Raw genomic sequence first — 54,609 nt, forward strand, 5'->3', positions numbered from 1 at the left:
CCATCGAGATGTTGGGCACGAAATGCCCGTCCATCACGTCGATGTGGATCCAGTCGGCCCCCGCGGCATCGATCGCGCGCACCTCCTCCCCCAGCTTGGCAAAGTCGGCGGAAAGGATGGATGGCGCGATGCGGACAGGCTGCATGATCATGTCTCTACTTTGCTTGCCCACCATTACAATGCGGGTCCGCAAAGCTTGGGCCTATTAGCATAGATTTATGCGTCGCGCCGCAGCCGCACGATGAAGAAGCCGTCACAGCCGCCGGCCTCGGCGAGCATCCCGGGGAGCGTCCGCACCCAGCCGCCGTCGTTGACCGGAATACCTGCCGGCAGCAGCGCCGCATCCGGGGCCTCGACCCGATAGTCCGGCCGGCTCGCCAGGAAGGCGGCGAGCTGCTGCTCGCCTTCCTCCGGCTCCAGGCTGCAGGTGGCGTAGACCATCGCGCCACCCGGCTTCACCCAGTCCGCCGCCCGCGCCAGGATCCGCGCCTGCAGCGCCGCCATCTCGGTGATGATCGACGGGCGGACGCGGTACATCACGTCGGGATGGCGGCGGAAGATGCCGCTGGCGCTGCACGGCGCGTCGATCAGCAGCGCATCAGCGGGCTCGTCCGGCGTCCAGCGCAGGATGTCGGCGGTGACGACCTGCGCCTTCAGCCGCGTGCGGAATAGATTCTCGCGCAGCCGCTTGACCCGGCTCGGCGACACATCGACCGCGGTCACCGCCGCGCCCTGCGCCGCCAGTTGCAGCGTCTTGCCGCCCGGCGCCGCGCACAGGTCGATCGCGCTGCCGGCGATGCCGCCCAGCAACCGCGCCGGCAGCGACGCGGCGAGATCCTGCACCCACCACGCGCCCTCGGCATAGCCGGGCAGGTCGCCGACCGGCGCCGGATTCACCAGCCGGACATGACCCGGCAGCAGGCTGACGCCGCCAAGCTTCTCCACCCATAACTGGGTGGCGGCGGGATCAGCGAGGGTAAGGTCGAGCGGCGGCGGCGCGGCGACCGCACCCGTCGCGCCTTCCACCACCTCGGGGCCCCAGGAGGCTTCCCAGCGCATCTCGACCGTCGCGGGCAGCGCGGGCACCTCGGGCAGCAGCACGCCCGAGCGCATGATCGCACTGAACACGCCATGGACCAGCTTGCGCGGGCCCCCATCCACCAGCGGCAGTGCGGTCGCGATCGCCGCATGCTGCGGCGTGCCGAGCACCAGCGCCTGAACCAGCGCGATGCGCAGCGCCATCCGCGCCTTGGCATCGTCGGGCAGCGGGCGTTCGGTGACCGAATCGATCAGTGCGTCGAGATCAGGCAGCCGGCGCAGCGTTTCCGCGGCGATGGCATGGGCCAACCCACGATCTGGGCCATAGACGTGCCGGGTGGCGCTGCCGAGCGCCGCCTCCAGCGGTTCGCCCCGGCGCAGCACCGCATCCAGCAGGCGCAGCGCCGCGCGTCGGGAAGCGGTGCCGAGTGGTTCGGGGGCTTGGGCCAACTTGTCGAAACTCCTGGGAAGGCCGATGTAGGGCACACGGCACGATCCGCCTGTAACCGGAGAATCCCCGATGGGCCAACGCCCAGCCCATGTGAAGCCGCCGGCCTATCTGTCGAAGAGCCCGCCGGTACCCGCGCCCCAGCCGGTCGCGCGCCCTGCGCAGGACCCGCTGGCGCAGGATCCCACCCGCTACGGCGACTGGACGCTGAAGGGCATCGCGATCGATTTCTGACGTGGCGGCGGCGGGCGACATGATGTCGCAGCCGGAACGACTTCCGGCGCCACGCGTCACACCCTGATGACCTTCCTGGCGCGGCGCTGGCGCACCATCTTCATGATCGCCATCGCGGCGGTGCTCCTGTTGCTGCTGATCGCGGCGGCCTTTCCCTGGGGCGTGCTCAAGGGCGTGGTCGCCGACCGGCTGGCGCAGCGCTTCGGCCGGCCGGTGGTGATCGAGCAGATGACGCGGGTGGACCGATTCGGCTTCCGCCCGACGATCGCCGTCGCCGGCGTGCGCATCCCGCAGCCGGGCTGGGCCGGGTCCGGCGACTTCGTCCGCCTCGGCCGCGCCGAAGTGACCTTCCCGCTTTGGCCGCTGCTCGGCGGCAGCTTCCGTCCCCGCAATTTGCGCGTCGACCGGCTGGCGCTGGCGCTGGTCCGTACCAAGGATGGGCGGACCAATTGGTCACGCCCGGGCAAGCCGGAAAGCGGCGGCGCCTCCACCGATCTCAAAGGACTCACGATCAGCAACTCGACGATTGCCTATCGGGATGCCAAGCGCAACCGTTCGGTTTCCCTAAACTTCTCGTCCGATGCGAGTCACGGTGTGCGGGCGGCGGGCAGCGGCGTGGTTCGCGGCGCGCCGGTACGGATCAGCTTTACCGGTGCGCCGGTCGACCGGCCACAGCCCGGCCCCTGGCCGTTCGTCGCGCGGCTCGACGGCGCCCGGCTGGCGATGGTCGCCCGCGGCAGCACCGATCGCCCGCTCGATACCAATGCGATGACGCTCGACGTCACCGCGCGCGCCGCCGATCTGCGGCTGATCGACGCGGTGATCGAGGCGGGGCTGTTCGGCACCCAGCCGGTGACGCTCGCCGCACACGTCCGCCACGACGCGCCCGACTGGACGATCACGGCGCTCAAGGGGACCATCGGCCGCTCCGACATCGCCGGGCACCTTACCGTCAGAAAGCGCGACGGGCGCACCAAGCTCGATGGCGCGATCGCCGCGCAGCGATTCGATTTCGCCGACCTGTCGTCCGACGAGGGCCGCGCCCGTGGTGCCGCGCTCGAGCGGCGGATCGGCCCGCGCATCGTGCCCGACACGCGGATCAGCCTCGCCACCATCAAGACCACCGATGGCGTGCTCGCCTTCCGTATCGCCCATGTGTTCAGCGGCTCGGGCGACAGCTCGATCATCGGCGTGCGTGGCACCGCGACGCTCGATCATCAGCGGCTCACCGTGGCGCCGCTGGTGGTCGCGCTGCCGAGCGGGGTGATCCGCGGCACCGCAACCGTCGACCAGCGCGGCGGCGCGGCATTGCCGCGGCTCGGTCTCGATCTTCGCCTCACCGGCAGCCGCGTCGAGGCGTTCGCCGGTGCCGGCGGCAGCTTCACCGGGCGGGTCCAGGCGCATGCCCAGCTCAGCGGCCGCGGCGACACCATCCGCGCCGCGATCGCGCGGGCCGATGGCCGGCTCGGCTTTACCGTGCGCGATGGCGCGCTACCCGCGCGCTATGCCGCGGCGGCCGGCTTCGATGCCGGGCGGGTGCTGCTCGCCGGCAAGAACGACTCGGCCTCGCTGCGCTGCCTGATTCTCACCATGCCGGTCACCAACGGCCAAGGCCGCGCTAGCCCGCTGATCGTCGACACCAGCGAGAGCCAGCTGACCGGCCAGGGCCGCCTGTCCTTCCCCGGCGAGACGCTCGACCTGCGCTTCACCGGCGCGCCCAAGCGCCACAGCCTGTTGCGCGTCCCCGGCGCGGTGTTCGTGCGCGGCACGCTCAGCGATCCGGCGCTGGTGATCCCGCCGGAGATCCGCTCGGCCGGGAATATCTTCAAGGCGCTCGGTCGCGCCATCACTGGCCGCCAGGGCCCGCAGGCGAGCGATGCGAACTGCGCCGCGCTCGCCGCCCGAGCGCTGCGCTAACGCTCGATCAGGCGGTGAGCGCCGCGAGCTTGGTGACGGTGTTCCAGTTGCGTGCCGTCGCCACGCGCGGAAACTTGAGCTTCGCCATCGTCGCCGGCAGCGTCGATCGACCGACGCCGGCGGCGTAGTCGACATACAGCTCGCGGCCTGCCGCATGCAGGCGCTCGGGGCCGGCGAGCGGCACCGCCGCGACCAGCGCCGCCGGCACCGGGTCGCGATGAAATGTCACCAGCAGGTGATTGGGGCGCGCCGCCGCGGCATCGGGAAAAGGATTATTCGCGATCACCGCGGCAAGCTCGGCATGGCGCCGCAGCAACCAGTCGGTATCGAGGCCGAGCCGCGCCCGCGCCGCAGCGGCGAGGCGAGTCTCCAGCGCTGCGGCATTATCCTCGTCAGCATCGAACACCACATTGCCCGAGGCGAGCAATGTCGCGACGCCGCCATAGCCCTCGGCGCGCATGAAGGCGGCCAGATCGGCCATCGCCAGCTTGCGGTTGCCGCCGACGTTGACGCCGCGCAGCAACGCCGCCCATCTCACCGGCCTTCGTCGCGCAGCGGCCGGGCAAGCAGCGCGCCGATCACCCCCGCCACCGGCTCGCCCGCGAGCAGCCTGCACACCGCGGTCGTCACCGGCATGTCGACCTCGGCTTCGCGCGCCGCGTCGGCAAGTACCGGTGCGGTGAAGGCGCCTTCCGCAACGGTGCGGCGATCGGCGAGCAGGTCGCTCGCGGCACCGCCCTTGCCGAGACCGACGCCGAGCGAGAAGTTGCGCGAACTAGTCGAGGAGCAGGTCAGCACCAGATCGCCGAGGCCCGACAGCCCGGCGAGCGTCTCCGCCCGCGCGCCGCGCGCCAGCCCGAACCGGGTCATTTCGGCAAAACCGCGCGCGATCAATGCCGCGCGGGCATTCTGGCCGAGCCCCGCGCCCTCGACCACGCCGCACGCGATCGCCAGCACGTTCTTCACCGCGCCGCCGATCTCGGCGCCGATCACGTCGCTCGACGCATAGGGCCGGAAGTGCGGCGCGGCGAGCCGCTCGGTCAGCGCCTGGCGCAAGCCGTCGTCCGCCGCGGCCAGCGTCACCGCGGTCGGCAGCCCGGCGGCCACCTCATGCGCGAAGGTGGGGCCGGACAGCACCGCTACCGGCGCCTGGGGGTGAACCTGGCGCGCGACCTCGCCCACCAGCATCCGCGTGCCCGCCTCGATGCCCTTGGCGCACAGCACCAGCGGCGTCGTCCCCGATTCGATCGCGCTCAGCACCGCGCGGACATGCTGTGCCGGCGCCACCACCAGGATCGCCTCGCTGGTCGCGAGATCGCCGAGCGTCGCAGTGGCGCGGATCGTCGGCGCCAGCGGCGTGCCGGCGAGGAACAGGGCGTTCTCGTGACGCTCGTTGATCCCGGTGACCACCTCGGGCTCGCGCGCCCACAGCAGCACCTCGTCGCCGCGGTGCGCCGCTACCTGGGCCAGCGCGGTGCCCCAGGCGCCGCCGCCGATCACGCCGATCTTCATGCCTTCATCCTCATGCTTTCACCCCTGCCCCGCGCACCGGCTCGGCGGCGGGATCGAGCGGCCAGCGCGGCCGCGCCGCGACATCGAGCGGGTCGGTGAGTCCTGCCGCGAACCGCTCGGCGCCGGCCCAGGCGATCATCGCCGCATTGTCGGTGCACAGCCACAGGGGCGGCGCGACGAAGCGCAGGCCATACGCCTGCGCCAGTTGCTCGAGCGCGCCGCGCACCGCCTGATTGGCCGCGACGCCGCCCGCGACCACCAATGCGGTCGCCTCCACCCCCGCCAGCGCCTTGGCGGTGCGATCGATCAGGCAATCGACCACCGCCAGCTGGAACGAGGCAGCGATATCCTCCGGCGCATGATGGCCCGCCGCCCGCGCCACCGCGCTCTTCAACCCGGCAAAGGAGAAATGCGGCTCGGCCGAGCCTTTGAGCGGCCGCGGCAGCGGCACATTGGCGGTGCCGAGCGCCGCCGCCCGCTCCACCGCTGGCCCGCCCGGGAAGCCGAGGCCGAGCAGCTTGGCGGTCTTGTCGAACGCCTCGCCCGCGGCATCGTCGATCGTGGTCGCCAGCCGGCGGTAGCGGGCGACGCCCTCCACCAGCAGCAACTGGCAATGGCCGCCCGAGACGAGCAGCAGCAGATAGGGAAAGTCGAGGCTGGGATCCGACAGCCGCGGGCTCAGCGCATGGCCCTCGAGATGGTTGACCGCGACCAGCGGCTTGCCTGCGGCATGCGCCAGCGCCTTGCCGGTGACGAGGCCCACCATTACCCCGCCGATCAGCCCCGGCCCAGCGGTCGCCGCGACCGCGTCCACCTGGTCGAGCCGCAACCCCGCATCGGCGAGCGCCGCCGCGACCAATGGCTCCAGCGCCTCGACGTGCGCGCGCGCCGCGATCTCGGGCACCACCCCACCGAACGGCCGATGCTCGGCTTCCTGGCCGGCGAGCCGATGGGCGAGCACCTGGCGATCGCCGGTGACGAGCGCGGCGGCGGTCTCGTCGCAGGAGGATTCGAGTCCGAGGATGATCATCGCGCCGCTGTACCGGCACGCGCCGCGCTTGTCGAAGCCTGCGGGTTGGGCCATGGCGCGGCGATGATCCGGTTCAGGCTCGGCACGCGGGGCTCGCCGCTGGCGCTTACCCAGGCGAACATGGTGCGCACTGCCTTGTGCGGCGCGCATGGCTGGGCCGAGGACGAGGTCGCGCTGGTCGTGATCCGCACCACCGGCGATCGCGTCCAGGATCGCGCGCTCGCCGAGATCGGTGGCAAGGCCTTGTGGACCAAGGAACTCGATCGCGCGCTGCTCGATGGCGAGATCGACGCGGCCGTTCATTCGATGAAGGACGTCGAGACGATCCGGCCGCCGGCAATCCAGATCGCCGCGATGCTGCCGCGCGCCGACGTTCGCGACCGGCTGATCGGCGCGGACTCGATCGCGGCGCTGCGCCCGGGTGCGGTGGTCGGCACCAGCTCGCCGCGGCGGCGCGCGCAACTGCTGCGGCTGCGCCCCGATCTCCAGGTGATCGTGTTCCGCGGCAACGTCGACACCCGCCTCGCCAAGCTCGCCGCCGGCGACGCCGACGCCACGCTGCTCGCCGCCGCCGGGCTCGATCGACTCGGGCGCGACGGCATCGGCGTCGCGATTCCCACCGACGTCATGCTCCCCGCCCCCGCCCAGGGCGCGGTCGGCATCGAGGTCCGCGCCGCCGATGACACCGCCGCGGTGATCGTCGGCGCGATCGACGATCCCGCCACCAGCCGCTGCGTCCATGCCGAGCGCGCCTTGCTGGGCCGGCTCGGCGCCGATTGCCATTCGCCAGTCGCCGCGCTCGCCGCGCTGGCGGGCGAGACGCTGACGCTGCGCGCCGAGCTGATCGCCGAGGACGGCCAATGCCATGTCGCCGACCATGCCGAGGGCGTCGACGGGCTCTTGGTCGGCGCAACGCTGGCTGCCGCGCTGCTCGCCGCCGCACCCGAACCGGTGCGGCGACTGTTCCAGCCATAGGCACGCGGCGATGATCCGGGGATGGCTGGTGGCGAGGCCCGAACCCGGCAACGGCCGCACCGCCGCGCGGCTCCGCGAGCGCGCCGGCATCGGGCGCGACGTGGTACAGCTGCCGCTGTTCGCCGTTGGCCCGGTCGCCTGGCAGGCGCCCGTCCCCGAGGCCTTCGATGCGCTGCTGCTCACCAGCGCCAACGCCCTGCGCCATGGCGGCGATGCGCTCGCCGCGTTGCACGCGCTGCCGGTAGTCGCTGTCGGGGCGGCCACCGCTGCCGCCGCCGTAGCCGCAGGCTTCACCGTCGCCGTCACCGGCGAGGCAGATGCCGCCGCCGCGATCGCGCGCGCACGGCGCCAAGGCCTCACCCGCCTGCTCTGGCTCGCCGGGCGCGACCATGATCCGGGCACGGCGGCGGCCGTTGCCGATCGCCGGGTCGTCTACGCCAGCGAACCGCTGCGAATCGCACCGGCGCTCCTCGCCGCGGCGATCGACCGGCTGGTGCTGCTCCACTCGGCCCGCGCCGCGCGCCGCTTCGCCGCGCTGGTCGACGACGCCGGCCTCGATCGCCGGCGCATCGGTATCGCGGCGCTCAGCCCGGTGGTGGGTGCCGCTGCCGGAACCGGCTGGCGGGTCGCGGCAAGCAGCGCCGTGCCCAATGACGAGGCGCTGGTCGCCGCCGCGCTGGCGCTCGCCGATCAACCGGCGATTGACCATCCGCCGGGCGCCGGGGATAAGAGGGCATGACAGAATTTGTGCCGATCTCTGCGACACGCACGCGCGGGCCGCGGACCGGCGTGATCATCGCGTTGGTCGCGCTCGCCTTTATCGCCGGCCTCGCGCTGATGGGGGTGATGATGAAGCGGCTGCCCTGGCTCGGCGGCACCCCCGGCACCGCCCATGTCTCTGCCGCCACCGCGGCCGCGGATCGCGACAAGGCGGCCGCTGGCTATTCACCCGCCCAGCCGCTCAACGCCAATGGCGAGACGCCCGTCACCGATACCGCGACGCTGGTGACACGCGAGGCGGCGCTTGCGGCGCAGCTTGCTGCGCTGGAGGCGCGTACCGCCACGGTGACCGCGACCGCGACGGTCGCCGGCAACCAGGCGACCCGCGCCGAGGGCATGCTCGTCGCCTTCGCCGCACGCCGCGCGCTCGATCGCGGCCTCGGCCTCGGCTATCTCGAGGAGCAGCTGCGCACCCGCTTCGGCACCAGCCAGCCGCGCGCGGTGACTACCGTGATCCAGGCAGCGCGCCAGCCGGTGACGCTGGAGGATCTGCGCCAGGGGCTCGATGCGATCGCGCCGGATCTCAACACCATCAGCAGCGACGGCTGGTTCACCGCGATCCGCCGCCAGCTCGGCAACCTCGTGGTGCTGCGCAAGGCCGGCACCCCCTCGACGCTCCCCGCCGATCGCATGGCGCGCGCCAAGCGGCTGCTCGAGGGCGGCCAGGTTGAGGCCGCCCGTGCCGAGATCGCCCGCCTGCCCGGCGCGCGCGACGCCGGCAACTGGATGGAAGCCGCCAACCGCTACGTGACCGCACGCGCCGCGCTCGACCAGATCGAGAATGCCGCGATCCTCGGCCAGGGCAATCAGCCCGCCCCGCCTCCGGCTGCCGCACCGGCACCTGCCGATCCAGGCATCACCACCGACAGCGGCAGCGACGAGACCCCGGGCATCGCGCCTGGCGTCTAGGGGCAGCACGCCTGTCCGTCGTCATGCCGTAGTTGCGGCGTGACCTGACCCAGGCGCTTGGAACAGGTGGACAGCGAAACGGCCGCTTTGGCGACAACTACGGATCGTCGTGAAAGCCTGGCCTAGCCGCCGCCAGGGCGATTACTCGGCGCTCCCGCCTACGGTTTTCTCGATCAACCAGAAATGTAGCAGCTGCACGGCGACAAGAGTTGCGCCCGTGGCGACCAAGACGGGAAACACGAGGCCTTCTTGTCCGGGTCTGGGCGCGACATTCGTCGACAGAATAGTTTGAAAGCCAAGAACGGCGAAGGCCAGCATCGGCATGGAGGCAAGTGCAAGACGACGGGGGGCGAACCAGTTAACCTCACCCGACAACCCCCATTGCATCGGTAGCTGATCTTCATGGCGGAAGCGCGAGTTCGCTCGGAAGGCCAGTACGCAGTTTATCGAGACAAAGACCATCGAGACGATAAGCATGACCATAAGCCGGCTCCTTGACGGATCGTTATAGCACAAGGCACGCCGTCGAACATCAATTCTCGGTTGGAAAGAGGATCGCCTCTGCAAACACTTGTCGATTAGCCCCGCATATCGCGAACACCATCGGCTTCTCGACACCCATTCCAATATGCCCTTCGAGAGGCTGACAAATGGCGGAACGGCAAAAGTGATGGTATCCGTCGGACAGCGTTCGGCAGAGATCGGCCATAAGCAGCCTGTAGCATGATCGCTGCTCAGGTCGTGCAATCCGACCCTAAGATCTATTGGGGAGAAGATATGATGCGCCTGCCTGCCCGCTTGTTGCCTGTTCTCCTGCTCGGCGCAGCCCCACCGCCACTGGCGACGGTTCCGATAGGCGCGTTCCGAACCTGGGGAATACATCCGGGAGTGCCCTTGTCATTCGTCGCAGGTGGCCTGACGGTGAAGGTCGAAGCCACGCCCTGTGAGGTGCCGGCAAAGAACGAGGGTTGCAGTTTCAACGGCATAAGCAATCAAGCGATCGTGTCGGTCAGTCGGCCAGGATTGCCACCGTTCCACATGACGAGCGATAGCCAAGCCTCGTTCGTGCGAGTCGCCGTCGTACGCCTTGCAGCTGGGCGGGGACATGCGGGATTGGTGGTAGACAATCAGTGGGGCGGATCCGGCGGTTTCACCGCTGTAACGTTGATAGAGCCATCGGTCAGCGGCTTCCATGCGGTGCCCCTACAGTATCGCGGCAGCGCCGCGCTGATTGGCGAGGTAAGCGTGTTCTCCCGCAGTCTATCCAGAGATAGCCAACCCGGCTTTGTGCTCGAGGCGCCCGGGTTTAACTTCTCGGGCGAGTGCAACGCCTGTACGCGCGGCGTACCGCTGGTGTTGACCATCCGCGACGGGCGCAGCGTCGACGTCTCGGACGATCCTGCTGTGCGGCCGCTGTTCGCGCACGACCTGCCCGCTCATCGCCGCATTTGCGTGTCCAATGTCAAGGAGCGCAATGGCAGCTGCGCCGCTTTCGTCGCTGACGCCGCCCGGCTGGGGCAAGCGCCGTCCGCCTGGCACGTGATGCTATCCCACTATCGGCATGAGCCGGCAGGCTACCCAGCCGCGCTGCGATCATTCCTGGTGACCTGGGGTTATATAACGCCAGCCGACGCCCGTGCTTTGCCGCTGGCTTAAGTGGGCGTGAGCAGACCAATCGCTCGCTAGGCCGACACCCGCTCGATCAGCTCCATCGCGCCCTGCGGTGCTCTCACCTTGGCGCCGTTGATGAAGAACACGAAGGTGTCGCGTGCCTGCGGCGCAGGCGCGGTGTTCTCAACATAGGGCAGCCCCTCGGGCCGTCCGCCTGCCGCCCAGGTTTGCGCCGCCGCGGCCCAGCGGTCGAGCGCGGCGGGTGCATAGCCGGCCGGATGCGCCTCCTCGGCCGCCTCCAGCCGGGCATAGACGAAGTCGCCGGTGACGTCGGCGATCGCGGGATAGTCCGCCGAATCGGCATAGACGATCGCCACTCCCGCCGCGCGTGCCATCGCGACGAACGCCGGCACCGCGAAGCTCTCGTGGCGCACCTGCACCGCATGGCGCAGCGCCACGCCCGCATGGCTCTTGGGCAGCAGCGCCAGGAACGCTGCCATGTCGTCGGCGTCGAACTTCTTGGTCGCCATGAACTGCCACAGGATCGGGCCGAGCTTGTCGCCGAGCTCGACGACTCCCTGACCGACAAACCGCTCGACCGATTCGCCGGCCTCGGCGAGCACCTTGCGGTTGGTGCAATAGCGCGACGCTTTCAGCGTGAACACGAAGCCGTCGGGCACCGCGCTGGCCCAGTTGGCGAAGCTCGCCGGCTTGAAGCTCGAATAATAGGTGCCGTTGATCTCGATCGCGGTGACCTTGCCGGCGGCATAGTCCAGCTCGCGCTTCTGCGGCCACTTCTCGGGATAGAAGGTCCCGCGCCACGGCTCGTAGGTCCAGCCGCCGATTCCGATTCGAATGGTCATGGGTATGGCTATAGCCAGGCCGGTGACCTCGCGTCACGCTCGGCTGGTACAGGTGCTGCTGGTGGATGGCCGCGCGGCAACGCGGCTGGAGCGGGCGAAGGGATTCGAACCCTCGACCCCAACCTTGGCAAGGTTGTGCTCTACCCCTGAGCTACGCCCGCTCTGGCGCCTGATGCCCGGCTGCCGAAGCGGCCACCGGGCGGGGTGAGGCGCGCTATTAGCCCGGAGGTTTCGGGACGGCAAGCCTTTGCGTGCAAGAATTTAGCTTGGCGACTCAACCATTAGAACATTACAAGAACATCCGTGAGCGACTCGTCCGCCCTGATTGCCCGGCTACGTGGCCTTGCCGCTGCCGGAAGCCCTGCGCAAGCCGACCCGCGGGCGGCGGATGCGTGGCTTGGCGAGGGCCTTGTCCGGGCGCAACTCCATGAAATCTATGCGCGCGAAGCCGATGACGGGCCGAGCGGGATCGGCTTTGGCATCGCCCTCGCACTGGCCGCACGCGCGGTGCCGCTGCTGTGGATCCGTACCGAGGGCTGCGAGCGCGCGATCGGCCGCCCGCATGCCGGCGGCCTCGCCGATCTCGGCCTCCCTGCCGATTCACTGGTGCTCGCGGTGGTGGCCGACGAGCCCGCGCTGCTCCGCGCCGCCGCCGATGCCGCGCGCTGCCCGGGGCTCGGCACCTTGCTGATCGAAAGCGCCGGCCCGGCGCGCGGGCTTGATCTCACCGCCACCCGCCGGCTGATGCTCGCCGCCGAAGCCTCGGGGGTCACCGTGCTCAGCGTCCGCGTCGGTGCCGAGCCCAGCCCGAGCGCGGCGGCGACTCGCTGGGGCGTCGCGGCGGTGCCGTCGACCGCGCTCGACGCCAATGCGCCGGGCTTCCCCGCCTTCGACATCGAATGCTTGCGCCGCCGCGGAGGCCCCGCGGGGACGCGATGGCGCGTGGAATGGGATCGAGATGCCAAGAGTTTCCGTGGAACGCCGCTATCTGGCGCTGGTCTTTCCTTGGCTGCCGATCGAGCGGCTGCGCGCCACCAGGCCGCACCTGTTCGTCGGGCGGGATGAGGCACCAGTTGCCTTTACCGAGACGGTCGGCAACGCCGTCCGGCTGACCGCGCTCGGCCTCGCGGCGGCGCAGGCCGGGCTGCAGCCGGGGCTGACCCTCGCCGATGCCCGCGCCCGCGTTCCCGAGCTCGAGGTCTTCCCCCATGATCCCCATGCCGATCTCGACTGGCTCGAGCGACTCGCCGACGGCTGCGCGCGCTACACCCCGATCGTCGCGCTCGAGCCGCCCGACACGTTGATCCTCGATATCGCCGGCTGCACCCACGCCTTCGACGGCGAGCGCCCGCTGGCCGCCGATGTCGAGGGACGGATGGCGCGGCGCGGCCTGCTCGTCCGCCATGCGTTTGGCGACACCCCCGCGATCGCCCGTGCGCTGGCGCGCTTCGCCGGCGCGCCCGCGCCCGACGAGAAGCGCGCGGTACGCCGCCTGCCGGTCGCGGCGCTCGATCTGGGCGAGGACGAGACGATCGCGCTCACCCGCGCCGGGCTCAAGACGGTCGGCGAGGTGATGGCGCGGCCGCTCGCCAGCATCGCCGCGCGGTTCGGCGAGGACGCCGTGACCGCGATCCGCAGCCTCGCCGGCGAGGCCGCCGCGCCGGTGCGGGCACGCCAGCGCGTCGCCCCGGTGGTGGTGGAGCGCCGCTTCGCCGAACCGGTCGCGCGCACCGATTATGTGCTCGACGTCATCGCCGAGCTGATCGCCGAGGCCGCCACCACGCTCGAACAGCGCCACCAGGGCGGCCGCCGCTGGGAAGCGCGGCTGTTCCGCGCCGACGGCCACGTCCAGAGCCTGCGCGTCGAGACCGGCCAGCCGACCCGCGACGCGGCGCTGCTCGGCCGGCTGCTGCGCGAGCGGATCGACAGCCTCTCCGACCCGCTCGATCCCGGCTTCGGCTATGATCTGGTGCGGCTCGACGTGATGCTCGCCGAGCGGCTCGATGCCGCGCAGCTGAAGCTGGAGGGCGGCGCCGCGCAGCAGGAACGAGAGGGCGTGACCCAATTGGTCGACCAGCTCGCGACCCGGCTCGGCCGCGGCCGGGTGCGCCGATTCGCGGCGCGCGACAGCCACATCCCCGAACAGGCCGAGCTGATGCTCCCCGCCACCGCGCCGCCGCCCGCCCAAGCCGCCGCCTGGCGCGCGACCGAGGAGGGCGAGCCGCCGCAGCGCCCGATCTACCTGTTCGATCCGCCGCAGCCGATCGAATCGATCGCCGCCGAGGTGCCGGACGGTCCCCCCCACCGCTTCCGCTGGCGCCGCCGCGTCCACGAGGTCGCGCGCGCCGAAGGCCCTGAGCGGATCGCCGGCGAATGGTGGCGCCGCCACGATGCCGCGATCCCGACCCGCGATTACTATCGCATCGAGGACCAGCGCGGCCGCCGCTTCTGGATCTTCCGCCACGGGCTGTACGTCGAAACCGAGCGCCCGCGCTGGTACCTCCACGGGCTGTTCGCGTGACGGCGGTGCCAGCCTCGGCCGAACCCGCGTCCCCGACCCGCTTCGCCGAGCTGGTCGCCGCGACCAATTATTCCTTTCTCCACGGCGCCAGCCACCCGCTCGACATGGTCAGCCGCGCCATCGAGCTCGGGCTCGCCGGGATCGGCATCGCCGATCGCAACACCGTCGCCGGTGTGGTCCGCGCGCATGACGCGCTCAACCGCGCCAAGATCGGCCTGGTCGGCGCGCAGCTGCCGCCGATCGACTTCAAGCTCGCGGTCGGCGCCCGGCTCGTCTTTGCCGACGGCACGCCGGACATCGTCGCCTATCCCACCACCCGCCATGGCTGGGGGCGGCTCACCCGGCTGCTCACGCTCGGCAACCGCCGCGCGCTCAAGGGCGGCTGCATCCTTGGCCTCGGCGATCTCCAGCGCCATGCCGACGACCTGCTGCTGATCGCGCTGCCCGACAGCAGCGCCCGCCCCGCCGAGCCGGCGCCCGAGGCGATGCTGCCGCCGGCGCGTGCCGATGCCGGCCTCGCCGCCACTCTGCCGCTGCTCGCCGCCTGCGCGCCGGGGCGGGTGTGGCTCGGCGTCACCATGCCGCGCGCCGGCCGCGACCAGCGCCGCTTGATCCGCCTCGCCCGCCTCGCCGATGCCGCCGGCGTGCCGCTGCTCGCCACCACCGATGCCCATTATGCCCATGCCGACCAGCGTGCGCTCCACGACATCGTCACCTGCATCCGCGAGGGCGTTACCATCCAGCGCGCCGGCCGCCGCCTCGCCGCCAATGCCGAGCGCCACCTCGAGCCGCCCGAGGAGATGGCGCGGCTGTTCGCCGGCTGGCCCCGGGCGCTCGCGGCCAGCCTTGAGTTGCTCGACCGGATCGATTTCACCCTCGACCAGCTCCGCTACGAATATCCGCACGAGCCGGTGCCCGAGGGCTGGGACGCGCAAGGCTGGCTCCAGGAGCTGGTCCACCAAGCCGCGCTCAAGAGATACGGCGGCGTCATCCCCGCCAAGATCACCGCGCTGCTCGACGAGGAATTCAGGCTGATCGAGGACCGCCGTTACGCCCATTATTTTCTCACCGTGCACGACATCGTCCGTTTCGCGCGCTCGGTGGAGCCGCCGATCCTGTGCCAGGGGCGCGGCTCGGCCGCCAATTCGGTGGTCTGCTATCTGCTCGGCATCACCTCGGTCGATCCGCTCAAATACGATCTCCTCTTCTCGCGCTTCGTGTCCGCCGAGCGGGACGAGCCGCCCGACATCGACGTCGATTTCGAGCACGAGCGACGCGAGGAGGTGATGCAATATATCTATCGGCGCTACGGTCGCCACCGCGCCGCGATCGCGGCGACGGTGATCCATTACCGCCCGCGCAGCACGGTGCGCGAGGTCGGCAAGGCATTGGGCCTCACCGAGGACGTCACCCAGCGGCTGACCAGCACCGTGTGGGGCAGCTTCGCCGGCAAGTTCGAGGAGGAACGGCTCAAGGAGACCGGCTTCGACCCCGACAATCCGGAGATCCTCCGGCTGCGCGACATGGTCGATCAGTTGCTCCAGTTCCCGCGCCACCTGTCGCAGCATGTCGGCGGCTATGTCCTCACCCAGGGGCGGCTCGACGAGATGGTGCCGATCCACAATGGCGCGATGAAGGACCGCACCTTTATCGAATGGGACAAGGACGATATCGACTGCCTGGGGCTGATGAAGGTCGACATCCTCGCGCTCGGCATGCTCACCTGCATCCGCAAGGCGTTCGACCTGATGGAGCGCCACGGCCTCGGCCGTCACGAGCTCGACACGCTGGCGGTCGACGAGAATCCGATCGTCTATGACATGCTGTGCAAGGGCGACAGCATCGGCGTGTTCCAGGTGGAGAGCCGCGCCCAGATCAACATGCTGCCGCGTCTCAAGCCCAGGAAGCTCTACGACCTCGTCGTCCAGGTCGCGATCGTCCGTCCCGGGCCGATCGAGGGCGACATGGTCCACCCGTATCTGCGCCGGCGTAGCCAAAAAGAGAAGGTGGAATACCCCTCGCCCCATCCCGATCACGGCCCCGCCGACGAATTGAAGCAGTTGCTCGGCGAAACCTTTGGCGTGCCGCTGTTCCAGGAACAGGCGATGAAGCTCGCCATGGTCGCCGCCAAGTTCACGCCCGAGGAGGCCAACCAGCTGCGCAAGGCGATGGCGACTTTCCGCAATGTCGGCGGCATGACCAATTTCTACGAGAAACTGGTCGGCGGCATGGTCGCGCGTGGCTACCAACGCGATTTCGCCGAGCGCTGCTACAAGCAGATCGAGGGCTTCGGCAGCTATGGCTTTCCCGAAAGCCATGCCCTGTCGTTCGCCCGGCTGGTCTATGTCTCGTCGTGGATCAAATGCTTCCACCCCGCGATCTTCTGCGCGGCGATCCTCAACTCGCAGCCGATGGGCTTCTACGCGCCGGCGCAACTGGTGCGCGATGCCGCCGAGCATGGCGTCGAGATCCGCGACATCGACGTCAACGCGAGCGGCTGGGACCATGGGATCGAATCGGCCGAGCCCTCGGGCGCCCACCCCCACGCCGTCCGCCTCGGCCTCCGCCAGATTGACGGCTTCCACGAAGCCTGGGCGATCAAGCTCGTCGAGGCCCGCACCAGTCCCTTCATCTCGATCGAGGACCTTGCCCGCCGCGCCGGCCTGCCCACCCGCGCGCTCAACCTGCTCGCCGATGCCGACGCGTTCCGCTCGCTCGCGCAAGGCCGCCGCGAGGCGATGTGGGAAGTGCGCCGCACCCCGCCCGCCCAGCTTCCTCTATTTGCCGCCGCCGACGCCCCCGAACTCGGCCAGGAGCCCGATGCAGCGCTGCCAGCGATGCCCTTGTCCGAACAGGTCGCCGCCGATTACCAGACCACGCGCCTGTCGCTCAAAGGCCACCCGATGGCCTTCCTCCGCGCCACCTTCGCCGCCGAGGGCGTGCTGTCGAGCGCCCAGGCGAGCGCGGCCAAGGACGGCCGCCGCGTCAGGGTGGCAGGCGTGGTGCTGGTCCGCCAGCGCCCCGGCAAGGGCAATGCGATCTTCGTGACGATCGAGGACGAGACCGGGGTCACCAACGCCTTGCTGTGGGCGCGCGACTTCGAGGCCAATCGTCGCGCGGTGATGGCGGCGCGGCTGCTGGTAATGGAAGGCGTGATCCAGCGCAGCGAGGAAGGCGTCGTCCACCTGATGACCGTCCGCGTCCAGGATCGCACCGCCGAGCTCGGCCGCCTGTCGTCCGATCAGCTTGCCCCGCCGGACGAGCTGATCCGCCCCAAGCCGCTGGTCGCCCACGATCACCGTTCGCTCCGCGGCGAGCATCCCCGCCCGCATCACCCCCGCGACGTCCGTATCATGCCCCCCTCGCGCGACTTCCATTGACCGCGCAACGACGGGCTTGGCGCGGCGCGCATTCCGCCCCACATGGGCCCTACAAGCAAAGGAGCACCACTTGGCCACGCTAGGCATGTCCCCCGCCGAGAAGGAAGCCGTCGAGGCCTTCCGCCGCGACGTCGTCGAACCATCGATGACGAGCCTGGTGATCATCGATTTCTGGGCCGAATGGTGTGGGCCGTGCAAGGCGCTCGGGCCGACGCTCGAGAAGGTCGCCGCCGCTTATGCCGACAAGGGCGTGATCCTCGCCAAGATCGATACCGACAAGAACCAGTTCATCGCCGCGCAATTCCAGATCAAGTCGATCCCGACCGTTTATGCGATGTTCCAGGGCCAGCTCGTCGCCGACCTGACTAGCGCGCGCACCGAATCGCAGCTGCGCGTCACGCTCGACCAGCTGCTTAAACAGCTGCCGATCCAGTCGGACGCGGCCAGCGCCGAGGCCGAGCTCGAGCCGCTGATCGCGATGGCCGAGGACGTGCTCGCCCAGGGTGACGCGGAGCGCGCGCTGTCGATCTACGACCAGCTCGCCGCGATGGCGCCCGATCATCCCGCGGTGCTTGCCGGCCGTATCCGCGCGCTGGTCGCCGCCGGGCTCAACGACGAGGCGCAGGCCGCGATCGACGCGCTGCCCGCCGATCTCAAGGACGCCGGCATCGATCGCGCCAAGGCGACGCTGGCGCTCGCCCAGTCCGCCCAGCCGGTGGAGGATTTCAGCGCACTCGCCGCCGAGGTTACCAACAACCCCGACGACCACGAGCGCCGCTTCGCGCTCGCCAACGCGCAGATGGCCGCCGGCGACCGCGACGGCGCCGCCGACAACCTCCTCTACATCGTCGCCGCCGACCGCACCTGGGACGACGGCGCCGCGCGCGCCCAGCTGCTCAAGCTGTTCGAGGTCGTCGGTCTCGAGGACCCCTGGGTCTCCGCGCAGCGCCGCCGCCTCTCCGCGATCCTGTTCGGATGACACAAGACGCGCGCCAGACCACGCGGCTCTCGGTATTCCCGCTACCCGGCGCGCTGCTGTTCCCGGGCATGCACCTGCCGCTGCACATCTTCGAGCCGCGCTACCGGGCGATGGTGTCGGACGCGATGGCGCGCGATCGGCGGATCGGCATGATCCAGCCGCGCCTGCAGGGCGCGCCGCCCGAGCCAGGTGCGAACGGCACGGCTGGCGACGACCGGCCCGAGCTTTACGACATCGGCTGCGTCGGCCGCATCGCCGAGGTCGAGGCGCTGGAGGACGGTCGGTTCAACCTGGTGCTCGAAGGCGTCGCGCTGTTCCGCATTGTCCGCGAACTCGATGTCACCACCGCCTTCCGCCAGGTCGAAGCCGAGCTGCTGCCGGTGACGGGCGACGAGACGCTGTCGCTCGGCCACCGCTCGTCGCTCGAACTCGAATCGCGCCGCTATGCCGAGGCGCAGGGCTATACGGTCGACTGGGACGCGGTGGAGCGGCTCGACGACGAGAGCCTGGTCAACGGCATCGCCCAGATCGCGCCGTTCGATGCCGCCGCCAAACAGGCGCTGCTCGAAGCCCCCGATATCGAGACCCGCGCCGAGCTGATCATCCAGCTGATGCAATTCTTTGGCCGCCATGACGGCGAGGACAAGGTGACGCTGCAATGAGCGCGCCGACGCCGAGGCCCCGCAAAGGCCGCCGCCATGGCGCGGCGATGATGGCCTGGATGTTCTTCGCCAACCTGTTCGAGCCCAAGAAGGCGGCCGCGATCGAGCAGATCGACACCCACAACCGGGTCGGCAGCGACGCCTGGCGCACCGCCCGCGCGGCCGCCGCCCCGGCGTCGCCCAAGGACCATTGATCATGCCGACCCTAGACCCCTGGCTGCTCGAGCGCCTGGTCTGCCCGGTGACGCGCCAGCCGCTGCGCTATGACGAGGCCGCGGCGGAACTGGTCTCCGACGCGGCAGGCCTTGCCTATCCGATCCGCGACGGCGTGCCGGTGATGCTGCCAGACGAAGCGCGGCGGCTCTAGCCACTTGCCGTCACCCCAGCTGTCGTCGGGATGACGGTTCAACGCCACCAGGCGCGGCGCTAGATCATCAATCCCTGCAGCAGCTTGGGCAGGTTCCCGCTTTCGCCGCGCGCCTCGGCCATAAAGCGGTTCTTGAGCGGCGGCAGCTTGTCCACCGCGGAGATGCCGAACCGCCGCACCGCGCTCGCGGTCTTGCCGGGGATGCCGAACAGCCGCGTCAGCGTGTCGGTTGCCGCCGCCACGGTGAAGGTGTCGAGCCCGCGCCAGCGCTGGTAGCGCGCGAGCAGCGCCGGGTCGCCGAGATCGAGCCCGAGCCTTTTGCCCTCGACCAGCACCTCGGCAAGCGTCGCGACGTCGCGGAAGCCGAGGTTGAGCCCCTGGCCCGCGATCGGGTGGATGCCGTGCGCGGCGTCGCCGATCAACGCCAGCCGCTGCGCGGTGATCCGCGCCGCATGGTGGAAGCCCAAGGGATAGCTCGCCCGCGGGCTGGCCGCCGACAACGTGCCGAGGAACCCGCCCATCCGCTTCTCCGCTTCGGCAAGGAAGGCGCGATCCCCCAGCTTGAGCATCGCCGCGCCATCCCTGGCGTGCACCGACCAGACGATCGCCGAGCGGTGGCCGATCTCGTCATCGGGCAGCGGCAGCAGCGCAAACGGCCCGCTCGGGTAGAAGATCTCGAACGCGATATTCTCGTGGCTGCGCTCATGGTGGAAGGCACCGACGATCGCGGTGTGATCGTAGCTCCACCGCGCCACGGTGATCCCCGCCGCTTCGCGGGTCGGCGAGTGGCGGCCCTCGGCGGCGATCAGCAGCGGCGCCTTGATCACCACCCCCGAATCAAGCGTCGCGGTGACGCCGAACTCACCGCGGTCCACCTGGGTAGCGCGAGTCTGCATCCTGAGGTCGACATGCGCCGCCGCGGTCGCGCGCGCGAACAGCACGCTGCGCAGCCGCTTGTTCTCGTACATCGTGCCGAGCGCACCATCGTCGGCATCGGGCACGAAATCGAGCTTGCCCGGCTCCAGCCCGTCGCTCACCCGGATGTGGCGGATCGCACAGCCATGGCCGGCAAGATCTCCGCCCACCCCGATCGCATCGAGCATCCGCCCGCTCGCGCTCGCCACCGCCGACGCCCGCCCATCGAACCCGGGCGCCAGCGTCACCGCCGGATCGGCGGGATCGACCACGATGCTCGATACGCCATGGGAGTCGAGCGCAAGGGCCAGCGTTGCGCCGACCAGGCCACCGCCGAGGATGATGACGTCTGTATCCATGCCCGCTCCTCTACGCCCGCAGCGCGGGCGTGCAAACCACCACGCTTGGTCTCGATCACTACTTCTCGTCATCCTGAACTCGTTTCAGGATCATGACCCAACGCTCACCGACTGCCCACGGGCAGTGCGGGCCATGGATGCTGAAACAAGTTCAGCCTGACGAACTCAGCATGACGAACAAGGAGAAGTGCGTCTGGGCAGGGTCGGATCCTTCCCCTCAGCTTGACGCCGGCCACGCCAAGCCCGATGATTCCCCGGCATATTCGGACATTGAAGGATCAGGCGATGGCGAGCCGGGCACAGGCGGGCCAGACTAACGGGCTGTGGCGCGAAACCGTGAAGGCCGGCGCGGTGCGCAGCGGCGCGCTGATCGCCGCGCTCGCGATCTTCCTCGTCACCGCGCTGATCGTGCTCGCGCTCGCCAGCTATCATGCCAGCGATCCCGCGCTCAACACCGCCTCGGGCGGCGCGGTGCAGAATCTCGCCGGCCCGCCGGGCGCCTGGCTCGCCGATATCGCGCTCACGCTGCTCGGCCCGGTAGTCGCGCTGCTGCTTCCGGTCGGCCCGATCGTGGCGATGCGGTTGTGGCGGGGCCAGCCTGCCGGCCGCTGGATCAAGATGCTGCGCAACGCCCTGCTCGGCCTCGCGCTGATCGCAACCGCGCTCGCCTTCGTTTCGGCTTCCTCGGTGCTGGCGCTGCCGGCCGGCTGGGGCGGCGTGGTCGGCCTCGGCCTCGCCCGGCTGGTCGGCTGGGCGCTGGCGTTCGTCGGCAACCCGGGCGTCGCGCTATGGGCACAGCGCGGGCTCGGCGTGGTCGCCGGGGTCGCCGGCATCATCATCTGGGCGAAAAGCCTCGAGATCGATCTTGGCGAGCGCCAATGGGGCCTGCGCCGCCGCGCTGCCTTTGCCGACGCCGGCGCCGGCGACATGGGCGGGTTCGACGCCGATTATGACGTGCACGACCTCGACGATGATGACGAGGAGGAGGACGAGCCGCTGACGCTCGCCGGCCGCGCGATCCAGCCGCGCGCGGTCGCCGCGCCCGATCCGCGCCCGGCACCGGTGATCGCCGATCGCGGCGTTGCGCCCTCGGCCGCGCGACCCAAGCCCCACCAGCCGCAGCTCGATCTCGGCCACACCTACAAGCTGCCGCCGCTCGACCTGCTGGTGCCCTCGCCGCCGCAGCCCAAGGGCACGATCGACAAGGCCACGCTCGAGCGCAACGCCCGCCTGCTCGAAAATGTGCTCGACGACTTCAAGGTCCAGGGCGCGATCACCGAGGTCCGTCCCGGCCCGGTCGTTACCATGTACGAGCTCGAGCCGGCTCCGGGGATCAAGGCGACCCGGGTGATCGCGCTCGCCGACGATATCGCCCGCAACATGTCCGCCATCTCGGCACGCGTCGCGGTGATCCCCGGCCGCAACGTCATCGGCATCGAGCTTCCCAATGCCAAGCGCGAGATGGTGTCCTTGCACGAACTGGTCGGCAGCCAGACCTTCGAGGACCAGGCGGCGCAGCTGCCGATCATCCTCGGCAAGAACATCGCCGGCGATCCGGTGATCGCCGATCTCGCGCCGATGCCGCACCTGCTCGTTGCCGGCACCACCGGTTCGGGCAAGTCGGTCGGCCTCAACGCGATGATCCTGTCGCTGCTCTACCGGCTGACGCCGGATCAGTGCCGGATGATCATGATCGATCCCAAGATGCTCGAACTGAGCATGTACGACGACATCCCGCACCTCCTCTCGCCCGTCGTCACCGATCCCGCCAAGGCGGTGCGCGCGCTCAAATGGGCGGTGGAGACGATGGAGGATCGCTACCGGCAGATGTCGTCGGTCGGCGTGCGCAGCCTTGCCGGGTTCAACGACAAGGTCCGCGCCGCCAAGGCCAAGGGCCAGCAGCTCGGCCGCCGCGTCCAGACCGGCTATCACCCGGAAAGCGGCGCGCCGCTCTACGAGGAGGAGAAGCTCGACTACGAACCGCTGCCGCAGATCGTGGTGATCGTCGACGAGCTCGCCGATCTGATGATGACCGCGGGCAAGGAAGTCGAATTCTTGATCCAGCGCCTCGCGCAGAAGGCGCGCGCCGCCGGCATCCACCTGATCATGGCGACGCAGCGCCCGTCGGTCGACGTCATCACCGGCGTGATCAAGGCCAATCTGCCGACCCGCATCTCCTTCCACGTCACCAGCAAGATCGATTCGCGCACCATCCTCGGCGAGCAGGGCGCCGAGCAGCTCCTTGGGCGCGGCGACATGCTCTACATGCCCGGCGGCAAGGGCATCGTCCGCGTCCACGGTCCCTTCATGTCCGATGACGAGGTTCGCGCGGTCGCCGACCACTGGCGCTCGCAGGGCCTGCCCGATTACATCTCCTCGGTCACCGAGGAGCCCGCCGAGAGCTTCGCGCTCGAAGGCGCGCCGACCGGCGAGGATTCGGCCGAGGACCAGCAATATCGCGCCGCCATCCAGCTGGTGTGCGAATCGCAGAAGGCCTCGACCAGCTGGCTCCAGCGCCAGCTGCGCATCGGCTACAATTCGGCGGCTCGGCTGATCGAGAAGATGGAAAAGGACGGCATCGTCAGCCGCCCCGACCATGTCGGCCGCCGCGAAGTGCTGCGCGACACCGAAGGCCACGCGATCTGATTTCGCACGCGCCGTTCCACACGTCGTCATCCTGAACTCGTTTCAGGATCCATGGCCCGACGCTGGCCGCAAGCTTGCGGGTCGCGCAGGCCTTGGATGCTGAACCAAGTTCAGCATGACGAAGGCGGGCAAGCGGTTCTCCCCCGGCTCGTTGCCACTGACGTCGCCAAACCTGCCCGCCGCAAGGACCTCCTTCGCCATATCGCAGCCGAAATGAACTCTCCCGCCGCCGGGGCGTTCTGGCAGCTCTAATCCGAGGAGTAGCGTTATGAAGAAGTCGTTGATCGCCGCACTGGCGCTGACCGTGCTCGCCACCCCCGTCGTTTCGACCCCGGCGATGGCGCAGCGCAACGACAACGGCCGCTGGCAGGGTGACCGCGGTGACAATTGGGATCCGTCGAGCAGCTATCGCTCCGGCGGCAACCATCGCGCCCGCAATCTCGGCCGCAATGATCGCATCTACAAGGGCCGTGACGGCCGCGCCTATTGCCGCCGCAGCGACGGCACCACTGGCCTGGTGATCGGCGCCGTCGGCGGTGGCCTGCTCGCCAATCTGGTCGGCGGCGGCACGCTCGGCACGCTCGCGGGTGCCGGCGGCGGCGCGCTGCTCGGTCGCTCGGTCGATCGCGGCAACGTGAAGTGCCGCTGATCCGGCCCTGAGTCGCTGAGCGCCGGCCTGCCGGCGACAGGCGTCCGCAACGCGTCGACGGGTTCCCTCGTCGGCGCGTTTGCCGTTGTGGCGGCAACTTCCCCGCCACCACAGGCCTGACCCGCCACCACAGGCCTGACCCGCCACCGCAGGCCTGATCGGGGGTGACGAACGATTGCGCGATCGCCGCAGCCACTGACTTCGGCGCCGCCAACACCTAGACTGGCCGAACCACTTACCCGGAGAGCCCCTTGGAATCCGTCACGATCGTCCTCATCCTGCTGCTGGCGGTCGTCGTCAGCGGCTCGCTGTCGCGATTGCTGCCGGTCTCGATCCCGGCGCCGCTGGTGCAGATCGGCCTTGGCGCGCTGATCGGCCTCTCGACCAATTATCGCGTCGATCTCGAACCCGAGCTGTTCCTGTTCCTGTTCCTGCCGCCGCTGCTGTTCCTCGACGGCTGGCGGATCCCCAAGGACGAGCTGTTTCGCGACATCTCCACTGTGGTCGAGCTGGCGCTGGGCCTCGTGCTGATGACGGTGATCGGCATGGGCCTGTTCATCCACTGGATGATCCCGTCGATGCCGCTCGCGGTCGCCTTCGCGCTCGCCGCGGTGGTATCGCCGACCGACCCGATCGCGGTGTCCGCGATCGCCGCGCGGGTGCCGATCCCCAAGCGGATGATGCACATCCTCGAGGGCGAATCGCTGCTCAACGACGCCTCGGGGCTAGTCTGCCTGCGCTTTGCCATCGCCGCGGCGCTCACCGGCAGCTTCTCGCCCACCGGCGCCGCAGCGAGCTTCCTGTGGGTCGCCGGCGGCGGTCTCGCGATCGGCACCGCGGTGACGCTGGTCGTCACCCGCGCCAAGGCCTGGATTTCGCGGCGGCTGGGCGAGGAGACCGGCTCGCAGATCCTGATCAGCCTGCTGATCCCGTTCGGCTGCTACCTGCTCGCCGAGCATCTCCACGCCTCGGGCATCCTCGCCGCGGTCGCCGCGGGCGTGACGATGAGCTTCGCCGAAGTCGCGCGCCAGGCGCTGCCGGTGACCCGGATGCGCCGCAACTCGGTGTGGGACACGATCCAGTACGCGCTGAACGGCATCATCTTCGTGCTCCTCGGCGAGCAATTGCCGCTGATCCTCACCGGCGCCGCGCAGACTGTGCGGACCACCGGCCACCAGTCGCCGTGGTGGCTCGGCGTTTATGTGATCGCGATCGCCGCCGGTCTCGCCCTGCTCCGCTTCGCCTGGGTGTGGGTCTCCTTCCGCCTCACCCTGCTGCGCCGGGGCGAGGATCGGCGGGTGCCGAACTGGCGGCTGTTCGCGGCGATGTCGGTCGCCGGCGTCCGCGGCGCGCTCACCCTTGCCGGCGTGCTCACCCTGCCGCTCGCGCTCGCCGACGGCACCCCCTTCCCGGCGCGCGATCTCGCCATCTTCCTTGCCGCCGGGGTGATCATCGTCTCGCTGGTCGCCGCCAGCCTGGTGCTGCCGCTGCTGCTCAAGGGTCTGACGATGCCGCCCGAGCCCTCGCGCCAGGCCGAGGAGAATGAGGCCCGCGTCGCCGCCGCCGAGGCCGCGATCCGCGCCATCGAGGAGGCGCAGCATGCGATGGCCGAGGGCCGCAATGATGCCGATCTCTACACCGCCGCCGGCAACCGGATCATGGACCTCTACCGCGACCGCATCGAGAGCCGCAGCCACGAGGGCGAAGCCGCCGCCGAGGCGCGCCGCCAGGACAAGATCGAACGCGAACTGCGCCTCGCGGGCCTCCGCGCCGAGCGCAATGCGGTGTTCGCGCTCGCGCGCAACCGTACGCTCGGCAGCGAGATCGCCGCCAAGCTGGTCCGCGAACTCGATTTCGCCGAGGTCCGCTTCAGAAGCTGACCCGCCGGCGCCGATTCACTATCCGTTCAAGCCCGGTCGGCCATCGCGCCGGCCAAGGAGAAGACGATGCTGCCCCGTATTGCCCCCCTCGCTCTCGCCGTGCTCGCGCCGGTGCTGGCCACCGTCCCGCTCGCGGCGCCCGCCGTCGCTCAGGCTACCGGCGATCTCGCCGCGGTCCAGCGCCACCTCCAGTCGCTGACGACAATGACCGCCGATTTCAGCCAGACCGATCGCAACGGCAAGGTGCTCACCGGCACCTTCACCCTCAAGAAGCCCGGCAAGCTGCGCTTCCAATATCAAAAAGGTGTGCCGATCCTGATCGTCGCCGAGGGCGGCGCGCTGACCTTTATCGATTATTCGGTGCGCCAGGTGCAGCGTTACCCGATCAAGAACACGCCGCTGGTACTGCTGCTCGATCCCGATCGCGACATCACCCGCTATGCCAAGGTGATCCCCACCGGCAACGACCGCGTCGTCTCGGTCGAGGCGAACGATCCCAAGCATCCCGAGGCCGGCCGCATCACCCTCGTGTTCGCGCGCGACGGCGCCGCGCCCGCGGGGCTGATGCTCCAGGGCTGGGTCGCGCTCGACAGCCAGAACAACCGCACCACCATCCGCCTCTCGGGCCAGAAGTTCGGCGTGCCGGTAAGCGACAACACGTTCCGCTGGAACGACCCGCGGAGGAGCGGCGGCCGAAACTGAACGGTTTTTCATCTGGCCATTCATCCGCGCGACAGGTTGCAGGGCCTAGTGAAGACCTCGCGGATGTTGGGCGTTCGGGATTTTTCCCCCTGTTGCTCGAGCGTGTTCCTCGCTTCCGCCTGCGTGACGAACGCTAGTCCGGCCCTCGCTCCATGCCCCCGGAGCGGGGGCCATTCTTTTGGCGCCCGCCGCTCCGTGACACCTGCCGAGCCGCTTCCTTGTTCGCGCTCCCTCGCACCGCTACATGGCGCGCGTGAAGATCGCCTCCTGGAACATCAACTCCGTCCGCTTCCGCCTCGCCATCGTCGAGCAATTCCTGCGCGAGGCCGAGCCCGACGTGCTCTGCCTCCAGGAAACCAAGGTGATCGACGCGGACTTCCCGTTCGATGGCTTCCGCGCGCTCGGCTATGAGCACATCGTCATCCACGGCCAGCGCATGCACCACGGCGTCGCCATCCTCAGCCGGGTGCCGATCGCCGAGGATGACCGGTTCGACTGGCAGGCCAACCGCGAGGCGCGTCACGTCGGCATCCGCCTGCCGAACGGCGTCCGCCTCGAGAATGTCTACGTGCCCGCCGGCGGCGACGAGCCCGATCGCGAGGTCAACCCCAAGTTCGGCCAGAAGCTCGATTTCCTCGAGCGGATGACTGCTTGGTCGCAGTCGCTCGCCGGCCCGACCATCATCACCGGCGACTTCAACGTCGCGCCGCTGCCGAGCGACGTGTGGAGCCACAAGGCGCTGCTCAAGGTGGTCAGCCACACGCCGATCGAGGTGGAGGCGCTGGATCGCCTCCAGGCGTCGAACGACTGGATCGATCTCGGCCGCCATTTCCACCCCGCCCCGGCGCGTCTCCACACCTGGTGGAGCTATCGCTCGGCCGACTGGACCAAGAACGACCGCGGCCGCCGGCTCGATCACATGTGGGCGACCGCCGATGTCGCCGCGCAGGCGACCGCGCACACCGTGTTCGAATCATGCCGCAGCTGGCTCAAGCCGTCGGACCACGTGCCGATCATGACCGAGTTCGCCTTTTGACCGCCCGGCCCCGTGCCGCCGCCCGCGCGATCGACGGCTTGCGCCGCGGCTGGCCGATCGCGATCGACGGGCTGACCCTGCTCGCGGTCGAGACCGCCGATGCCACGCGGCTCGCCGCATTCGATCCCGCCGCCACCGCGGGGGTGCTGATCTCCGCCGGCCGCGCCGCGACGCTCAAGCTCGCCAACCAGCTCGACGCCGCGGTGCCCGACGCGCCGGTGCTGATCGAGCGCGCGCCGTGGATCGATTTCGCCGCCGCCACTGCGCTCGCCGACCCCCAGCTCGATCTCGCCACGCCGCTCAAGGGCCCGTTCCGCACCCTTCCCGCGAGCGACCCGGCCGCCGCCGCTGCGGCGCTGCGCCTCGCGCGCATCGCCGGGCTGCTCCCCGCCTTCTTCGTCGGCGGCAGCGGCGCCGAGGACCATATCACCGCCGCCGACATCGATGCGCATGAAGACGCCACCCGCCTTGCCATTGCCACTCGCGCGCGGCTGCCGGTCGACGGCGCCGAGGATGCCGAGATCGTCGCCTTCCGCTCGCCCGAGAGCGCCGACGAGCATGTCGCGCTGCTGATCGGCCAGCCCAACGGCCAGCCGCCGCTGGTGCGGCTGCACAGCGAATGCCTCACCGGCGACGTGCTCGGCAGCCTCAAATGCGATTGCGGCCCGCAGCTCCATGCCGCGATCCACGCCATCCAGCACAGCGGCTGGGGCATCCTGCTCTACCTGCGCCAGGAGGGCCGCGGCATCGGCCTGGTCAACAAGCTGCGCGCCTATGCGCTGCAGGACCAGGGCTTCGACACGGTGGACGCCAACACCCGGCTGGGCTTCGCAGTCGACGCCCGCGATTTCGGCGTCGCCGGGCGGATGCTCCAGCTGCTCGGCCAGCACACCATCCGCCTGCTCACCAACAACCCCGCCAAGGTCGCCGCGCTCGCGGGCGCCGGCGTCACGGTGGTCGAGCGCGTGCCGCATGTCCTGCCCGCCAACCCGCACAACGAGCGCTACCTCGCCACCAAGCGCGATCGGACCGGCCATCAGCTCTGACGCGCCAGACGCTGCGCTTGGCTCCGCGCTCAACGCGGCGCTGCCCACCGGTACGCCCTCGAGCGTCATCGTCGTGTTCGGCGCCGCGGTCCGCGCCGGCGGCGTGCCGAGCCCCGCGCTTGCGCGTCGGATCGGCTATGCGCTCGCCACCGCCGAGGCGCATCCCGACGCGATCCTGTTCCTCTCGGGCGCGATCGGCCTGCATGGCCCGTCCGAAGCCGCGGTGATGGCGGCTTTGCTCGCCCCGCAGCTCGGTGCCGGCCGCCTCCACCTCGACGAGGACAGCGTCGACACGCTGCAATCGGTCCGCGCCGCCGCGCGCTTCATGCGCGCGCGCGGCCTGCGCCGCTGCTGGAGCTGCACCGACGGTTATCACCAGCCGCGCGTGCGCATGCTGTTCGCGCTCTACGGCATCCGCGCCCGCGCCATCCCCTTCACCATCCGCGGCACCCGCCGCGCGGTGGCGCGGATGCACGCGCGCGAGGCGCTGGCGCTGCCTTATGATCTCGTCGCCGGCGGCAGCGCCGCGCTGCGCGACCGCTGGCGCCGCCGCTCAGGCGAGTAGCCGCGCCACCTCGGCAAAGTCGTGCGCCACCGCGTCGACGCCGATCGCAAGCAGCCGCTGGTCGTGGCCGATCGCGCAATGCGTCCCCGCGCACAGCCCGATCACATAGCCGCCCGACGCCACCGCGCCGGTCGCGCCCACCGGTGAATCCTCGAGAATTGCGCAGCGCTCGATGGCGACGCCCAATTGCGCCGCGCCATAGAGATACAGGTCGGGCGCCGGCTTGCCGCGCGTGACATGCTCGCGGCCGCTGTAGACATGATCGCCGAACACATCGGTGAGGCCAATATGCGCCAGATGCCGTCGGATCCACCGCGTCGGACTCGACGACACCACCGCCTTGGGCAGATCGGCCGGCAGCGAGCGCACAAAGGCGATCGCCCCGGCCACTGGGTCGATCCCCTCCGCCATCGCCCGCTCGTCCTCGGCGCGGCGCGCGGCGTGGAAGCTGTCGGGGATCAGCCCGCCGATCCACCCTTCGATCGCGGTGACGAACTCGGGCCCCGCCAGCCCCATGAAATGCTCCATCGATTGTGCCGCGGTGGTCGGATAACCCGCGCCGCTCAGCCACTCGGCGATCTGGCGGTTGCCGGCATATTCGCTCTCGATCAGCACCCCATCGAAGTCGAAAAGCAACGCGTCGACCTTCATGCCTTCACTCCCTCGCGCGCGCCGAACAGCGCGCTGCCGACGCGGACATGGGTCGCCTCCAGGGTCACCGCCGTCTCGTAATCCGCGCTCATCCCCATGCTGAGCTGGTCGAGCCCGTGTTCGCGCGCGAGCTTGGCGAGCAGCGCAAAGTAAGGCGCCGGCTCGACCTCGGCAGGCGGCAGGCACATCAGCCCGGCAACCGGCAGCCCGGCGTCGCGCGCCTGCGCCAGCAGCGCCGGCAGCTCGGCAATCGCACAACCGCCCTTCTGCGCCTCGTCGCCGATGTTGACCTGGATGAAGCAGGCCGGCCGCCTGCCGGTCTTCGCCATCGCTGTACCGAGCGCCGTCACCAGCGACGGCCGGTCGACCGCATGGATCGCGTCGAACAGCGCCACCGCTTCCTCGGCCTTGTTCGACTGCAGCTGGCCGATCAGATGCAGCGACACATCGGCGAAGCGCGCCTGCAACGCCGGCCATTTCGCCGCCGCCTCCTGAACACGGTTTTCCCCGAACACGCGATGCCCCGCCTCGAGCAGCGGTTCGATCGCCTCGGCGGGGTGGGTCTTGGAGACGGCGATCAGCGTCACCGCCTCGGGCTTGCGCCCGGCAATGGCGGCGGCGCGCGCGATCCGGGCCGCGACGTCGGCGAGTGGTGTTCCCTGGGTCATGCGCGCCGCTATAGCGTCGCGGTGGCTGATCGAAACCCTTGGCTGATGACCGACGAGCGGATGGGCGAGCGGCTGTGGGCCGCGTTGCGCCGGCTGCCGCCGGGCAGCGGCGTGGTGGTCCGCCACCGCAGCCTGCCCGCGGCCGAGCGCCGGGCGCTGCTGCGGCGCATCCGGCGGATCGCGCAGGCTCGTCGGCTGACGGTGAGCGCGGCCGGGCTATGGGGAGCGCAGCACGGCGGCCGCACCCCCTTCACCGCTGCCGCGCACGATCGCCGCGAGGCGATCGCCGCCGCCCGTGCCGGCGCCCGCTATCTATTCGTCTCACCGATCTACCCGACCCGCTCGCACCCCGGCGCCCCCGCGCTCGGCCCGCGCAAGGCCGCCACGGTCGCCCGTGGCCTCGGCGTCGACATCATTGCACTTGGCGGCATGGACGCCCGCCGCTGGCGCCGGCTGCGCCATCTCGGCTTTACCGGCTGGGCGGGGATCGACGCGCTGACGCCGTGAGAGGATCTGCCGACATCCCCTAGATCTCGTCATCCTGAACTCGTTTCAGGATCCATGACCTGCACGAGCGGCAAGCCCAGGGGGCGTGTCGGCCATGATGCTGAAACAAGTGCAGCATGACGGCAGGAAATAAAGGTATGAATCATCACCCGGTGGCTCGAGCCACCGCGCCCACTCAGAAGCGGAACGCCGTCCCCAGATACACCGACTGGCTATCGCGGCGATCGTCATCCAGCCGTGCGATCCGCTCGCGATCCGAGCGATAGCGCACGCCCGCGGTCACGTTGAGGTTGCGCGTCAGCGAATAGGAGCTCGACATGTCCACCGAATAGCTCGGCGTGTCCTCGACCAGCCGGTTGGCGCCGGTCAGCGGACGATCGGTGGTCGCGGCGAGGCGGCTGCTGGCGCGGCCGGCGCGATAGGTGACCGCCACGTCGGCCGACTCGCGGCTGCCCGGCTGCGGGCCGAGATCGAGGCGGTTGACGTTGCCCGACACCGCGAACCGCTTCCAGCCCACCGACACGCCAAGGTTGTAGGCGATCGGCGCGATGCCGACGGTCGGCGCCTGGGTCGGCGCGGCGCGGACGTTGTCGACCGAGGCGAGCGCGGTGCGGCTCGACCGGGCCCGGACCGCCACGGTCACCGCACGCTTGTCGCGGCTCGATTCGGCGGGGGTGAAGCGGAAGCCGTCGGCGTCGAGGCCACCCTTGGCGAGCAAGGCGGCGAGCCGGGGATCGGCGGCAGAAGGCGTGAACGACCCGGTGAACCGCGCCGGCGACGCGCTCGCCGCGCGGCGGACGGTACCCGGCTGCTCGACCCGGCCGAACGCGGGCGCGACGAGGGCAGCGGTGGCGACAAGCGCCCCAGCAACCATCCCGACCATCGCACGCGTAGCGAACACAACCAGTCCCTCTCTCGATTCCGGCAGCAACGCGCCTACCATGGAATCGTCCCGCGCCAACCAGCTACGACAGGGGGGCCATGCGGGATTTTGTCCTACTGTGGCAATCTGCACACATATTGGTCTTACCCAAGCGCTGCTTGCGGGCAGTGCAGCGTCACTATAGAGCAACGGCAGCTTTCTCTCGCAGGACCACACGCCCATGATCCGCCCGTTGCGCACCGCCCTCATGGTCGCCGCCATTGCCCTGCCGCTCGCCGCTTGCGGCGGCCGCGATGGCACCGCCAAGACCGATCTCGCCGCCTCCAAGGTCACCACGATCGGCGTTAACGCCTATCTGTGGCGCGCGACGCTCGACACGCTGTCGTTCATGCCGCTGGTCCAGACCGATTCCAACGGCGGCGTGATCGTCACCGATTGGTACATCAACCCGCAGGTGCCCACCGAGCGGATGAAGGTTACCGTGTCGATCCTCGACCAGGATCTGCGCGCCGACGCCGTTCGCGTCGCGGCGCTGCGCCAGGTCAATCAAGGCGGCCAGTGGGTCGCCGCGCCGGTCCAGGCCGCGACCATCCAGAAGCTCGAGGATATCATCCTCACCAAGGCCCGCGATCTGCGCCGCGCCTCGATCGCGGGGTAATCACCACCATGGCATCGCGTTTCAACGCGCTGAAGGCGGACTCGGCCTGGCAGAAGGTCTGGGACGATCGCCAGACCTTTGCCGCCAAGGATCACAGCGGCAAGCCGCAGAGCTACGTGCTCGAGATGTTCCCCTATCCGTCGGGGCGCATCCACATGGGCCACGTCCGCAACTACACGATGGGCGACGTGCTCGCGCGCTTCCGGCGGATGCGCGGCCATGAAGTCCTCCACCCGATGGGGTGGGACGCATTCGGCATGCCCGCCGAGAATGCGGCGATGGAGAAGGGCGTCCATCCGGGCACCTGGACCCGCGCCAACATCGCCACCATGAAGGCCCAGCTGAAGCGCCTCGGCTTTGCGCTCGATTGGTCGCGCGAGCTCGCGACCTGCGAACCCGATTATTACGGCCACGAACAGGCGCTGTTCCTGCAGATGTTCGCCGCGGGCCTCGTTTATCGCAAGGAATCGTCGGTCAACTGGGATCCGGTCGACATGACCGTGCTCGCCAACGAGCAGGTCATCGACGGCCGCGGCTGGCGCTCGGGCGCATTGGTCGAGAAGCGCAAGCTCTCCCAGTGGTTCCTCAAGATCACCGATTTCGCCGACGAGCTGCTCGCCGGCCTCGGCAAGCTCGAGCACTGGCCGGACAAGGTCAAGCTGATGCAGGAGAACTGGATCGGCAAGAGCCAGGGGCTGACCTTCGGCTTCGCGACTTCCACCGGCGGCACCGTCGAGGTCTTCTCCACCCGGCCTGACACGATCTTCGGCGCGAGCTTCGTTGCCGTCGCTGCCGATCACCCGATCGCGCAGAACCTCAACGGCAACCCAGAGGTTGCCGCTTTTATCGAGCGCTGCAAGCAGGGCGGCACCACCGCTGCTGAGCTGGAAACCCAGGAAAAGCTGGGTTTCGACACCGGCCTCACCGCCACCCATCCGTTTGATGCAACCCGCCAGTTGCCGATCTACATCGCCAATTTCGTGCTGATGGATTATGGCACCGGCGCGGTGATGGGCGTCCCCGCGCACGACCAGCGCGATCTCGATTTCGCGCGCAAATACGATCTGCCGGTCCATCGCGTCGTCGCCGACGGCGATCTCACCGATCCCGTGTTCGCGGGCGATGAGGCCTATTCGGGCGCCGGCGCCTTGGTCAATTCGCAGTTCCTTGACGGCCTCGACATCGAGGATGCCAAGCGCGAGGTGATCGCCCGCGCCGAGGCCGGCGGCTGGGGCAAGGGTTCCACCGTGTTCCGCCTGCGCGATTGGGGCGTCAGCCGCCAACGCTATTGGGGCACGCCGATCCCGATCATCCACTGCAAGGCATGCGGCGCGGTGCCGGTGCCCGCGGACCAGCTGCCGGTGGTGCTGCCCGACGACGTCAGCTTCGCCATCCCCGGCAAACCGCTCGATCGCCACCCGACCTGGAAGCACGTCGCCTGCCCGTCGTGCCATGGCGAGGCGGTGCGGGAAACCGATACGCTCGATACTTTTGCGGACTCTTCCTGGTATTTCATCCGCTTCGCCAGCCAGCCCAAGGACAAGCCGTTCGATCGCGCCACCGCGGAGAGCTGGCTGCCGGTCGGCCAGTATATCGGCGGGGTCGAGCATGCGATCCTCCACCTGCTCTACGCGCGCTTCTGGACCCGCGCGCTCAAGCACATCGGCGCGCTTGATATCGCCGAGCCCTTCACCGGGCTGTTCACCCAGGGCATGGTCACCCACGAGACCTACAAGAGCTGGGACAATCGCTGGCTCAGCCCTGACGACGTCCGCGACGGGCTCGAGATCGCCAGCGGCAAGCCGGTCGCGGTCGGCCGCGTCGAGAAGATGTCCAAGTCCAAGAAGAACACCGTCGATCCCGAACCAATCGTAGACCAATATGGTGCGGACGCGACGCGCTGGTTCATGCTCTCGGATTCGCCGCCCGAGCGTGATCTGCCCTGGTCCGAATCCGGGATCGAGGGGGCCTGGCGCTTCGTCCAGCGGCTGTGGCGGCTGTTCGACGGCGACACCGCCGGCGAAGGGCAGGACGCGGCGCTCGATCGCAAGCTCCACCAGACCATACACGGCATCGGCCTCGACATCGAGGCGCTCGCCTTCAACAAGGCGGTCGCCAAGCTCTACGAGCTGTGCACCGCGATCGAGCGGGCGCAGCCCAGCCAGTCGCGCACCACCGCGATCCGCGACCTCATGCTGCTGGTCGCGCCGATGGTGCCGCATGTCGCCGAGGAGGCTTGGGCTGCCAAGGGCTTCGACGGGCTGATCGCCGACGCCGCCTGGCCTGAGGTGAATCCGGCGCTGCTCGTTGCCGACGAGGCGACCATCGCGGTGCAGGTCAACGGCAAGCTCCGCGACACGCTGGTGCTGCCGGCGGAGACCTCGCGCGAGGCGCTCGAAGCCGCCGCGCTCGCCAGCGACAAGGTCGTCCGCCTGCTCGACGGCAAGCCGCCCAAGAAGGTGATTGTGGTTCCCGGCCGGCTGGTCAACATCGTCGCATGAACCGTCTCGCCACCCTGCTCGCCCCCGCCGCGCTGCTGTTGCTGCTCCCCGGCTGCGGCCTCCACCCGCTCTATGCCGGTGGCGGCAGCGGCGCGGTGGCGAACGCGCTGACCCAGATCGAGGTCGCCCCGATCGAGGGCAAGTCGGGCTGGCTGATGAGCAACGCGCTGCGCGATCGCCTCTCGGCCAACGGCACCGCGCAATATCGGCTCGACGTCCGCCTTCAGGATGAAATCGCCGGCCTCGGCGTCCGTCGCGACGACAGCGTCACTCGCGAACGACGTTCGCTGAAGGCGCGCTACCAGCTGGTCGATCTCACCGACGGCACCGTGCTGCTCGACGCCACCGCGGGCTCCGATGCCGGGATCGACGTCGTCCAGTCCGAGTATGCCACCATCGCCGCCGAGAATACGGCGCTGGAGCGGCTGTCGGGCATCGTCGCCGACCAGATCGTCGCCCGCCTCGCCACCTATGCCCGTAGCCGCGCCAAAGCGGCCCAGGCGTCGCCAGCGGCGCCGGCGCAGCCATGATGGCGCAGGGGTGAGGCGATGAAGGCCAATGCGCGCGATATTCGTGCCGCCATGGAGCGTCCCTCCCCCGATTACCGCCTCTACCTCCTCCACGGCCCCGACGCCTCCGCCGCCGCCGAACTCGCCGCCCGCCTCGGCACCGCGATGGGCGCCGACGCCGAGCGGATCGATCTCGACGGCGCCCAGCTCAAGAATGACCCCGCCCGCCTCACGGACGAGGCCGGCTCGCTATCGCTGTTCGGCGGTGCGCGCTTCATCCGCGTCTCGCCCGCGGGCGAGGAATGCCTCGAGGCCTTCTCCACGCTGCTCGCCGCCAGCCAGGCCGGCAACCCGGTGGTCGCGCTCGCGCCCACGGTCAAATCCACCGCCAAGATCGTCAAGCTCGCGCTCGATTCGCCGCGGGCGATGGCCTTTGCCTGCTACGAGCCGAGCGCCGCCGATCTCGAGAAGCTCGCGGTCGCCATCGCGCGTGACCACGGCCTGCGCCCGCTCGCCGATACCGCGCAGCGGCTCGCCGCCTCGGCCGCGGGTGACCGCGCCGTGTTGACCCGCGAGATCGAGAAGCTCGCCCTCTATCTCGATGCTGCGCCCGATCGACCCCAGGATCTCGAACCCGCCGCGCTCGACGCGGTCGGCGCCGATCTGGGCGACACCGAACTCGGCCCGCTGATCGACGCGGTGATCGCCGGCCGTACTGCCATGCTCGGGGCCGAGCTCGGCCGCTTCGCCGAGGCCGGTACCTCGCCCATCCCGTGGCTGCGCCAGCTCGCCCGCCGGCTGATGTCGCTGGCCGAGATGCGCGCCGATCTCGATCGTGGCGACGCGCTGGACGGCGTGCTCAAGCGCCACCGCGTGTTCTTTCGCGAAGAGGCCGCGACCGGCCAGGCGCTGCGCCGCTGGAGCGCGCCGATGCTCGCCACCGCGCTCGCCCGCGTCCGCCACGCCGAGCGCGCGGTAATGGCCAGCGCCAACGCCGGCACCGTGCTCGCGGACCATGCCATTGCCGAGCTGACCCGCAGCATCGAACGCCGCGGCTGACGCCACTTCCACCGCCGTCATGCTGAACTTGTTTCAGCATCCATGGCCGAACGGCTCCGCCTGACACGACGCGCAGGTCATGCATCCTGAACGAAGGTCAGGCCAACGGCGGGCTAGCCGCGAACGTTGTAGCGGCCGTCCCGCTTCAGATATTATCCCCGGTCAGCCGCTGGCAGACCATGTCGAGCTGGTCGAGGGTCGAATAGGCCAGCGTCAGCACGCCCGCGCCATTGGCACCATGGCTCACCCGCACATTGAGCCCGAGCAGATCTGACAATTGCGTCTCCAGCGCCGCGATATCCGGATCGGCCGCGGGCGGCGGATTGCGCGGACGGCCGCCGCTGCGCTCGGGCTTGGCGCCGCGCGCGAGCTTCTCGGTGTCGCGCACCGACAGGCCCTTGCGCACCACCTGGCCCGCCAGCACCTCGACATCGCGCGCGCCGAGCAGCGCCCTGGCATGACCCATCGACAGCGATCCATCGGTCACCAGTGCCTGAACACCGTCAGGAAGTTCGAGCAATCTCAATAGGTTAGCAACATGGCTGCGTGACTTGTGAACGATCTTGGCGAGCGCTTCCTGGGTATGGCCGTAATCGCCCGCCAGCCGCTGATAGGCCTGCGCTTCCTCGATCGCGTTGAGGTCCTGGCGCTGGATGTTCTCGATCAGCGCGATCTCGAGCGTCTCGGTGTCGTTGAAGTCGCGGACGACCACCGGCACCTCGTGCAGCCGCGCCCGCTGCGCTGCGCGCCAGCGGCGCTCGCCGGCGACGATCTGATAATCGTGGCCATGCGGCCGCACCACGATCGGCTGGATCAACCCGCGCGCCGCGATTGACGCCGCCAGCTCGTCGAGCAGTGCCTCGTCGAAGTGACGACGCGGCTGGCCAGGGTGCGGCGACAGCGCGCTGACCGGCAGCATCCGCACGCCGGGCGGCTTGGCCGCGCCCGGCGCGATCGGCGCCTCGGCGGTCATGTCGCCGAGCAGCGCGCTCAGCCCACGGCCCAGGCCGCCGGGGCGGCCACCACGTTTGGCGTCGGTCATGCGGCCACCGCGGTCTGCTGCGGCAGGCGCTGGATCAGCTCGCGCGCGAGATCGATATAGGCCTGCGAGCCCGAGCAGCGATAATCGTAGATCAACGCCGGCAAGCCATGGCTCGGCGCCTCAGACAGGCGCACGTTGCGCGGGATCACTGTCTCGAACACCACCTGGCCGAGCACCGCACGAACATCGGCAGACACCTGGTCGGTCAGCCGGTTGCGGCGATCATACATGGTCAGCGCCACGCCGAGGATCGCCAGTCCCGGATTGAATCGCTCGCGGATCCGCTCCACCGTTGTCAGCAGCTGCGACAGGCCCTCAAGCGCGAAGAACTCGCATTGCAGCGGCACCAGCAGTGCATTGGCCGCGACCATCGCGTTGATCGTCAGCAATCCCAGCGATGGCGGGCAGTCGATCAGGATGATGTCCCAGGTGCCGGTCGACCGCGCGATCGCATGATCGAGGCGGTGGGTGCGCGCCTCGAACTCGACCAGTTCGATCTCGGCGCCGGACAGATCCTGCGTCGCCGGCAGTAGGTCGAGCCGCGGCACCTTGGTCTGCATCACCGCATCGTCGACCTCGGCCTCGCCGAGCAGCACGTGATAGCTCGATTGCTGGCGCTGGTTATGGCCGATGCCGAGACCCGTCGAGGCATTGCCCTGCGGATCGAGGTCGATCAGCAGCACCCGCTTGCCGGTCGCAGCAAGCGCGGTGCCGAGATTGATCGCGCTGGTGGTCTTGCCCACCCCGCCCTTCTGGTTCGCCACGGCAATGCACGTCATCGCTTCTTCTCCACGACCAGGATCGATGAGGCCGGATCCGTCAGGCTGTGTTCCACGTGAAACATCATGCGGCGGTTGAATCTCAAGCTGTTCAGCTGGTCCGGATCAAGCCGCCCCCGCGGCAGGATCCATCGTGTTGCCAGTGTGGCGCAATGCGCGGTCGCTTGCAAAAGCTTTTCGACGGATGCGACCGCCCGCGCCGAGATTACATCGCCGATCGCGTCGACCTGTTCGATCTTCGCCGCATAGATCGCCACGTTGGTGAGCGCACATGCATCCGCCGCGCGCTCGAGGAAGTCAGCACGGCGCCGCCGCGGTTCGACCAGCGCAACCTTGCCGTTAAACAGCAGCGCGACGATCATGCCGGGAAAACCACCCCCCGTGCCGACATCGATCCAACTCTTGGCGCCTGCCGATGCCAGAGTGAGCAGCTGCGCGGAGTCCAAGGCATGACGTTGCCAGATCGTCGCTACCGTCGACGGCGCGATCAGATTCTGCTGCTCATTCTCCTCAGTGACCAGCGCCAGGAAGCGCTCCACCCGCTCCGCTCGCTCGGCGCCATGCTGATCGACGATCCACTGGCGGGCGTCCTGTTCGGTCATGCGGCCGCCTTGCGCTGTGTATAAAGATAGATGGCTGATAAGGCCGCGGGGGTGATCCCGCGGACCCGGGATGCCGCGGCGAGCGAGCCCGGCTGCGCGATCGACAGCCGGTCGATCATCTCCGACGACAGGCCAGGCACTGCGTCGAAGCGCAAATTAGCCGGCAACGGCACAGCCTCATCGCGGCGCATCTTCGCCACCTCCTCGGCCTGACGTTCGAGATAGGGTGCGTAGCGGGCGTCCTCCACCACCTCATCGATCAGCTCAGCCGGCCAGTCATGCTCGCCTTCGGGGGCGACCTGATCGAAACCGATGCCGCTGGTCCGGAGCCACTCAAACGCCGTGCGTCGGCTGCCGTCCTGCGTCACTAGCCCGCCCCGCGCGGCGATGGTCGAGGCAGTCAGCGATTGCTCCAGCCCGGCGCGGACGGCCTTCAAGCCGTCGCTTCGACGCTGCTGATGCGCGAGCCGCTCGGCGCTGAGGCACCCTGCCGCAGCGGCAATCGGTCCCAGCCGCGTCTCGGCATTGTCGGCGCGCAGCGACAGCCGGTATTCGGCGCGCGCGGTCAGCATCCGATAGGGCTCGGTCACCCCCTGCAACACCAGGTCGTCGATCATCACCCCGATATAGCTCGATGCCCGATCGAGGATCACCGGTGCCAGATCGCAGGCATGGGCGGCCGCGTTGAGCCCCGCCACCAGCCCCTGCCCTGCTGCTTCCTCATAACCGGTGGTGCCGTTAAGCTGCCCGGCGCAATACAGCCCTGGCAACGCCTGCAGCGCCATGGTCGCATCCAGCGCTCGGGGGTCGAGATAGTCATACTCGACCGCATAGCCTGGGACCGCGATCACCGCCCGCTCCAGCCCCTCGATGCTCGCCACCATCGCCTGCTGGACGTCGGTCGGCAGCGAGGTCGACAGGCCATTGGGATAGACCAGTGGATCGTCGAGCCCCTCGGGTTCGAGGAAGATCTGGTGCCCGTCACGGTCGCCGAAGCGGTGCACCTTGTCTTCGATCGAGGGGCAGTAGCGCGGCCCCGGCGCTCCGATCGCGCCGCTGAACAGCGGCGACCGGTCAAGACCGGCGCGGATCACATCATGCGTCGCCTTGGTGGTGCGGGTGATCGCGCAGGCGATGCTCGGCAGCGGCCGGGCCGCGGTGAGCGGCGACATCGTCCAGGGCTCGGGGTCGGATGGCTGCTCGGCGAGCCGCGCCCAGTCGATCGTACGGCCATCCAGCCGCGGCGGTGTCCCGGTCTTGAGCCGCGCCATCGGCAGCTCAAGCGCACGCAATTGGCTGGCCAATTGCGTCGCCGGCCGCTCGCCGATCCGCCCGCCCTCGTCGCGTTCGTCACCGCGGAACAGCTTGGCGCCCAGGAAGGTGCCGGTCGCCAGCACCACGCTCCGCGCCGCGATCCGGCTGCCGTCGGCGAGCATCACGCCGGCCACCCGGCCGTGGTCAATTACCAGCGCCTCCGCCTCGCCTTCGCCGATCGTCAGCGTCGGCAGCTTGCCCAGCATGCGCTGGATCGCCGCGGCATAATGGCGACGATCCGCCTGGACCCGCGGCCCCTGCACCGCCGCGCCCTTGGAGCGGTTGAGCATGCGATAATGGATCGCCGCGGCGTCGGCGGCCCGGCCGATCAGGCCGTCGAACGCGTCGACTTCGCGGACGATATGGCCCTTGCCCAGCCCTCCGATCGCCGGGTTGCACGACATCGCGCCGATCCGGGCACGGTCGAAGCTGAGCAGCAGGGTGGCCGCGCCACGGCGTGCCGCCGCCGCGGCGGCTTCGGTGCCGGCATGCCCTCCACCGACGACTATCACGTCATACATGATCGCCGCCTATCGCGCACGGCGGGTCCGGTCAAAATTGTTTCACGTGGAACACCGGCACGGCATGTTCCACGTGGAACATCACTTGCCGATGCAGAACCGTCTGAATAGCGCATCGAGCATTGTCTCGGTCGCATCCAGCCCGAGAATCGTTCCCAGCGCCACCCGGCTCGCCCGCAGCTGCTCGGCGACGATCAGCGCGTCCGCCGATGCATCCTGTAATTGCGCGACCGCGACCGCCGCCGCATCGCGCTGGCGCTGGTGCAGGACGATCGCGTCGACCCGCGGCAGCAACGCCGTCGCCGCCGCCTCGATCAGCCCCCACAGCCGCTCGACATCTGCGCTGTGGTTCGCCGCTACCGCGATGGCCCGACCCGCCGGCAGCGCCGCGCGACCCGGCTGATCCGCCCGGGCATGGACCCAGATCGCCTCACGCGGTGGCGCATCGTCGCCGAGCCACAGCAGCAGGTCCGCCGCCGCGATCGCCGCCTCGGCGCGGTCGACGCCGATCGCTTCGATGGTATCCTCCGTGTCGGTCAGCCCGGCGGTATCGGTCAGCACATAAGCGAGCCCGCCGCGCGTCACCGCCGCCTCGACCCGATCGCGCGTCGTCCCCGCGATCGGTGATACGATCGCGACGTCGCGCTGGCTGAGGGCATTGATCAGCGTCGACTTGCCACTGTTGGGCGGCCCGCCCAGCACCACGCTAAGGCCATCGCGCAACCGCTCGACCGGCGGGTTGTCGAGCACCGCCGCGATCGCTGCCGCCAGCGCTGCCGTCCCGTCTCGCACCTCGCCAAGCCGATCGCCACCACCGGTCGCGACATCATCCTCGTCGGCAAAATCAAGCTCGGCCTCGACCGCGGCGCCGAGCATCGCCAGCCGGTCCATCCACCCGCGCACCTGCTGGCTGACCACCCCCTCGGCGGCGCTCAGCGCCGCGAGCCGCTGCCGCTCGGTCTCGGCGCCGAGTAGATCGGCGAGCCCCTCGGCCTCGGCGAGATCGATCCGGCCGTTGATCAGCGCGCGCCGGGTGAACTCGCCAGGCTCGGCGCGCCGCAGCCCCGGCAGCGCGGCAAGCGCCCGCTCGACCGCCGCGACTACTGCCTGGCCGCCATGGCAGTGCAGCTCGGCGAGATCCTCGCCGGTGGCGCTGGCTGGGCCGGGGAACACCAGCACCAGCGCGCGATCGAGCAGGCCGCCCGCGTGGTCACGCAGCGCCCGCAGCCCGGCGACCCGCGGCGCCGGCACGCTCCCCGCCAGCCGCGTCGCCGCGGGAATCGCGCCGGCGCCGCTGATCCGGATCACCGCGATTCCCGCAGGCGGCCGGCCGCTCGATACCGCAAAGATCGTGTCCATCGTCTCACCTTCCGCCGTGCTCGGCGCCGCATAGCCCGCCGCGTCGAGCGGGACCACCGCCACGCCAAACGGCCCGCCCTCCCCTGGCGGGAGAGCGGGCCGTCATCAGCTCCAGCAAGGGCGGAAGGGATCAGCCGAACAGGCTGACGATCCCCAGCGTCTGCCCGGTCCCCGTCCAGCCCTCATAGACCATCTTGCCCGCGACGAAGAGGATCACGGCGAGGCCGATATAAGCGATCCAGCGATGGCGATCGATGATCCGGGCGATAAAGTTCGCCGCCAGCCCCATCAGCGCGACCGACAGCAGCAGCCCGACCACGAGGATGCCGGGATGCTCACGCGCCGCGCCGGCGACGGCGAGGACGTTGTCGAGGCTCATCGACACATCGGCGATCGTCACCGCCCAGGCGGCGCCGGCGAGGCTGCGCGCCGCCGTCACCCCGGTATGCTCGTCGCCGGCGATCTCGTCGGATCCCGGGCTATGCGCGCCGGCGCGGATCTCGCGCCAGAACTTCCAGCTTACCCACAGCAGCAGCAGCCCGCCGGCGAAGATCAGTCCGACGATGCCCATCAGCCAGGTGACGATCAGCGCGAAAAAGATCCGCAGCACCAGCGCCGCGCCGATGCCGATCAGGATCACCTTCTTGCGCTGCTCGGCGGGCAGCCCGGCGGCCAGCGCGCCGACAACGATCGCATTGTCGCCGGCGAGGACGAGATCGATCATCAGCACCGAGCCGAACGCGGCAAGCGCGGCAGGATCGGTGAGGTTGGAAAAGTCGCTGACGATATGCTGCCAGATCTCGGCGGGCGAGCCCGGCCCGCTGACGGTCGCCGCGGCAGCGGCGAGCATGGTGAGGATGGTCAAAAGCGTTGCTCCCGGCAGTCAGGGGCGACGCCACGCCCCTTCGATGGTCGTTACAACAACGGCGCGAGCAACGCCCGCGCCGTCATCACGAGGCCGCTGCCCCGTTCATCATTCGTCACACGGCCGGCGGCCTGCGCCGGCCGGCGTCTTACTGGTTCATGGAGTCGAAGAAATCCTCGTTGGTCTTCGAGTTCTTCATCTTGTCGAGCAGGAACTCCATCGAGTCGATCGTGCCCATCTGCATGAGGATGCGGCGCAGCACCCACATCTTGGAGAGCTTGTCCTTCTCGACCAGCAGCTCCTCCTTGCGGGTGCCGCTCTTGCCGACATCGAGCGCCGGGAACACGCGCTTGTCGGCGACCTTGCGGTCGAGCACGATTTCCGAGTTACCGGTGCCCTTGAACTCCTCGAAGATCACCTCGTCCATGCGGCTGCCGGTATCGATCAGCGCGGTGGCGATGATCGACAGCGAGCCGCCCTCCTCGATGTTGCGCGCGGCGCCGAAGAAGCGCTTCGGGCGCTGCAGCGCGTTGGCGTCGACACCACCGGTCAGCACCTTGCCCGACGACGGCACCACGGTGTTGTAGGCGCGGCCGAGGCGGGTGATCGAATCGAGCAGGATCACCACGTCCTTCTTGTGCTCGACCAGGCGCTTGGCCTTTTCGATCACCATCTCGGCGACCGCAACGTGGCGGGTGGCCGGCTCGTCGAAGGTCGAGGAGACGACCTCGCCCTTTACCGAGCGCTGCATGTCGGTGACTTCCTCGGGCCGCTCGTCGATCAGCAGCACGATCAGGAACACCTCGGGGTGATTGTCGGTGATCGCCTTGGCGATGTTCTGCAGCATCACCGTCTTGCCGACCCGCGGCGGCGCGACGATCAGCGTGCGCTGGCCCTTGCCCTGCGGGGAGATGATGTCGATCACCCGCGCCGACTTGTCCTTCTGGGTCGGGTCGAACGGATCGAGGGTGAGCTTCTGCTCGGGATAGAGCGGGGTGAGGTTGTCGAAATTGACCCGGTGGCGCACCGCGTCGGGATCGTCGAAATTGACCGAGACCAGCTTGGTCAGCGCGAAATAGCGCTCGCCGTCCTTGGGGCCGCGGATCTCGGCCTCGACCGTGTCGCCGGTACGCAGGCCGTGCTTGCGGACCTGGTTGGGCGAGACATAGATGTCGTCGGGGCCGGCGAGGTAATTGGCCTCGGGGCTGCGCAGGAAGCCGAAGCCGTCGGTCAGCACCTCGATGGTGCCGAGCCCGAAGATCTGGTCGCCATTCTCGGCCTGAACCTTGAGGATCGCGAACAGCAGGTCCTGCTTGCGGAGCGTGGACGCACTCTCCACCCCCAGTTCTTCGGCCATGCTCACCAGTTCGGCGGGCGTCTTTTTCTTTAAGTCTTTGAGATGCATGGATATTTCCGGATGCGGATAGTCGGGGGAGGGTAAGCTTGGTCGGCGAAGGAACGCAGCGACAATAAGCTGAAGAGGAACGCGGAACGGCAGGACGCCGCTCTACGCGTGTTCAGGAGGTAAGTAGCCCGGCCGGCTTCGTCAAGCGCTTAGCGACGGATGCGCCACGGTAACCCGTGCCCCGCCCCGTCCCATCGTCACCCCAGCGAACGCTGGGGTATCAAGCGGCTCTTGCCCGCACCATCGTGCAAGACCCCAGCTTTCGCTGGGGTGACGAACGTGGCGCGAGCGTCACCTCCACTCGTCAGAACGGCTTCACGAACACCAGCACCACGATCAGCGTCACCATCAGCGCCGGCACCTCGTTGAGCATCCGCAGCTTCCGTCCATCGAGCGTCGGCGCGCCGCGCGCGAGCTTCTTGGCATAGCCCACCGCCCAGCCGTGATAGCCCGACAGCAGCAGCACGAAGAGCAGCTTGGCGTGGAGCCAGCCCTCCTGCCAGTGATGGCCGACGGTGGCGAGCGTCAGCCCCAGCACCCACACCACGATCATCGCCGGGGTGAGGATGATCGCGCGGATCTTGGTCTCGCGCTCCACCCACAAGGTCGCCTCGTCGACGCGGCCGGCGGCCAGCGCCTCCTGGTGATAGACCAGATAGCGCGGCAACATGAACAGCCCCGCCATCCAGAAGATCACGAAGATCACATGCGCTGCGACGATCCACAGATAGGCGCCCGCCAGCCATTCCATCACCATTTGCTCCCTGCTCCGCCCATCGTCTCGCCGCGTACCCGCGCGATCAACGCCTCGACATGCGCGATCGGCGTATCGGGCAAGATACCATGGCCGAGGTTGAACACGTGCGGCCGCTCGGGGAAGGCGGCGAGGATCCGGTCGATCGCCTCGTCGAGCGCAGCGCCACCGGCGATCAGCGCCAGCGGGTCGAGATTGCCCTGCACCGGCATGCCGGTCGGCAGCATGTCGTTCGCCCACACCGGGTCCACCGTCTCGTCGAGCCCCAGCGCGTCGACCCCGGTCTCGCGCGCATAGGCCGGCAGCTTGCCGCCCGCGCCCTTGGGGAAACCGATGATGCACGCCCCCGGGCAGCGCGCGCGCAGACCGGCGACGATCGCCGCATTGGGCGCGATCACCCAGCGTTCGAACTGCGCCGGGGAAAGGCTCCCCGCCCAGCTGTCGAACAATTGCACCGCCTGCACGCCCGCCTCGATCTGGCGCGCGAGATACTCGATCGTCAGTTCGACGATCGCGGCGATGATCGCGGCGAACGCGCCGGGGTCGCGATAGGCGTAGCGCCGGGTCTCACCCTGGTCCTTCGATCCCCTGCCCGCGACCATATAGGTGGCGACCGTCCACGGCGATCCGGCAAAGCCCAGGAAGGTGGTCTGTAGGGCCAAATGCGCCGCCACCCGCGCCACGGTCGCATAGACCGGGTCGAGCCGCTCAGGGACGCGCTGAAGGGCTTCCAGGGCATGATCCATCTCGAGCCCGGCCAGTGCCGGCTCGAGCCGCGGCCCCTCGCCCACCCCAAAGCTCAGATCCTGGCCCAGCGCCCAGGGTACCATCAGGATGTCGGAGAACAGGATCGCGCCGTCGAAGCCGAAGCGGCGGATCGGCTGCAGCGTCACCTCGGCCGCCGCCGCGGGATCGGTGGCGAGCGCGAGGAAGCCGCCCTTCTCCGCCCGCAAAGCGCGATACTCGGGCAGGTAGCGCCCGGCTTGGCGCATCAGCCACAGCGGCGGCACCGCCTGGCGCTGGCCCTTGAGGGTCGCGAGCAGCGGCGCCACGGGCATGCCCTGATCGCCCCCTTCCTTGTCAGCGACAAGGGGGGCGACAAGCGGGCCGGCAACGGGTGTGGAGAGACGGTCGGTCAGCGCCCTTCTTCCTATATAAAGAAGATTCAAAAGAGGATGTTGTAGTGATTGGCACGTGGATGCCGGGGTAAAGTCATCTGTCCCGTAATCACCAACAGCTTGACCGGCAAGGAGCGGCGGAACCCCTCCGATTCGGGATTCGCTATCCCCGTTATCCACAGGCTGTGGATGAACGCGCGGGCTGTGCGCGGGATTGTGGATAGAAGGGCAGTTATCAACGCCGTCTCCGTCGCTTGGCGGGGGAGCCGAGTTACGCTAGCCCTTCTCCGCATGTTATCCACAGAACGGTCCAGCCAGGCGGTCGCGGCGCCGGACAGGCGGCGATGATGCGGCTCCATCTGCACTTGCTCTCGGATTCCACCGGCGAGACGCTGGAGAACATCGCCAAGGCCGCGCTCGCCCAATATGACGACGTCGAGACGGTCCGCCATTTCTGGCCGATGGTGCGCACCGAGGCGCATCTCGAGCGCATCCTCCAGGAGATCGCGCAGAACCCCGGGCTGGTGATCTTCACGCTCGTCAACACCGCCAACCGCCGCATCCTCGAGCAGCGCTGCGCCGCGCTCGGCCTGCCCTCGGTCGCCCCGCTCGATACAGTCAACGATGCGCTGTCGGGGCTGCTCGGCCAGCAGGCCAAGGCGCGGCCCGGCCGCCAGCACGTTCTCGACGCCGCCTATTTCGCGCGGGTCGATGCCATCCAATGGACCATCGCCCATGACGACGGCATCGCGTCGGAGGACTGGGAAGAGGCCGATATCGTGCTCGCCGGCGTGTCGCGCTCGTCGAAGACGCCGACCTCCATCTATCTCGCCAACCGCGGCTGGAAGACCGCGAACATCCCGATCGTGGTCGAAAGCCCGCCGCCGCCGGTGCTGTTCACGCTCAGAAAGCCGCTGGTCGTCGGCCTCACCACCAGCGCCGATCGGCTGATCCAGGTCCGCCGCAACCGGCTGCTGTCGCTCAACCAGCAGCCCGACACCCCTTATGTCGAGCAGGAGGCCGTCACCCGCGAGATCGCCTTCGCTCGCCGGATGTTTGCCGACAATGGCTGGCCGGTGATCGATGTCACCCGCCGCTCGATCGAGGAAACCGCCGCGGCGATCACCGCGCTCGCCAACCAGCGCCGCAGCGAGCTCGCCGGCGTATGAGCCGAGTTCGCCAGATATCCCCCTCCCCTATCGTCCGGGCTCTCCGCGATGACCGGGCAACGGTAGTCGCATGAACATCTCCTTCATCCTCGCCTCGCAAAGCGCCTCGCGCCGCGCCATGCTCACCGCCGCCGGGGTGCCGTTTGACGCGGTCGCCGCCGGCGTCGACGAGGAGGCCGCCAAGCACAGCCTCGCCGGCCTCCGCCCGCGCGATCTCGCCGACGCGCTTGCCGAGCTGAAGGCGCTCAAGGTCTCGGCGCGCGCGCCGCAGGCGCTGGTGCTCGGCAGCGACAGCATCGTCGCGCTCGCCGACGGCACCCTGCTCGACAAGCCCGAAAGCCGCGACCAGGCCGCCGACCATCTCGCGCGGATGAGCGGCACCCGCGTCGAGCTGTGGAGCGCCGCGGTGATCGCCGAGGGCGGCGCCGCGGTCTGGCGCCATGTCGAGGCCGCCAAGCTTCACGTCCGCTCGCTATCGCCGGCCTTCATCCAGACCTATCTCGATGCCGAATGGCCCGCGATCGCGGGCTGCGTCGGCTGTTTCCGCATCGAGGGCCCGGGCGCGCAGCTGTTCACCCGCATCGACGGCAGCCAGTTCACCGTGCTCGGCCTGCCATTGCTCAACGTCCTCGATTATCTCCGTCTTCGCGAAGTGATCCCGTCATGACCACCCTCCCCGTCCGGCCTTATGCCGAGGTGATCGGCGATCCGATCGCCCAATCCAAGTCGCCGCTGATCCACGGCTTCTGGCTCGACGCACTCGGCATCGATGCCGAGTATCGCAAGACCCATGTCACCGCCGACGAGCTGCCGGCCTATTTCGCCGCGCGGCGCGACGATCCGGCCTGGCGCGGCTGCAACATCACCGTTCCCCACAAGATCGCCGCGCTCGATCATGTCGAGGATCGCGGCGACGTCCGCGCCAGCATCGGCGCGATCAACACCGTGATCCGCGCCGAGGATGGCGCGCTGGTCGGCACCAACACCGATGCCGGCGGCTTCTACGCGCCGATCGCCGGCTTCGATTGGGCGGGCAAGCCGGTGACGGTGATCGGGGCCGGCGGCGCCGCGCGCGCGATCCTCTTCGCCCTCTCCCGCCTTGGCGTCGGCCCGGTCACGGTGATGAACCGTAACCCCTTGAAAGCCATGGCTTTGTTGTCGGCGTTCGGGCTCAAGGGCCAGGCGCTGCCGCTCACCCCGGTGGTCCCGCCCTCGGCGCTGCTGGTCAACGCCAGCACGCTCGGCATGGTCGGCCAGCCCCCGCTCGACGTCGATATGCGCGAACTTAGCGAAGATAGCCTGGTCTACGACATCGTCTACGCGCCCTTGGAGACCCCGCTGCTTGCCGCGGCGCGCGCCCGCGATCTCGAGACGGTGGATGGCCTCGAGATGCTGGTCGGCCAGGCCGCGCTCGCCTTTGAGCTGTTCTTCGGCGCCGAACCCCCGCGCGACCGCGACGACGAGTTGCGCGACCTGCTGGTGGCATGACCGGTTCCGCCGGCCGCCCTGCGATCCTCGGCCTCACCGGCTCGATCGGCATGGGCAAGTCGACGGTGGCGGGGATGATCGCGGCCGAGGGCGTCCCGGTGTTCGACGCCGACGCCGCTGTCCACCGCCTCCAGGGTCCCGGCGGCGCGGTGGTGGCCGCGATCGAGGCCGCCTTCCCTGGCACCACCGGCGGTGCCGGGGTTGATCGCCCTGCCCTTGCCGCCCGGGTGCTCGCCGACGATGCCGCGATGGCGCGGCTCGAGGCCATCGTCCACCCCGCCGTCACCCAGGAGCGCGCCGCCTTCCTCGCCGCCCATGCCACGGCGGCGCTGGTGGTGTTCGACATCCCGCTCTTGTTCGAGACCGGCGGCGATCGCCTGGTCGACACGGTCGCGGTGGTCTCCGCCGCCGCCCCAGTCCAGCGCGCCCGCGTCCTCGCCCGCCCCGGCATGACCGAGGCCAAGTTTGCCGCCATCCTCGCCCGCCAGCTGCCCGATGCCGACAAGCGCGCCCGCGCCGACTGGGTGATCGCCACCGACGTCCCGCTCGACGACACCCGCGATGCGGTGCGCCGCCTGATCGCTTGCCTAACCCCGGCGGCAGGCGGATAGAGGCTGGATGCGCGAGATCGTCTTCGACACCGAAACCACCGGCCTGAGCTTCCCCGGCGGCGACCGATTGGTCGAGATCGGCTGCGTCGAGATGGTCAACCGCTGCGAAACCGGCATCACCTTCCACGCTTATTACCACCCCGAGCGTGGCATGCCCCAGGAGGCGTTTGCGGTGCACGGCCTGTCCGAGGCGTTCCTCGCGGACAAGCCGCTGTTCGCCGATGCCGTCCACGAGCTGGTCGACTTCCTCGGCGATGCGCCGCTGATCGCGCACAATGCGAGCTTCGACTTCGCCTTCCTCAACGGCGAGCTGACCCGCTGCGGCCGCGCGCCGATCTGCACCAAGACGCGGTTCGTCGACACGCTGCAGATCGCCCGCACCCGCCATCCCGGCGCCAAGCACAGCCTCGATGCCTTGTGCTCGCGGTTTGGCGTCGACCGCAGCCATCGCGTGCTCCACGGCGCGCTGCTAGACGCGCAATTGCTCGCCCAGGTCTATGTGGAGCTGATGGGCGGCCGCCAGATCGGGCTCGGGCTGGTCAGCGATCGGGTGGTGGCAAACGCGCTGCAGACCAGCCGGCGCGGGCCGAGCCGCGTCCGTCCACCGCGCGTTTTCGCTCCGTCTGCCGCGGAACGGGCAGCGCATGCGGCATTTGTTTCGAAGTTGGAGGATCCACTGTGGGGGGTCGAGGCGTTCGGATAACGCCATCTGGGCGAGGCCAATAGGTGCCGCCCAAAGCCAAGGAGAATGAAATGGATATCCGGATCTCTGGTCATCAGGTCGCACCCGGCGACGCGCTCAAGGATCATGTGAGCGACCGGCTTCAGGGTATCGCCGACAAGTATTTCAGTCGGACCATCTCTGCCGAAGCCACCTTCGGCAAGGGTCCGCATGATGTCGGATTCAAATGCGATATCGTCGCCCATGTCATGAAGGGTCTGGTGCTCAAGGGGCATCACGAGGCGCAGGACGCGCATCTCGCCTTCGACGGCGCCGCCGACAAGATCGAAAAGCAGCTGCGCCGCTACATGCGCCGCCTCAAGGATCGCAACGCCGATCAGGCGATCGAGATGGCCGAGAGCATCGGCTATGACAATGCCGGCTACACGCTGTTCCAGGAGCAGGTCACCGAGGAGGACGTGGGCGATGCCCCGCTGATCATCGCCGAGACCCGCGTCGACATTCCCGATGCCAGCGTCTCGGATGCGGTGATGATGCTCGATCTGCGCAACACCGCCGCGCTGTTGTTCAAGAATTCGGGGACGGGCACCTACAATATGGTCTATCGCCGCGGCGACGGCACCATCGGCTGGGTGGAGCCGCAACGCATGCCCAGCGCCAGCTGATCCTTCTGCCCGCCGGACTCGCGAGGAGCCCGGCGGGTCTCTCGCGAGTGACGAATGCACGATTTAAGCGATCTGCTGCGACCCGAGGGGGTGCTCAAGGACGTCGCCGCGGCCAACAAGAAGAACCTGTTCCAGCAACTCGCCACCACCGCGGCCGAGACGCTGGGGGCCGACCCCAAGCTGGTCGCCGAGCGACTCGCCGCGCGCGAGAAGCTCGGCTCCACCGGCTTCGGCGGCGGCGTCGCCATCCCCCATGCCAAGCTCGACGGCCTGGCCGCGGTGGCGGGGGTGTTCGTGCGCCTCGCCCAGCCGATCGAGTTTGACGCGGTGGACGATCTCCCGGTTGACCTCGTGTTCATGCTGCTGTCGCCAACCGCGGCCGGCGCCGATCATCTGAAAGCGCTCGCCCGGGTGTCGCGGCGGATGCGCGATCGGCCGTTCCTGGCCAAGCTGCGCGGCGCGGGCTCGCCCGATGCGCTTTATGCGCTATTCTCGGCCGATGCGGCGCGCGATGCCGCCTGATACTGCCGCCGGCGACGGCGCCACCGCACATTTCCGCGCGCTCGAATCGCTCTATGCCGCCGCGCCGATCAATCGGCTGTTCGAGTCGCGGCTAGAGATCGTGTCGGCGGGGGTGGCGCGCATCCATTTCCAGCTCGACGAGCGTCATTTCCACGCCGCCGGCGCGGTGCATGGCACCAGCTATTTCAAGATGCTCGACGATGCCGCCTTCTACGCGGCCAACAGCCTGGTCACCGATCGTTTCCTGCTCACCACCGCGTTCAATCTGCTGCTGACGCGGCCGCTCAAGGCCGGCCCGGTGATCGCCGAGGGGCGCTGGATCAGCGGCAAGCGCCGCGTATTCGTCGCCGATGCGCGGTTGATCGACGCCGACGGCGAAGAGGCCGCGCGCGGCACCGGCACCTTCATGCGCTCGCAGATCGCGTTGTCCGGCCTGCCGGGCTACCGCGCGTCGTGAGCGATCGGCTGCCGAGCGGCATGCTGGTGTCCGCGATGCTGCGCCGGGTCAACGATGCCGGCGGCCTCGCCGTGGTCCGCGCTAGGGGCGACGCCGAGGGCGGCGCGATCCTGATCCTGCTCGACGATCGTGCCGGGCCGCCGCGCCTGGTCGAACGCGGAATCGGCCCGGACGGCCGGGTGGTGCTGATCGACTCCGCCCCCGGCGACTCCGGGCCAAGCGTGGAGGATTATTGGCGCCGCCGCCGGTCGCGCGACCCCGATCTATGGGTAATTGAACTGGACATCGCAGACGCCGAACGGTTCGCCGCTGAAACAATCCTCGTCGATTGACACCCAAAGGCTGCCCCGCAAAGGGTGAACGCACGTTGAATAAGCGTTGTGCCGTTGCCTGGGTGCGATCCGGGTCGGTGACGCAGTCGGGGGGATGCCCGGACGATCGCCTGGCGATCGGGTCCGTGGTCCAACCGCATAATGATCAAGTAGATGACCGTTTTGCAGCGCGCCGCGACGATTGCGGTGATGACCTTTTCTTTGGCCGGGCTCATTGGCACCAGCTCGCCCAGCAAGGCTTCGGACCTCGATCGCACCGCGATCACCGCTCAAAGCGCCGTTGCTTCGATCTTTCCTGCAGCGATCCTGCCCGACAATAACACCCTCACCCCCGCCGTTGTTCCCCAGCCCGATGCGAGCGTCACGCCGCAGGACGCTGTGGTCGAGCCGGCCCTGGCCGAGAGCGACGATTTCCATACCCTCGCCGATGCCGTCGCCGCCCAGCAGGCGGATGATGCCGACGACGCCGTCCGCTGCCTCGCCGGCGCGGTCTATTTCGAATCCAAGGGCGAGCCGCTCGCCGGCCAGCTCGCGGTCGCTAACGTGATCATCAACCGTTCCAAGTCGGGCCGCTTCCCCAAGGACGTCTGCTCGGTGGTCACCCAGCGCGGCCAGTTCAGCTTCGTCCGCGGCGGCCAGATCCCCAGCATCGATCAGCAGCGTGCCAGCTATCGCACCGCGATCGCCGTCGCCAAGGTCGCGCTTGCCGCGGCCTGGGACAGCCCGGCCCCCAAGGCGCTGTACTTCAACACGCCGAACCGTCGCCCGGGTGGCAGCGTCGTCAAGATTGCCGCGATCGGCAACCACGTCTTCTATCGCTGAAACGGCGACGAGCAGGCTTGCCCTGTTCGCTGAATGTTCTATGCCGGCGCCATGCTAGACGTGGCGCCGGCTTCTTGTTTGGATGGGGACAATCCGCTGCTGTGCGCGGCCGATGTCGCCCGCGGGGTGACGCGGATGTTGCTCCGCCACGATATCACCGCGATCGCGGAGGTGCCGCTGGATGGCGGTCGCCGTGCCGATCTGATGGCGCTCGATGCGCGCGGCCAGCTCGTCATCGTCGAGATCAAGGTATCGCGCGCCGATCTGCTCGGCGACGGTAAATGGCCCGACTATCTTGCCCATTGCGACCGCTATTTCTGGGCGGTGCCGGCCGGCTTCGACACCGCGCCACTCGATGGCGCTGCCTTCCTGCCCGAGCGTACCGGGGTAATCGTCGCCGATCGCTACGATGCCGCGATCCTGCGCGAGGCGCACACCGTGCCGCTCGCCGCCCATGTCCGCAAGCGCTGCACGCTCGCCTTTGCGCGCCGCGCCGCGCGCCGGGTAGTGGGGCTCACCGATCCCGACGCGCTGGCGATCTAGATCGATCTAGAATTTCGGCCCGGAGACCTGGCGCTTGGCCTTCTTCGGCAAATCCGCGAACAGCGCGGTGATCACCGGGTTGCGATTGTCGCGGGTGGCATAGGCGCGCGCCGACAGGCCGGCGAGGTTGTCGGTCTGATCGGGATCGGCGCCCTTGTCGATCAGTAGCCGCGTCACCGCCGCGTCACGGTTGTTGACGGCGACGATCAGCGGCGTCTGGCCGGCCGAGTTGCCGAGGTTGATGTTGGCCTTATAGGCCAGCAGCAGCTGCACCAGATCCTCGCGGCCCGCCTGGGCGGCGAGGATCAGCGGGGTGTTGCCGGCGCTGTCGCGGATGTTGGGATCGGCGCCCTTCTGCAGCAGATATTGGAAGAACAGCGAGTTGGAATGCGACACCAGCAGGTGAAGCGCGCCTTTGCCCCCGGTCACCTGTTTGGTGTTGATGATCGTGCTGCCGGGCGTTTCGATCATGGTGGTGACGACCTTGCCATCCTCCTTGTCGACCGCCTGAAGGAATTTATAGCCTTCCGACTGCTGCTGCGCGGCGGCGGGGGCGACCACCGCCGGCAACGCCAGTGGGGCCAGGGTGAGGGCGATCAGGAAGCGCTGGCGGAACATCGATTATCCTCGCGGGGAACGGGTGCTTGCGTGGCCGTCGGTAACAGATCAAGGCTGGCGCGGTCATGAACTTTCGTTCCTGCCTCATGCTTGTTGCCGCGGTGTTGCTCGTCGCCTGCAGCCGTGGTTCGACGCCGGCCGAACAGCCGCCGCTCGCCGGCGCCGCAATCGGCGGACCGTTCACGCTGATCGACCAGGACGGCCATGCCGTAAGCGATCGAACCTTCGCGGGCCGCTACCGGATCATGTACTTCGGCTACACCTTCTGCCCCGACGTCTGCCCGACCGATCTGCAGGTCATCGGCACCGCGCTCGGCCAGCTCGACAAGAGCGATCCTGGCTTGGCTAAGCGGGTCGTGCCGGTGTTCGTCAGCGTTGATCCGACGCGCGATACCCCGTCGGTGCTCAAGCAGTTCGTCGCCGCCTTCCATCCGCGCATGGTCGGGCTGACCGGATCGGCCGCCGAGATCGCGCGGGTCAC

The 54,609-nt window shown here is 69.2% G+C and carries 58 protein-coding genes and 1 tRNA gene (2 of these 59 only partly in view); 37 read left to right on the forward strand and 22 right to left on the reverse strand.

Annotation, left to right across the window (positions count from 1 at the left end; translation table 11 throughout):
• Both rpe and OXR60_RS05730 read right to left on the reverse strand, forming a co-directional pair.
• Positions 1 to 151: the 5' end (the start) of a ribulose-phosphate 3-epimerase gene (gene rpe, locus OXR60_RS05725; protein ID WP_267394814.1), read on the reverse strand. It extends 512 nt beyond the left edge of the window; only the first 151 of its 663 coding nucleotides appear in the window; the start codon lies at positions 149 to 151; the stop codon falls past the left edge of the window.
• Between the two features lie 65 nt (positions 152 to 216).
• Positions 217 to 1,488 carry a transcription antitermination factor NusB gene (locus tag OXR60_RS05730; protein WP_267394815.1) on the reverse strand — a complete coding sequence of 424 codons (1,272 nt, stop codon included), beginning with the start codon at positions 1,486 to 1,488 and terminating at the stop codon, positions 217 to 219.
• A gap of 70 nt (positions 1,489 to 1,558) precedes the next feature.
• Here OXR60_RS05730 and OXR60_RS05735 point away from each other — a divergent pair, with 70 nt between their 5' ends.
• A complete protein-coding gene (locus OXR60_RS05735; protein WP_267394816.1) occupies positions 1,559 to 1,720 on the forward strand; it encodes a DUF1674 domain-containing protein in 162 nt (53 codons plus the stop codon).
• 66 nt (positions 1,721 to 1,786) lie between these two features.
• Positions 1,787 to 3,637, forward strand: a complete 1,851-nt coding sequence (locus tag OXR60_RS05740; protein WP_267394817.1) for an AsmA family protein — start codon at positions 1,787 to 1,789, stop codon at positions 3,635 to 3,637.
• Between the two features lie 7 nt (positions 3,638 to 3,644).
• Here the strand turns inward: OXR60_RS05740 and OXR60_RS05745 are convergent, their stop codons facing one another.
• From OXR60_RS05745 to tsaD, 3 genes are read right to left on the reverse strand one after another with little or no spacing between them, the layout of a single operon-like run.
• Entirely contained in the window at positions 3,645 to 4,175 is a 531-nt protein-coding gene (locus OXR60_RS05745; RefSeq protein WP_267394818.1) for a DUF1697 domain-containing protein, read from the reverse strand.
• Entirely contained in the window at positions 4,172 to 5,149 is a 978-nt protein-coding gene (locus OXR60_RS05750; RefSeq protein ID WP_267394820.1) for an NAD(P)H-dependent glycerol-3-phosphate dehydrogenase, read from the reverse strand. Before OXR60_RS05750 ends, OXR60_RS05745 begins: the two co-directional genes overlap by 4 nt.
• A gap of 10 nt (positions 5,150 to 5,159) precedes the next feature.
• Entirely contained in the window at positions 5,160 to 6,179 is a 1,020-nt protein-coding gene (gene tsaD / locus OXR60_RS05755; RefSeq protein WP_267394898.1) for a tRNA (adenosine(37)-N6)-threonylcarbamoyltransferase complex transferase subunit TsaD, read from the reverse strand.
• Positions 6,180 to 6,242: 63 nt separating this feature from the next.
• Here tsaD and hemC point away from each other — a divergent pair, with 63 nt between their 5' ends.
• From hemC to OXR60_RS05770, 3 genes are read left to right on the forward strand one after another with little or no spacing between them, the layout of a single operon-like run.
• Complete coding sequence (gene hemC, locus OXR60_RS05760) at positions 6,243 to 7,154, forward strand: hydroxymethylbilane synthase (RefSeq protein ID WP_267394821.1); 912 nt, start codon at positions 6,243 to 6,245, stop codon at positions 7,152 to 7,154.
• Positions 7,155 to 7,164: 10 nt separating this feature from the next.
• Entirely contained in the window at positions 7,165 to 7,893 is a 729-nt protein-coding gene (locus tag OXR60_RS05765; RefSeq protein ID WP_267394822.1) for a uroporphyrinogen-III synthase, read from the forward strand.
• A complete protein-coding gene (locus tag OXR60_RS05770) occupies positions 7,890 to 8,843 on the forward strand; it encodes a hypothetical protein (protein ID WP_267394823.1) in 954 nt (317 codons plus the stop codon). The genes OXR60_RS05765 and OXR60_RS05770 overlap by 4 nt, the downstream gene beginning before the upstream one ends.
• 141 nt (positions 8,844 to 8,984) lie before the next feature.
• On the opposite strand, the gene OXR60_RS05775 is transcribed toward OXR60_RS05770, so the two are convergent.
• Positions 8,985 to 9,326, reverse strand: a complete 342-nt coding sequence (locus OXR60_RS05775; protein WP_267394824.1) for a hypothetical protein — start codon at positions 9,324 to 9,326, stop codon at positions 8,985 to 8,987.
• Between the two features lie 240 nt (positions 9,327 to 9,566).
• Between OXR60_RS05775 and OXR60_RS05780 the strand changes: the two genes are divergently transcribed.
• Positions 9,567 to 10,499, forward strand: coding sequence for a hypothetical protein (locus tag OXR60_RS05780; RefSeq protein ID WP_267394825.1), 933 nt, complete (start codon positions 9,567 to 9,569; stop codon positions 10,497 to 10,499).
• A 26-nt stretch (positions 10,500 to 10,525) separates the two neighbouring features.
• Here the strand turns inward: OXR60_RS05780 and OXR60_RS05785 are convergent, their stop codons facing one another.
• Together OXR60_RS05785 and OXR60_RS05790 are read right to left on the reverse strand one after the other, a co-directional pair.
• On the reverse strand, positions 10,526 to 11,317 hold the full coding sequence (locus OXR60_RS05785) for a DUF72 domain-containing protein (RefSeq protein ID WP_267394826.1): 792 nt from the start codon (positions 11,315 to 11,317) through the stop codon (positions 10,526 to 10,528).
• 86 nt (positions 11,318 to 11,403) lie between these two features.
• Positions 11,404 to 11,478: transfer RNA gene (locus OXR60_RS05790), tRNA-Gly, on the reverse strand.
• Positions 11,479 to 11,620: 142 nt separating this feature from the next.
• Here OXR60_RS05790 and OXR60_RS05795 point away from each other — a divergent pair.
• From OXR60_RS05795 to OXR60_RS05825, 7 genes are all read left to right on the forward strand, one after another.
• On the forward strand, positions 11,621 to 12,382 hold the full coding sequence (locus OXR60_RS05795) for a hypothetical protein (protein ID WP_267394827.1): 762 nt from the start codon (positions 11,621 to 11,623) through the stop codon (positions 12,380 to 12,382).
• The gene (locus OXR60_RS05800) at positions 12,291 to 13,838 is read left to right on the forward strand and encodes a DNA polymerase Y family protein (RefSeq protein ID WP_267394828.1); all 1,548 of its coding nucleotides are present in this window, start codon (positions 12,291 to 12,293) and stop codon (positions 13,836 to 13,838) included. The genes OXR60_RS05795 and OXR60_RS05800 overlap by 92 nt, the downstream gene beginning before the upstream one ends.
• On the forward strand, positions 13,835 to 17,218 hold the full coding sequence (locus OXR60_RS05805; protein WP_267394829.1) for an error-prone DNA polymerase: 3,384 nt from the start codon (positions 13,835 to 13,837) through the stop codon (positions 17,216 to 17,218). Before OXR60_RS05800 ends, OXR60_RS05805 begins: the two co-directional genes overlap by 4 nt.
• A gap of 85 nt (positions 17,219 to 17,303) precedes the next feature.
• Positions 17,304 to 18,197: a tetratricopeptide repeat protein gene (locus tag OXR60_RS05810; protein ID WP_267394899.1), complete on the forward strand. Its 894-nt coding sequence runs from the start codon at positions 17,304 to 17,306 to the stop codon at positions 18,195 to 18,197.
• A complete protein-coding gene (locus OXR60_RS05815) occupies positions 18,194 to 18,859 on the forward strand; it encodes an LON peptidase substrate-binding domain-containing protein (protein ID WP_267394830.1) in 666 nt (221 codons plus the stop codon). Before OXR60_RS05810 ends, OXR60_RS05815 begins: the two co-directional genes overlap by 4 nt.
• The gene (locus tag OXR60_RS05820; RefSeq protein WP_267394831.1) at positions 18,856 to 19,053 is read left to right on the forward strand and encodes a hypothetical protein; all 198 of its coding nucleotides are present in this window, start codon (positions 18,856 to 18,858) and stop codon (positions 19,051 to 19,053) included. The genes OXR60_RS05815 and OXR60_RS05820 overlap by 4 nt, the downstream gene beginning before the upstream one ends.
• Positions 19,054 to 19,055: 2 nt before the next feature.
• Complete coding sequence (locus tag OXR60_RS05825) at positions 19,056 to 19,226, forward strand: Trm112 family protein (protein ID WP_267394832.1); 171 nt, start codon at positions 19,056 to 19,058, stop codon at positions 19,224 to 19,226.
• Positions 19,227 to 19,285: 59 nt separating this feature from the next.
• On the opposite strand, the gene OXR60_RS05830 is transcribed toward OXR60_RS05825, so the two are convergent.
• On the reverse strand, positions 19,286 to 20,500 hold the full coding sequence (locus OXR60_RS05830) for a UbiH/UbiF/VisC/COQ6 family ubiquinone biosynthesis hydroxylase (RefSeq protein WP_267394833.1): 1,215 nt from the start codon (positions 20,498 to 20,500) through the stop codon (positions 19,286 to 19,288).
• Between the two features lie 285 nt (positions 20,501 to 20,785).
• Here OXR60_RS05830 and OXR60_RS05835 point away from each other — a divergent pair, with 285 nt between their 5' ends.
• From OXR60_RS05835 to OXR60_RS05865, 7 genes are all read left to right on the forward strand, one after another.
• Positions 20,786 to 23,146 carry a DNA translocase FtsK 4TM domain-containing protein gene (locus tag OXR60_RS05835; protein ID WP_267394834.1) on the forward strand — a complete coding sequence of 787 codons (2,361 nt, stop codon included), beginning with the start codon at positions 20,786 to 20,788 and terminating at the stop codon, positions 23,144 to 23,146.
• Between the two features lie 268 nt (positions 23,147 to 23,414).
• Positions 23,415 to 23,795: a hypothetical protein gene (locus OXR60_RS05840; RefSeq protein WP_267394835.1), complete on the forward strand. Its 381-nt coding sequence runs from the start codon at positions 23,415 to 23,417 to the stop codon at positions 23,793 to 23,795.
• 251 nt (positions 23,796 to 24,046) lie between these two features.
• The gene (locus OXR60_RS05845; protein ID WP_267394836.1) at positions 24,047 to 25,675 is read left to right on the forward strand and encodes a Na+/H+ antiporter; all 1,629 of its coding nucleotides are present in this window, start codon (positions 24,047 to 24,049) and stop codon (positions 25,673 to 25,675) included.
• Positions 25,676 to 25,741: 66 nt separating this feature from the next.
• Positions 25,742 to 26,377, forward strand: a complete 636-nt coding sequence (locus tag OXR60_RS05850) for an outer membrane lipoprotein carrier protein LolA (protein ID WP_267394837.1) — start codon at positions 25,742 to 25,744, stop codon at positions 26,375 to 26,377.
• A 244-nt stretch (positions 26,378 to 26,621) separates the two neighbouring features.
• Positions 26,622 to 27,413 carry an exodeoxyribonuclease III gene (locus OXR60_RS05855; protein ID WP_267394839.1) on the forward strand — a complete coding sequence of 264 codons (792 nt, stop codon included), beginning with the start codon at positions 26,622 to 26,624 and terminating at the stop codon, positions 27,411 to 27,413.
• On the forward strand, positions 27,410 to 28,459 hold the full coding sequence (ribA, locus tag OXR60_RS05860; RefSeq protein ID WP_267394840.1) for a GTP cyclohydrolase II: 1,050 nt from the start codon (positions 27,410 to 27,412) through the stop codon (positions 28,457 to 28,459). Before OXR60_RS05855 ends, ribA begins: the two co-directional genes overlap by 4 nt.
• Positions 28,460 to 28,532: 73 nt before the next feature.
• On the forward strand, positions 28,533 to 29,024 hold the full coding sequence (locus OXR60_RS05865; protein WP_267394841.1) for a YdcF family protein: 492 nt from the start codon (positions 28,533 to 28,535) through the stop codon (positions 29,022 to 29,024).
• On the opposite strand, the gene OXR60_RS05870 is transcribed toward OXR60_RS05865, so the two are convergent.
• Positions 29,013 to 29,675 carry an HAD family phosphatase gene (locus tag OXR60_RS05870; protein ID WP_267394842.1) on the reverse strand — a complete coding sequence of 221 codons (663 nt, stop codon included), beginning with the start codon at positions 29,673 to 29,675 and terminating at the stop codon, positions 29,013 to 29,015. The genes OXR60_RS05865 and OXR60_RS05870 overlap by 12 nt on opposite strands.
• On the reverse strand, positions 29,672 to 30,343 hold the full coding sequence (locus tag OXR60_RS05875; RefSeq protein ID WP_267394843.1) for a YggS family pyridoxal phosphate-dependent enzyme: 672 nt from the start codon (positions 30,341 to 30,343) through the stop codon (positions 29,672 to 29,674). The genes OXR60_RS05870 and OXR60_RS05875 overlap by 4 nt, the downstream gene beginning before the upstream one ends.
• Before the next feature lie 21 nt (positions 30,344 to 30,364).
• Between OXR60_RS05875 and OXR60_RS05880 the strand changes: the two genes are divergently transcribed.
• Complete coding sequence (locus OXR60_RS05880; protein WP_346015440.1) at positions 30,365 to 30,850, forward strand: thiamine phosphate synthase; 486 nt, start codon at positions 30,365 to 30,367, stop codon at positions 30,848 to 30,850.
• Positions 30,851 to 31,025: 175 nt separating this feature from the next.
• On the opposite strand, the gene OXR60_RS05885 is transcribed toward OXR60_RS05880, so the two are convergent.
• The gene (locus OXR60_RS05885; protein ID WP_267394844.1) at positions 31,026 to 31,751 is read right to left on the reverse strand and encodes a hypothetical protein; all 726 of its coding nucleotides are present in this window, start codon (positions 31,749 to 31,751) and stop codon (positions 31,026 to 31,028) included.
• Positions 31,752 to 31,953: 202 nt separating this feature from the next.
• Here OXR60_RS05885 and OXR60_RS05890 point away from each other — a divergent pair, with 202 nt between their 5' ends.
• From OXR60_RS05890 to holA, 4 genes are read left to right on the forward strand one after another with little or no spacing between them, the layout of a single operon-like run.
• Positions 31,954 to 32,391: a DUF3576 domain-containing protein gene (locus OXR60_RS05890; protein WP_267394846.1), complete on the forward strand. Its 438-nt coding sequence runs from the start codon at positions 31,954 to 31,956 to the stop codon at positions 32,389 to 32,391.
• 8 nt (positions 32,392 to 32,399) lie between these two features.
• The gene (leuS, locus tag OXR60_RS05895; protein ID WP_267394847.1) at positions 32,400 to 34,892 is read left to right on the forward strand and encodes a leucine--tRNA ligase; all 2,493 of its coding nucleotides are present in this window, start codon (positions 32,400 to 32,402) and stop codon (positions 34,890 to 34,892) included.
• The gene (gene lptE, locus OXR60_RS05900) at positions 34,889 to 35,422 is read left to right on the forward strand and encodes an LPS assembly lipoprotein LptE (RefSeq protein ID WP_267394848.1); all 534 of its coding nucleotides are present in this window, start codon (positions 34,889 to 34,891) and stop codon (positions 35,420 to 35,422) included. The genes leuS and lptE overlap by 4 nt, the downstream gene beginning before the upstream one ends.
• 18 nt (positions 35,423 to 35,440) lie before the next feature.
• Positions 35,441 to 36,460, forward strand: a complete 1,020-nt coding sequence (gene holA, locus OXR60_RS05905) for a DNA polymerase III subunit delta (RefSeq protein ID WP_267394849.1) — start codon at positions 35,441 to 35,443, stop codon at positions 36,458 to 36,460.
• A gap of 145 nt (positions 36,461 to 36,605) precedes the next feature.
• Here the strand turns inward: holA and OXR60_RS05910 are convergent, their stop codons facing one another.
• From OXR60_RS05910 to hemE, 9 genes are all read right to left on the reverse strand, one after another.
• Positions 36,606 to 37,502 carry a ParB/RepB/Spo0J family partition protein gene (locus tag OXR60_RS05910; RefSeq protein ID WP_267394850.1) on the reverse strand — a complete coding sequence of 299 codons (897 nt, stop codon included), beginning with the start codon at positions 37,500 to 37,502 and terminating at the stop codon, positions 36,606 to 36,608.
• Positions 37,499 to 38,281 (reverse strand): ParA family protein, encoded by a 783-nt coding sequence (locus OXR60_RS05915; protein ID WP_267394851.1) that lies wholly within the window; start codon positions 38,279 to 38,281, stop codon positions 37,499 to 37,501. Before OXR60_RS05915 ends, OXR60_RS05910 begins: the two co-directional genes overlap by 4 nt.
• Positions 38,278 to 38,883: a 16S rRNA (guanine(527)-N(7))-methyltransferase RsmG gene (gene rsmG / locus OXR60_RS05920; protein ID WP_267394852.1), complete on the reverse strand. Its 606-nt coding sequence runs from the start codon at positions 38,881 to 38,883 to the stop codon at positions 38,278 to 38,280. Before rsmG ends, OXR60_RS05915 begins: the two co-directional genes overlap by 4 nt.
• Positions 38,880 to 40,718, reverse strand: a complete 1,839-nt coding sequence (gene mnmG, locus OXR60_RS05925; protein WP_267394853.1) for a tRNA uridine-5-carboxymethylaminomethyl(34) synthesis enzyme MnmG — start codon at positions 40,716 to 40,718, stop codon at positions 38,880 to 38,882. Before mnmG ends, rsmG begins: the two co-directional genes overlap by 4 nt.
• Before the next feature lie 81 nt (positions 40,719 to 40,799).
• A complete protein-coding gene (gene mnmE / locus OXR60_RS05930) occupies positions 40,800 to 42,077 on the reverse strand; it encodes a tRNA uridine-5-carboxymethylaminomethyl(34) synthesis GTPase MnmE (protein WP_267394901.1) in 1,278 nt (425 codons plus the stop codon).
• Positions 42,078 to 42,207: 130 nt separating this feature from the next.
• Positions 42,208 to 42,942: a TerC family protein gene (locus tag OXR60_RS05935; protein WP_267394854.1), complete on the reverse strand. Its 735-nt coding sequence runs from the start codon at positions 42,940 to 42,942 to the stop codon at positions 42,208 to 42,210.
• A gap of 148 nt (positions 42,943 to 43,090) precedes the next feature.
• A complete protein-coding gene (rho, locus tag OXR60_RS05940) occupies positions 43,091 to 44,347 on the reverse strand; it encodes a transcription termination factor Rho (protein ID WP_267394855.1) in 1,257 nt (418 codons plus the stop codon).
• A gap of 304 nt (positions 44,348 to 44,651) precedes the next feature.
• Entirely contained in the window at positions 44,652 to 45,098 is a 447-nt protein-coding gene (locus tag OXR60_RS05945) for a CopD family protein (protein ID WP_267394856.1), read from the reverse strand.
• A complete protein-coding gene (gene hemE / locus OXR60_RS05950; protein ID WP_267394857.1) occupies positions 45,098 to 46,159 on the reverse strand; it encodes a uroporphyrinogen decarboxylase in 1,062 nt (353 codons plus the stop codon). Before hemE ends, OXR60_RS05945 begins: the two co-directional genes overlap by 1 nt.
• 404 nt (positions 46,160 to 46,563) lie before the next feature.
• Between hemE and OXR60_RS05955 the strand changes: the two genes are divergently transcribed.
• The 11 genes from OXR60_RS05955 (at position 46,564) to OXR60_RS06005 (ending at position 53,510) form a co-directional block, all read left to right on the forward strand.
• Positions 46,564 to 47,388 (forward strand): pyruvate, water dikinase regulatory protein, encoded by an 825-nt coding sequence (locus tag OXR60_RS05955; protein ID WP_267394858.1) that lies wholly within the window; start codon positions 46,564 to 46,566, stop codon positions 47,386 to 47,388.
• A 70-nt stretch (positions 47,389 to 47,458) separates the two neighbouring features.
• Positions 47,459 to 48,055: a nucleoside triphosphate pyrophosphatase gene (locus OXR60_RS05960; RefSeq protein ID WP_267394859.1), complete on the forward strand. Its 597-nt coding sequence runs from the start codon at positions 47,459 to 47,461 to the stop codon at positions 48,053 to 48,055.
• Entirely contained in the window at positions 48,052 to 48,876 is an 825-nt protein-coding gene (gene aroE / locus OXR60_RS05965) for a shikimate dehydrogenase (RefSeq protein ID WP_267394860.1), read from the forward strand. Before OXR60_RS05960 ends, aroE begins: the two co-directional genes overlap by 4 nt.
• Positions 48,873 to 49,487: a dephospho-CoA kinase gene (coaE, locus tag OXR60_RS05970; RefSeq protein ID WP_267394861.1), complete on the forward strand. Its 615-nt coding sequence runs from the start codon at positions 48,873 to 48,875 to the stop codon at positions 49,485 to 49,487. Before aroE ends, coaE begins: the two co-directional genes overlap by 4 nt.
• A gap of 7 nt (positions 49,488 to 49,494) precedes the next feature.
• Positions 49,495 to 50,190, forward strand: coding sequence for a DNA polymerase III subunit epsilon (dnaQ, locus tag OXR60_RS05975; protein ID WP_267394862.1), 696 nt, complete (start codon positions 49,495 to 49,497; stop codon positions 50,188 to 50,190).
• 50 nt (positions 50,191 to 50,240) lie between these two features.
• Positions 50,241 to 50,834 carry a ribosome-associated translation inhibitor RaiA gene (raiA, locus tag OXR60_RS05980; RefSeq protein ID WP_267394863.1) on the forward strand — a complete coding sequence of 198 codons (594 nt, stop codon included), beginning with the start codon at positions 50,241 to 50,243 and terminating at the stop codon, positions 50,832 to 50,834.
• A gap of 54 nt (positions 50,835 to 50,888) precedes the next feature.
• Complete coding sequence (locus tag OXR60_RS05985) at positions 50,889 to 51,356, forward strand: PTS sugar transporter subunit IIA (protein WP_267394864.1); 468 nt, start codon at positions 50,889 to 50,891, stop codon at positions 51,354 to 51,356.
• Positions 51,346 to 51,813, forward strand: a complete 468-nt coding sequence (locus OXR60_RS05990) for a PaaI family thioesterase (RefSeq protein ID WP_267394865.1) — start codon at positions 51,346 to 51,348, stop codon at positions 51,811 to 51,813. Before OXR60_RS05985 ends, OXR60_RS05990 begins: the two co-directional genes overlap by 11 nt.
• Positions 51,810 to 52,145 carry a DUF1491 family protein gene (locus OXR60_RS05995; RefSeq protein ID WP_267394866.1) on the forward strand — a complete coding sequence of 112 codons (336 nt, stop codon included), beginning with the start codon at positions 51,810 to 51,812 and terminating at the stop codon, positions 52,143 to 52,145. Before OXR60_RS05990 ends, OXR60_RS05995 begins: the two co-directional genes overlap by 4 nt.
• 153 nt (positions 52,146 to 52,298) lie before the next feature.
• The gene (locus OXR60_RS06000; RefSeq protein ID WP_267394867.1) at positions 52,299 to 52,967 is read left to right on the forward strand and encodes a cell wall hydrolase; all 669 of its coding nucleotides are present in this window, start codon (positions 52,299 to 52,301) and stop codon (positions 52,965 to 52,967) included.
• 51 nt (positions 52,968 to 53,018) lie between these two features.
• Positions 53,019 to 53,510: an MmcB family DNA repair protein gene (locus OXR60_RS06005; protein WP_267394868.1), complete on the forward strand. Its 492-nt coding sequence runs from the start codon at positions 53,019 to 53,021 to the stop codon at positions 53,508 to 53,510.
• A gap of 6 nt (positions 53,511 to 53,516) precedes the next feature.
• Here the strand turns inward: OXR60_RS06005 and OXR60_RS06010 are convergent, their stop codons facing one another.
• Positions 53,517 to 54,128, reverse strand: coding sequence for an ankyrin repeat domain-containing protein (locus tag OXR60_RS06010; protein WP_267394869.1), 612 nt, complete (start codon positions 54,126 to 54,128; stop codon positions 53,517 to 53,519).
• A 65-nt stretch (positions 54,129 to 54,193) separates the two neighbouring features.
• Here OXR60_RS06010 and OXR60_RS06015 point away from each other — a divergent pair, with 65 nt between their 5' ends.
• Positions 54,194 to 54,609, forward strand: the 5' portion of a protein-coding gene (locus tag OXR60_RS06015) for an SCO family protein (RefSeq protein ID WP_267394870.1). It continues 175 nt past the right edge of the window; 416 of the gene's 591 nt are visible here — the first part of the coding sequence; the start codon lies at positions 54,194 to 54,196; its stop codon lies off the right edge, out of view.

The sequence above is a fragment of the Sphingomonas sp. GC_Shp_5 genome, assembly GCF_026540855.1.
In the GTDB taxonomy this organism is placed as follows: domain Bacteria; phylum Pseudomonadota; class Alphaproteobacteria; order Sphingomonadales; family Sphingomonadaceae; genus Sphingomonas.

What these genes read in the sequence shown, in the direction of transcription:
- OXR60_RS05735 (WP_267394816.1), top strand. Translation starts at nt 1,559, where the DNA reads ATGGGCCAACGCCCAGCCCATGTGAAGCCGCCGGCCTATCTGTCGAAG.
- OXR60_RS05740 (WP_267394817.1), top strand. Translation starts at nt 1,787, where the DNA reads ATGACCTTCCTGGCGCGGCGCTGGCGCACCATCTTCATGATCGCCATC.
- OXR60_RS05750 (WP_267394820.1), bottom strand. Translation starts at nt 5,149, where the DNA reads ATGAAGATCGGCGTGATCGGCGGCGGCGCCTGGGGCACCGCGCTGGCC.
- tsaD (WP_267394898.1), bottom strand. Translation starts at nt 6,179, where the DNA reads ATGATCATCCTCGGACTCGAATCCTCCTGCGACGAGACCGCCGCCGCG.
- hemC (WP_267394821.1), top strand. Translation starts at nt 6,243, where the DNA reads ATGATCCGGTTCAGGCTCGGCACGCGGGGCTCGCCGCTGGCGCTTACC.
- OXR60_RS05765 (WP_267394822.1), top strand. Translation starts at nt 7,165, where the DNA reads ATGATCCGGGGATGGCTGGTGGCGAGGCCCGAACCCGGCAACGGCCGC.
- OXR60_RS05770 (WP_267394823.1), top strand. Translation starts at nt 7,890, where the DNA reads ATGACAGAATTTGTGCCGATCTCTGCGACACGCACGCGCGGGCCGCGG.
- OXR60_RS05775 (WP_267394824.1), bottom strand. Translation starts at nt 9,326, where the DNA reads ATGGTCATGCTTATCGTCTCGATGGTCTTTGTCTCGATAAACTGCGTA.
- OXR60_RS05780 (WP_267394825.1), top strand. Translation starts at nt 9,567, where the DNA reads ATGATCGCTGCTCAGGTCGTGCAATCCGACCCTAAGATCTATTGGGGA.
- OXR60_RS05785 (WP_267394826.1), bottom strand. Translation starts at nt 11,317, where the DNA reads ATGACCATTCGAATCGGAATCGGCGGCTGGACCTACGAGCCGTGGCGC.
- OXR60_RS05810 (WP_267394899.1), top strand. Translation starts at nt 17,304, where the DNA reads ATGTCCCCCGCCGAGAAGGAAGCCGTCGAGGCCTTCCGCCGCGACGTC.
- OXR60_RS05815 (WP_267394830.1), top strand. Translation starts at nt 18,194, where the DNA reads ATGACACAAGACGCGCGCCAGACCACGCGGCTCTCGGTATTCCCGCTA.
- OXR60_RS05820 (WP_267394831.1), top strand. Translation starts at nt 18,856, where the DNA reads ATGAGCGCGCCGACGCCGAGGCCCCGCAAAGGCCGCCGCCATGGCGCG.
- OXR60_RS05825 (WP_267394832.1), top strand. Translation starts at nt 19,056, where the DNA reads ATGCCGACCCTAGACCCCTGGCTGCTCGAGCGCCTGGTCTGCCCGGTG.
- OXR60_RS05830 (WP_267394833.1), bottom strand. Translation starts at nt 20,500, where the DNA reads ATGGATACAGACGTCATCATCCTCGGCGGTGGCCTGGTCGGCGCAACG.
- OXR60_RS05835 (WP_267394834.1), top strand. Translation starts at nt 20,786, where the DNA reads ATGGCGAGCCGGGCACAGGCGGGCCAGACTAACGGGCTGTGGCGCGAA.
- OXR60_RS05840 (WP_267394835.1), top strand. Translation starts at nt 23,415, where the DNA reads ATGAAGAAGTCGTTGATCGCCGCACTGGCGCTGACCGTGCTCGCCACC.
- OXR60_RS05850 (WP_267394837.1), top strand. Translation starts at nt 25,742, where the DNA reads ATGCTGCCCCGTATTGCCCCCCTCGCTCTCGCCGTGCTCGCGCCGGTG.
- OXR60_RS05855 (WP_267394839.1), top strand. Translation starts at nt 26,622, where the DNA reads ATGGCGCGCGTGAAGATCGCCTCCTGGAACATCAACTCCGTCCGCTTC.
- OXR60_RS05870 (WP_267394842.1), bottom strand. Translation starts at nt 29,675, where the DNA reads ATGAAGGTCGACGCGTTGCTTTTCGACTTCGATGGGGTGCTGATCGAG.
- OXR60_RS05875 (WP_267394843.1), bottom strand. Translation starts at nt 30,343, where the DNA reads ATGACCCAGGGAACACCACTCGCCGACGTCGCGGCCCGGATCGCGCGC.
- OXR60_RS05890 (WP_267394846.1), top strand. Translation starts at nt 31,954, where the DNA reads ATGATCCGCCCGTTGCGCACCGCCCTCATGGTCGCCGCCATTGCCCTG.
- leuS (WP_267394847.1), top strand. Translation starts at nt 32,400, where the DNA reads ATGGCATCGCGTTTCAACGCGCTGAAGGCGGACTCGGCCTGGCAGAAG.
- lptE (WP_267394848.1), top strand. Translation starts at nt 34,889, where the DNA reads ATGAACCGTCTCGCCACCCTGCTCGCCCCCGCCGCGCTGCTGTTGCTG.
- holA (WP_267394849.1), top strand. Translation starts at nt 35,441, where the DNA reads ATGAAGGCCAATGCGCGCGATATTCGTGCCGCCATGGAGCGTCCCTCC.
- OXR60_RS05910 (WP_267394850.1), bottom strand. Translation starts at nt 37,502, where the DNA reads ATGACCGACGCCAAACGTGGTGGCCGCCCCGGCGGCCTGGGCCGTGGG.
- OXR60_RS05915 (WP_267394851.1), bottom strand. Translation starts at nt 38,281, where the DNA reads ATGACGTGCATTGCCGTGGCGAACCAGAAGGGCGGGGTGGGCAAGACC.
- rsmG (WP_267394852.1), bottom strand. Translation starts at nt 38,883, where the DNA reads ATGACCGAACAGGACGCCCGCCAGTGGATCGTCGATCAGCATGGCGCC.
- mnmG (WP_267394853.1), bottom strand. Translation starts at nt 40,718, where the DNA reads ATGTATGACGTGATAGTCGTCGGTGGAGGGCATGCCGGCACCGAAGCC.
- mnmE (WP_267394901.1), bottom strand. Translation starts at nt 42,077, where the DNA reads ATGGACACGATCTTTGCGGTATCGAGCGGCCGGCCGCCTGCGGGAATC.
- rho (WP_267394855.1), bottom strand. Translation starts at nt 44,347, where the DNA reads ATGCATCTCAAAGACTTAAAGAAAAAGACGCCCGCCGAACTGGTGAGC.
- OXR60_RS05945 (WP_267394856.1), bottom strand. Translation starts at nt 45,098, where the DNA reads ATGGAATGGCTGGCGGGCGCCTATCTGTGGATCGTCGCAGCGCATGTG.
- hemE (WP_267394857.1), bottom strand. Translation starts at nt 46,159, where the DNA reads ATGCCCGTGGCGCCGCTGCTCGCGACCCTCAAGGGCCAGCGCCAGGCG.
- OXR60_RS05955 (WP_267394858.1), top strand. Translation starts at nt 46,564, where the DNA reads ATGATGCGGCTCCATCTGCACTTGCTCTCGGATTCCACCGGCGAGACG.
- OXR60_RS05960 (WP_267394859.1), top strand. Translation starts at nt 47,459, where the DNA reads ATGAACATCTCCTTCATCCTCGCCTCGCAAAGCGCCTCGCGCCGCGCC.
- aroE (WP_267394860.1), top strand. Translation starts at nt 48,052, where the DNA reads ATGACCACCCTCCCCGTCCGGCCTTATGCCGAGGTGATCGGCGATCCG.
- coaE (WP_267394861.1), top strand. Translation starts at nt 48,873, where the DNA reads ATGACCGGTTCCGCCGGCCGCCCTGCGATCCTCGGCCTCACCGGCTCG.
- dnaQ (WP_267394862.1), top strand. Translation starts at nt 49,495, where the DNA reads ATGCGCGAGATCGTCTTCGACACCGAAACCACCGGCCTGAGCTTCCCC.
- raiA (WP_267394863.1), top strand. Translation starts at nt 50,241, where the DNA reads ATGGATATCCGGATCTCTGGTCATCAGGTCGCACCCGGCGACGCGCTC.
- OXR60_RS05985 (WP_267394864.1), top strand. Translation starts at nt 50,889, where the DNA reads ATGCACGATTTAAGCGATCTGCTGCGACCCGAGGGGGTGCTCAAGGAC.
- OXR60_RS05990 (WP_267394865.1), top strand. Translation starts at nt 51,346, where the DNA reads ATGCCGCCTGATACTGCCGCCGGCGACGGCGCCACCGCACATTTCCGC.
- OXR60_RS06000 (WP_267394867.1), top strand. Translation starts at nt 52,299, where the DNA reads ATGACCGTTTTGCAGCGCGCCGCGACGATTGCGGTGATGACCTTTTCT.
- OXR60_RS06005 (WP_267394868.1), top strand. Translation starts at nt 53,019, where the DNA reads ATGCTAGACGTGGCGCCGGCTTCTTGTTTGGATGGGGACAATCCGCTG.
- OXR60_RS06010 (WP_267394869.1), bottom strand. Translation starts at nt 54,128, where the DNA reads ATGTTCCGCCAGCGCTTCCTGATCGCCCTCACCCTGGCCCCACTGGCG.